Here is a 57,467-nt window from a genome sequence, read left to right as displayed (position 1 = left end):
AAACATCGCACCGGAAATTTTCCACATGATTGGTTCCCCCGTAGGTAAAGCCGTCAACGGTTACGGTTCTGTCGATGCACGGGTTCAACGTAAGTGTGGTTATCATTCTTTGTACCCACCTTATTAATGTTATTGGTTCAAGTAGTTAGATGTTTTCTGAAGCCCAGTCCGACATTGCCTGAAAAATGATCCACACAGAAGTCGCTCCGGCGTCCTGAAGGCCGATCGCCTTGGTCCCATAGGATTTTGCGCGGCCGAACCGGGCCACGCATTCCCGGGTGTATTCCATCCCTTTTTTTGCGCCCGCCGCGCACAGGGCGAGGCCCTCTTTCAGGGAAACGCCCTGTGCCGCGCCTTCCTCCAGCCCGGCGGCCGCCGGTTCAAACGCGTCCACCATGGTTTTGTCGCCGACCCGCGCCTTGCCCCTTTTTTTCAGCGCTTCCAGCGCGCGGCGGAAAATTCCGGCCAGCAGCGCCAGATCGGCCCGCTCATGGGGTTCCTGCCGGGCGACGCCGCTGATGAACATGGTGCCGAAGAGCACGCCCGAAGCGCCGCCCATCGTGTCCAGCAGGGTCATGCCCACTTCCTGGAAAAGGGCTTCCACCGTGGGGAACTCCTTTCCTTCCAGAGCCGTTTTCACGGCCTTGAAGCCGAGCGCCATACCGAAGCCGTGGTCGCCGTCCCCTATTTTCAGATCGATATCCGTCAAAAAGTCTTCACTTTCCACAACCCTGCGCGCGACCGAAAGGAACATGTCCCGCAGCTGGCGCGTATTCATGGTATTCTCCATACTTATCTCCTAAACGTCCGGCGCTTGCAGAACGCGCCCGTATTTATCTGTACTTTTTAAAAAACGGCGAATAGGCGGGCGCGTCGTAATACGGCTTCAGCTCCTCGTCCAGCTTCAGGATCGAAATGGAAAACCCGCCGGTCCCCTGCGGCTGGAAAAGCGTGCCGATAAAAATATCGTGCAGAACAATTCCTTTTTCCCTGAGGCTTTCGGCCACCCTGCGGGTGACAATGCTCAGCTCCAGCAGGCTGGTAAAGCCGAACCCGTTCACCATGACGGCAATCTCGTCTCCGCCGGAAATCCCGCTGTCGTCCAGCAGGTATTTCAGCATGGTGTCCGCGATTTCATCCGCGGGCTTCAGCTCCGTGCGCAAAACGCCGGGTTCTCCGTTAAAGCCCATGCCGTACTCGATGAAGCCGTCCGGCAGCTCGCACATGGCTTTGCCGCTGGGAAGATAGCCCGGAGAGGTCGTCACGCTGAACGTGAACGTATTGCGGTTCGCCTTCTGAATGACCCGCACCGCGTCGTCCAGCTCCAGCCCGGCGTCGCACGCCGCGCCGGCGACCTTCATCACCATCGCGATCCCCGCCACGCCGCGGCGTTCGCTCTGCCGCTCCCGCGGGGCGCTGGTGATATCGTCCGCGACAAACACACAGCGCGTACGGATGCCGTCCATTTCGGCGAGCTCGCCGACCAGCTCGAAATTCAGCACGTCGCCCGCGTGATTCGTACAGATATAGATAACGCCCTTTTCGTGGCTGACCGCTTTCGTCACATTTAAAATTGCCCGCGCGGGGGGCGCAATATACACATTGCCCAGTGCCGCGCCGTCCGCGAGTCCTTCACCCACGTAACCGATGATCCACGGCTCGTTTCCCGAGCCGCCGCCCGTCACGATGGACACTTTGTCCTTTTTCCGCTTTGTCAGAATACCCTTGGACCGGGGCAGCGCTTCCAGCAGGTCCGGGCAGGTGGCGATATAGCCTTCGAGCATCTGCTCTATCATCTGTTCGGGCTGGTTGATGATCTTATTCAAAATCCATTGTCCTTTCGCGTTTCATTGTTTTCCTCCGGATTGACCACGACAAGATCGACTCCCGTACCTTCGATCTGGCTTCTCAGCTGCTGGGGAATCCGGCTGTCCGTAATCAGCCGCGTGATATTTTTAATCGGGCTGATCCGCGCCATGGAAGTATGCCCGAATTTGGTGGAATCGGAGATCAGGATGGTTTCGCGCGCGGCTCTGAGCACGCACTGTTTGACCTGTGCTTCATAAAGATTCGGGGTTGTAATTCCCGTTTCCACGGTAATACTATTGCACCCGATAAACGCTTTATCCATACAGAGGCTGTTAATTGTGTTTTCCGCGAATCCGCCGACACAGGACATGATTTTGTGGCGGACGCTCCCGCCGATGAACACCAGCTCGATGTCGTCGGCGTCTAAAAGCTCAAAAGCGATGTTCAGCGCGTTGGTAATCACCACAATATCGCGCTTGCTGCCGTTTTTAATCAGCTTGACAAGCTCCAGCGTGGTGGAACCGGCGTCGATAAAAACGGTGTCCGTGGGATCGATGTACTCATAGGCTTTTTTTGCGATCGCCCGTTTTTCGCCCGTGTTCTTCTTCTCTTTTTCTTTTTCTTCAAATTCACGAATGGTGGAGATGTTGACCGCACCCCCGCGGGTACGTCTTAAAAGGCCCTGCTCGTCCAGTTCATTCAGGATCTTGCGCACGGTCACCTCAGAGGTTTCCAGCGCCTGGCTCAGCTCCGGCACGGTTACGACCGGTTTTTCTTGCAGCATGGAAAGGATCAGGTTCTTTTTTTCTACAGTAAGCATAACGCTCTCCCTTTCGTTGTGTTTTAATATTATATCATTAACTTTCAAAAGTCAATAGATTTTATAAAAAAATAAATTTGTGAAACTTTTTGTTTTCTCTCTTCAAAGCTTGTCCAATTTCGCCTGATTTCCTTATAAAATCTGCATTTATTATATAATATATAGGAATATTAGTCAAAGGATTTCCTCTTGCGCAGGATTTTTATTTTTTCTTCTGTGTAAATATCAATTCTTCAAAATCAAAAACAGGACCGATAACTTTCGAAACATTACGGTTAAGAGTGCTGATTTCCCAAACTTACAAAAACTGAAAATGGGTTTGAAACGCTTCGCCCACTCAAAATTTTTCTCCCTGTCTTTACAAGAACATATGTTCTGTGTTATGATAGAACAAAGACCATGGGAGGGAGCCGAACCCTTGCTTTCCTCCGTAAGGGAAGCGGCGCGGCAATCAGACTTCGATTCAACGTAGGCTGACTGGAAGCATCGCCGTAGGCGCTAATGAGGGTAAGAGGGGACTCCCCCAGTCAGGCTTCGCCTGCCAGTCCCCCTCGAGGAGGGGGCCAAATTCTGCTTTTCCGTACCTCCGTCAATGAAAAGCGCAGTGTATCGTATTTCATAAAGACACTTTGGGGATACCTCGGGGGTGCAGGGGGATTTTATGGAACCCTCCCGCCGGGAATTAAAAATCCCCCTGCGCGTACTTTGCCTACTTTCGTACAAGAACCGAAAGTAGGGGCCCGCCCGGCCTGAGGGCAGACCATGCGGTCGGCAAGTGCCTACGGCGATGCTCTAATGAAAACCAAAGGGAGAAAATGTAAACTCCCTTCAGTCAGGCTGCGCCTGCCAGCTCCCTCACAGAGGGCGCCTAAAGAGAGCGAACTCCCACTTGCGGCGATGCTCTAATGAAAACCAGAGGGAGAGAATACAGGCTCCCTCAAAGAGGAATCGAAAAAGAACGGGACCCCATCATAAGGAGCTGAAAGACATGGACGTCTTTGATAAACTGAAAATTCTGACTGACGCGGCAAAGTACGACGTGGCCTGCACCTCCAGCGGAGTGGACAAAAAGGCTTCGCGCGGCGGGATCGGGAACGCCACCGCCTGCGGCATCTGCCACAGCTTCGCCGCGGACGGGCGGTGCATCTCGCTTTTGAAGGTGCTGATGACCAACGCCTGCACCTACGACTGCCAGTACTGCGTGAACCGCCGCTCCAACGACACGCCCCGCGCCGCCTTTACCCCGCGCGAGCTGGCGGAGCTGACTATCAACTTTTACCGCCGCAATTATATAGAAGGTCTTTTCCTCAGCTCGGGCATTCAGCGGAACCCGGACTACACCTGCGAGCAGATGATCGAGGCGCTGCGGATTCTGCGGGAGGAATACCGGTTTTCGGGCTATATCCACGCAAAGGCCATCCCCGGCGCGGACAGCGTGCTGATTTCCCGTTTAGGGATGCTGGCCGACCGCATGAGCGTCAACATTGAGCTGCCGTCCCAGAGCAGCCTGAAGCTGCTGGCCCCGGACAAATCGAAGCATTCCATTCTGGCACCCATGGGATATATTCAGAACCGGATTCAGGAAAACACCACCGACCTTGTCCGGTACCGGCACGCCCCCAGATTCGCCCCCGCCGGACAGAGCACGCAGATGATCGTGGGCGCCACGCCGGAGACGGATTTTCAGATTCTGAACCTGACCGAGGGCCTTTATAAAAAATACAAGCTGAAACGCGTTTTCTTTTCCGCCTACATGCCTGTTTCCGACAGCGCCCTGCTGCCCTCCACGGACACAAAGCCCCCGCTTCTGCGGGAGCACCGCCTGTACCAGGCGGACTGGCTTTTGCGGTTCTACGGCTTTTCCGCCAATGAAATCCTGGACGCCGGCCATCAGAGCTTTAACCCTTATATCGACCCGAAATGCAACTGGGCGCTCAATCATATGGAGCGCTTCCCCATGGAAATCAACCGCGCGCCGTACGCGGAGCTGCTGCGCGTGCCGGGAATCGGCGTGACCGGCGCCAAACGCATCGTTGCCGCCCGGCGGACCGGGCCGCTGAATTTTGACGGGCTGAAAAAACTGGGCGTCGTGCTGAAACGGGCACAGTACTTCATTACCTGCGGCGGAAAAATCGCGGACGGGCTGAAAATCACGCAGGACGCCGCGCTGCGCTCGCTGATGTCCGACACCGCGCTGGGCATGTACCAGCGGGGCGCGGGCTTTGAGCCGGAGCAGCTTTCCCTGTTCGAGCAGCCGCGCCTGACACAGGAGGATGTGCGAAAATGCCTGACCGGTCAAATCTGATTTACTGCTACGACGGAAGCTTTGACGGGCTTTTATGCTGCGTCTTTGAAAGTTACGAAAAGCGTGAAATCCCCGCGGATATTTTTTCGCCCGACACGGAGCAGACCGTTCTGCTGCCGCAGAGGGAGATCGTGACCGACCCCAAAAAATCGGCCCGGGTGCTGGCTTCCATCCCGGGGAAAATGGGGAATGACGCGCTGGACTTCGTGCGCCATGCCTATCTGACGTGCCTGCCCCGGAAAGAACTTTTTATCCTGCTGTTTCTTCGCATGGGCTTTTCCTGCGGTCCCCGGGTGATGAATATGCTGGCGGACGATGTGGTAAACACGCTTTTTAAAGCGGTTAAACACCTGACAAACGAAGCGCACCTGCTGAAAGGCTTCCTGCGCTTTTCCGTCTTTGACGGCGCGCTTGCCGCCGAGATTGAACCCAAAAACCTCGTGCTGCCCCTTCTGGCCCCGCATTTCCGGGAGCGGTACCCGGAGGAACGCTTTTTGATTTACGACCGCACGCACTCCATGGCGCTGATCTATCAGCCCTACCGCTCCAAAATCATTTCCGCGGACGATTTCCGGATGCCCGAACCGGACGAGGAAGAGCGTTCCTTCCGGGAGTTCTGGCGTCTTTTCTACAGCACCATCGAGGTTCAGGGCCGCCACAACCCGAAGTGCCGGATGAGCCATATGCCAAAGCGCTACTGGAGCTGCATGACGGAATTCGGCGCGGAGAGAAGCACCGGAAAAAAGCAGGAGCTGCCCGGGGGGCCGAAGCTTCTGAACGGTTCCGGCTTGTAATTGTTCACAGAATACACCATTTCTTTTCACAATTATTTAAACTCTTTTTCGCGGAATTCCTATAGTCTTAATATTGACATTTTTACCCCTCGGCTGTATGATTGTATTAATCAAATAGTACATAGCGGATAGAATTGTCGTGCTTTTTGTCCCACAAACGAAGGAGTGACTACCACTGTGAAGAAAAAGAGGAAAAAGATCATTCTGATCGCCGTCGCTGTGATTGTTGTCGCCGCGGTTGCGGTCAACGCTTTTCTGCCAAAAAGTTCCACGGTACCAACGGTGCAGTGCACCCCCCTGAGCAAAACCGAGCTGCGCAACACCGTCAGCACTACCGGAGTGGTGGAAAGCACCGACTCCGTAAAGGTATATACGGACCTGAACTATTCCGTCAAAACGCTGCCCGTGGAAGTCGGCGACCGCGTCAGCGCCGGAGACGTGCTCTGTAAGCTGGATTCCCAGGACCTGGAAGATACCATCGCGCAAAAGCAGGCCGCTTTGAGCAGCAACGCGAAGCTGGCTTATCAGAAGATACAGGCGAGCCAGAAAAAATACAACGATACCTCCAGCACCCTGAACGCCGGGCTGAACGCGCAGATCAACACCGCGCAGGACAAAGTGGACTCCGCCAGGCGAGATCTGGAAAACGCGCAGCAGAAGCAGAGCGACGCGGAAAAGCACATTCAGGAAAACCTGAACACGTCGCTGATAACCGCAAAAAACAATTTGAGCAGCGCGAAATTAAATCTTGACAGCGCGACTCGGGATTATAATGACTATAAAAAACAAAATGAAGATATAGAAGGTTCAGACGAATACAAAAACGATCTGCATAAATATAGAGACGCTATGGAATCTGCCCAGCTTGCCTATGACAACGCGCAGAAAAACCTGAACGCCGTGGCGGCCTCCGCGGACGAGGAGCTCGACCAGTACGTCAAATCGACCGCGGCGGCGCAGGCCGCGTATGACAGCGCGGTCAAGTCGCTCACGGCGACGCAGACCTCTGTCAATCAGGACCTGAAAACCGCGCAGGACGACATTATTACCTCGAAGCTTTCCGCCGACGACACGGCGTCGGTAAAGGAGCTGCAGGCATTGCAGACCAAGCTCGACAAGTGCACGGTGGCCGCCCCGGCTTCCGGCACGGTGACCGCCGTTTACGCGGTGCAGAACGCCCCCGCCAACGGTCTGATGTTTGTGATAGAGGACACCGGCGCGCTGAAAATAGCCGTGAAAATCAAGGAGTACGACATTGCCAGCGTAAAAGAAGGCATGAAGGTGGCTGTAAAGGCCGACGCGATCGCCGATAAGGAATTTGAGGGCGTGCTTGAAAAGATTTCTCCCGCTTCCGTCAAGGGAGCCGACGGCAAAGCCGCCAGCAGCAACGACGCCGAATTTGAGGCCGACGTTCTGATCACCTCAAAGGATACTCCCCTGAGAATCGGCATGAACGGAAGCGCGGACATCATTTTAGAACAGAAGAAGGACGTTTTCGCGGTGCCCTATGACGCGGTATCCGCCGACGCTTCCGGAAAGAGCGTTGTCTACGCCGCCGTGCCGCAGAAGGACGGAACCTTTCAAGTGCAGGCCGTCACCGTCACAACGGGAATTGAGACGGACGCGGAGGAGGAAATTTCCGGGGACGGCCTGAAGGAAGGCATGCAGATCATTTCCGACGCCAAAGAGATCAAACCGGGCGAAACCGTCAAGCTTGCCGGCGCGGCGGAAGGAACCGAATCCGGCGGCGGCGCGGGATTCAGAGCGGCGGGTATGAGACCATGAATACTGTAATCGATATGCACGATATCGTCAAAACCTTTTACATAGGGACGCCCAACGAGCTGGAAATCCTGCACGGTATCAGCCTGAATATTTACGAGGGGCAGTTTGTCTCCATTGTCGGCGCGTCCGGCTCGGGAAAATCCACCCTGATGAATATCATCGGCGCGCTGGACCGGCCGACCGCCGGCGATTACAGCCTGGACGGCGTGCCGATCAGCAAAATGAGCAGCAACGAGCTTTCGGAAATCCGCAACAAAAAAATCGGGTTCGTTTTCCAGACCTTCAACCTGATTCCGCGTTCCACCGCGCTGGGCAATGTGGAGCTTCCCATGCTTTACGCGGGGATACCGGGCAGGAAAAGAGCCGCCCAGGCGATGGAGCTTTTAAGAATGGTGGAAATGGAAGACCGCGCAAAGCATATGCCCAACGAGCTTTCCGGCGGGCAGAAGCAGCGGATCGCCATTGCCCGCGCCATGGCGAACGACCCCGCGATCATCCTCGCGGACGAGCCGACCGGCGCGCTGGACAGCACCACGGGCCGTCTGGTCATGGACCTGTTCCACAAGCTCCACCGGGAGCAGGGCAAGACGATCGTCCTGATTACCCATAACAACGAGCTGGCGATGGAAACCGAACGGATCATCACGATCCACGACGGCAGAATCCAGAGCGATAAAGACAACCAGCCTGTTTTTCAGGAGGGAAATCATGAATCTGCTTGAAAATATTTCTCTTGCCATCAACGGGCTGATCTCCAATAAAATGCGCGCCCTGCTCACCATGCTGGGCATTATCATCGGCATCGGCTCCGTCATCGCCATCACCTCCGTCGGCAACGCGATGACCACCTCCGTCAACGACGCGCTTGCAAATTTCGGTATTACCAACATTTCGGTTTATCTCTCCAGCAAGGAAGGCGGCGGAGGCGGCTCCGCCATGACGAAAGACGATTATATTGCAACGGATATGATCGCGAAATACCAAAAGAAATACGCCGACAAGATCACCGCGATCGGATTGAGCGCAAGCGCGGGGACCGGCAAAATCAAGAATGGCCACAAAACGTCCAACGTTTCCCTTTCCGGAGTCAACGCAGGCTCGATGCTGGTCGACAACATCACCGTGCTCCGCGGCCGGTTTATCGCCGAAAAAGACGAGCAGCGCGTCAGCAAGGTCGCCGTGATTTCCGAACGGCTGGTTTCCGAGCTGTACGGCCCCGCCGATAATCCGATCGGCAAGCAGATCCGCATGGAAACCAATTACGGATACCAGACCTACACGGTCGTCGGGGTTTATCAGGAAGCTTCCTCTTCCATGTTTATGCGGCAGGACACGCGTACCACCTTTTACATTCCGGTAACGGCCGCAAAGGAGCTGACCGGCGACAACGACGGATACCAGAGCCTGACGGTCATGGCCGCACGCGGAATCGATTATACCAAGTTCGCCGACGATACGCAGAATTACTTCAACACTTTTTATGCCAAAAATAAATTCTTTCAATGCTTTGCTATGAGCCTGGAATCCCAGATTTCGGAAATGAATTCGGTGATGGGCACCCTTACCCTTGCCATTTCCATTATCGCGGCCATTTCGCTGCTGGTCGGCGGCATCGGGGTCATGAACATCATGCTGGTTTCCGTTACGGAGCGCACAAGGGAAATCGGCGTGCGCAAGGCGCTCGGCGCTCCGGACAGCGCCATCCGCACCCAGTTTATCGTGGAGTCCATGATTATCTGCCTGATCGGGGGCGTGTTCGGAATCATTCTGGGAGCCGGCCTCGGCTACGCGGGCGGGCTGCTGCTGAAGCAGGCGGCTTATCCCACCCTTTCTTCCATTGCGGTCGCCGTGGGCTTCTCCATGGTCATCGGCATTTTCTTCGGCTACTACCCCGCGAACAAGGCCGCAAAGCTCGACCCGATCGAAGCCCTGCGGTACGAATAAAATCATCTATCATCATAAAAGAACGCGTCCTGACCGGGTTTTCAAAGCCCATCAGGACGCGTTTTTATTCGGCTCCTCCAATCGGGCATCTGTCACCGCCTACTCCCTCCGCCGCGCCGGGCGCGGCACCTCCCTCACAGAGGGAGGCAAAGAGAGGCCCCCTCCTTGAGAGAGCTGGCAGGCACAGCCTGACTGATGGAATCGCTCCCTGCTTCCTTTAGAGCATCGCCGTAGGCGCCTGCCGACCGCATGGTCCCGCAGGCGCTTCCCGGCCGGCAGGTCTCCCTGCGGGTCCGGAGCCGATGCCGCGAAAGCGCTCGTAGCGTTTCCGGATCAGCTCCTGTGGGTCAAGCTTTTTGTTTCTTGCAAACGTTTCCCACAGGCCCTGTTTGATTTCCAGATAGGTCCTGTGGAAATTCCTGCCGCTCTCCCCGACGACGCGCTCGATCACCTTCAGCTCCAGAAGGTCCTGCGCGGTGAGCTTCAGGCATTCGGACGCCTCTTTCACCCTGGAGGAATCCTTCCACAGGATGCTGGCGCACCCCTCGGGGGAAATGACGGAGTAGACGGCGTTTTCCAGCATCCAGACCTCGTCGGCAACGGCGAGCGCAAGCGCCCCGCCGCTTCCGCCCTCACCGATCAGCACGGAGACGACCGGGACCCTCAGCGTCATCATTTCCATCAGGTTTTCGGCAATCGCCTGCCCCTGCCCGCGTTCCTCCGCGGCAATGCCGCAGAACGCGCCGGAGGTGTCCACAAAGCACACCACGGGGCGGCCGAATTTTTCCGCGAGCTTCATTTGGCGCAAAGCCTTGCGGTATCCCTCCGGATGGGCGGAACCGAAATTGCGGAAAACCTTTTCCTTGGTATCGTGCCCCCGTTCCAGAGCCACCACCGTCACCGGCATGGTGTTCAGCCGGGCGATGCCCGCCACGACGGCCCTGTCGTCGCCGAAACGGCGGTCGCCGTGCAGCTCGACAAAGTCCTCGAAAATATTGGCGATAAAATCCGTCCCCGTCGGCCTGCCCTTGGCCCGGGCGGCGGCCACCTTGTCGTAAGCGCTCATCCGCATTCCCTCCCCGCGTGCAGGGAAAGGAGCCTGGCGATCTGCTTTCTCTGGTTCTTCCGGTCGACAATCGCGTCGACAAAACCTTTTTCCAGCAGAAATTCCGCCCGCTGAAAGCCCGGGGGCAGCTTCTGGCGGATGGTCTGCTCAATCACGCGCGGCCCGGCAAAGCCGATCAGCGCGTTCGGCTCGGCAAGGATGATGTCGGCCTCCATGGCAAAGCTGGCGGTTACGCCGCCGGTGGTCGGGTCGGTCAGAACGGCGATGTACAGGTTCCCGGCGTCGCTGTGCAGCTTGACGGCGCCGCTGGTCTTTGCCATCTGCATCAGCGATAGGATTCCCTCCTGCATTCTGGCCCCGCCGGAAACGGTGCAGCCGACGACCGGCAGGGAATGATCGCGGGCGTACTCGAAAATCCGCGTGATTTTTTCGCCTACCACCGTACCCATGCTGCCCATCATAAAGCGGGGCTCCATGACGAACAGCGCGCAGCCGTTTCCGCCGATTCTGGCGGTGCCGCAGACGACGGCCTCCTTTTCGGCGCTTTCCAGCCTTGCGTGCTTGATCTTTTCCGGGTAGTTGGGAAAATCGATCGGATTTTTGGGAAGGATGCCGCCGTAAAGCTCCTCGAAGGTATTCTCATCCGTCAGCATACTGATGCGCTGGCGGGCGTTCATACGGAAATGATACCCGCATTTCGGGCAGACATTGCTGTTTTCATTCAGCGCGCCCGTAAAAAGCGTCTGTTTGCACGAGGGGCACAAAACGCACATTTCGCCCGGAACATCGGGCGAAACCGTCTTGATATACCTGTTGTAATTTTCAAGCTCGTTTTTCGGCTTGCGAAAAAATTCTTTTTTCAGCACGGAACGTTCCCCCGTTTCTCGATCAAATCGGTATAATAGTCGCCGGCGATAAATTCGCTGTCGCTCAGGATATCCATCTGCTGCTCCGCGTTGTGCTCCACGCCCTCGATCACCAGCTCGCACAGGGCCGCCTGCATTTTGCGGATGGCCTCCTCGCGCGTTTTGGCGTGCACGATCAGCTTGCCGATCATGGAGTCGTAAAACGGCGGAACGGTATAGTCCTGATACAGGGCCGTGTCAAAACGGACCCACGGCCCGCCCGGAATATGCAGAAAGGAAATGGTGCCGCAGCTGGGACGGAACCCGTCGCGCGGATTTTCCGCGTTGATGCGGCACTCGATCGCGGTGCCCTCGATTTTGATATCTTCCTGTTGATAGGAAAGAGGCACGCCGGACGCGATACGGATCTGCCACTTGACAAGGTCGATTCCGGTCACCATCTCCGTTACGGGATGCTCCACCTGAAGCCTCGTATTCATTTCCATAAAATAAAAGTTCCCGGTCTTATCCATCAAAAACTCGATGGTACCGGCGTTGACATATTTGACCGCCCGGGCCGCCTTTACCGCCGCCTCCATCATCTTCCTGCGCGTTTCGGCGCCGACGGAGGGGGAGGGGCTTTCCTCCAGCAGCTTCTGGCGTTTGCGCTGGACGGAGCATTCCCGCTCGCCCAGGCAGACGACGTTCCCGTAGCCGTCGCATAAAATCTGCATTTCAATATGCTTTACCGGGAACAGATATTTTTCCATGTAGACCGCGCCGTCGCCGAACGCGCTCTGCGCTTCCGCGGAAGCCGCTGCAAAGGCGTTTTTCAGCTCCCTGGCGCTGTTGACCGTGCGGATTCCCCGGCCGCCGCCGCCCGCGCGGGCCTTGACCAGAAGGGGATACCCGATTTTGTCTGCTTCCCGCTGAATCAAAGCGGGGTCGTCAAGAAGATCGCAGCCCGGCACAACGGGGACCCCGGCCGCGCGCATCGTTTTGCGCGCCGCGTCCTTGTCGCCCATTTTGCGGATGAGGTCGGCGGTCGGCCCGATGAACGCGATGCCGCATTTTTCACAGAGCGACGCGAAGTCCGCGTTTTCGGACAGCAGCCCGTAACCGGGATGGATGGCCTGCGCGCCCGTTACCACGGCGGCGGAGAGGATGGCGCTCATGTTCAGGTAGCTGTCCTTCGCCTGCGCGGGGCCGATGCAGATGCTTTCGTCCGCAAGGCTGACGTGCAGGGAGTCCCTGTCCGCCTCCGAAAAAACCGCTACGCTCGAAATCCCCATCTCCTTACAGGCGCGGATGATGCGGACGGCGATTTCGCCGCGGTTGGCAATCAATATTTTAGAAAACAAGCTTCAGCCTTCCTTTCCTGTCAGCCGCCGACCAGCGCGAAGGAAAGCTCGCCGGAAACCGCCAGCTGCTCACCCACATAGCCTTTGGCGCTTGCAAAGCAGAAAGGGCCTCTTTCCTTTGTCAGGCTGCACTCGACCGTGAGCGTATCCCCCGGCAGGACCGTGTGCTTGAAGCGCACCTTATCCAGCCCCGTATAGTACGGCGTACGGCCGTTGATTTTATCCCCGATCAGGATGCAGCATGCCTGCGCCATGATTTCGCACAGAATCACGCCGGGAACGACGGGGTTTCCGGGAAAATGCCCCTTTAAAAACCATTCGTCCCCCCTGACGGTATAACTTCCCTGCGCCGTTGTTTCCCCGGTTTTCTCCACCCGGTCAACCAGCAGCATGGGTTCCCGGTGGGGGATCATTTTCATGATTTCTTCTCTGTTCATAAAACCTCCTACCTGATCCGGAACAGTACCTGCGCGTACTCCACGACCTGGCCGCTCGCCGCGCAGATTTCGGTGATTTCCCCGTCGCACTCCGCGCTGATTTCGTTGAGCAGCTTCATGGCTTCAATGATACAGAGCGTGTCGCCCTTTTTCACGCGGCTGCCGACCTGTACGTACGGCTCCGAATCGGGGGAAGCGGAAGCGTAAAACACGCCGACGATCGGCGATTTCACTTCCACGCCGCCGCATTCCTTTGCGGGGGCGGGCGCCGCCTCGGCCGCGATCTGCGGCGGAGCGGCGGTTGGAACGGGGAGAGCCCCGGCGCTGGCGGGTTTCCGCTCCAGCCGGAGGGAGGCCCCGTCCTGCGTGATATCGACCAAAGTCAGCCCGTTTTCGCGCATGGTCTCCGCGATTTCCTTGATTTGCTGAATATCCAAACCAAAACCAGTCCTTTCCACATTCAAGTCCTATTCGCCGCGGTATTTTCGCAGGGCGATACAGGCGTTGTGACCGCCGAAGCCCAGCGAAACGGAAAGCGCGGCGCTGACGTCCTTCTCCCTTGCGGTGTTCGGCACATAGTCAAGGTCGCAGTCCTCGTCCTTTTCGCGGTAGCCGACGGTCGGGGGGATCACCCCGTTTTTCAGGGCAAGCACGGAGGCGATCGCCTCGATCGCGCCCGCCGCGCCGAGCATGTGGCCGGTCATGGACTTGGTGGAGCTGATACAGACATGGTACGCCCTGTCGCCCAGCGCCTTTTTGATCGCAATGGTTTCGGATTTGTCGTTCAGGGGAGTCCCCGTACCGTGCGCGTTGATATAGATTTCCGTCTCCTCCTGCAGCCCGGCTTCCTCCATGGCGAGGGAAATCGCCCTCGCGCCGCCGACGGCCTCCGGATGGGGAGCCGTAATATGGTGCGCGTCGCAGGTGTTGCCGTAGCCGCTGACTTCCGCGTAAATCTTCGCGCCGCGGGCCTTTGCGTGCTCATATTCCTCCAGCACCAGAATTCCCGCGCCCTCGCCCATGACAAAGCCGTCGCGGCGCTTGTCGAACGGGATGGAGGATTCTTCGGGGATATTTTTGGTGGAGAGCGCCATGCAGTTGGTAAAGCCCGCGATGGCGAGCGGATTGACGGTCGCCTCCGCTCCGCCCGCAAGGATGACGTCCGCGTACCCGAAACGGATGGAGCGGAACGCTTCGCCCACCGCGTTGGTGGAGGTCGCGCAGGCGGTCACGACCGGAAGGCTGGGGCCCTGCGCGTTGTATTTGATGGCGATATTGCCCGACGCCATGTTGGAAATCATCATCGGGACAAAGAGGGGGGAAACCTTCCTCGGCCCGCCCTTGAGCAGCTTATCGCACTCATTGATGAAGGTGCTCATGCCGCCGATTCCGGAACCGACGTAAACGCCGAACCGCTCGGGTTCGACCTTGCCGAGGATTTCGCTGTCCTCCACCGCCTGCGCGGCGGCGGCAATGGCATACTGCGAGAACAGGTCCGTTTTGCGGATTTCGCCCTTTTCCATATAGTCATGCGGGTCAAAGCCTTTGACCTCCGCCGCGATTTTTACCTTATAATCGGCAGTATCGAATTTTGTGATAAAATCGATTCCGCTCCGGCCTTCCACCAGACTGTCCCAGAACGCCTTCACGGTATTTCCAACGGGCGAAATCACGCCCATCCCGGTAACAACCACTCTTCTCATATTGAATCCTCTCTTACTGCGGCAAGCGCGCCGTCTTTACTCTGCCGGTACTCCTCTGAAAGGGTCTCGAACAGCTTTTTGACCGATACGATCTCTTTCACCTTATAACCGTTCGCCCCGATAAACGCAAAACCGTTTTCCATCCTGCCCCTGCCGGCGTTGATCAGCGCCATGGAGATACAGTAGGGGCTTTCCTTCTGCTTGCAGGTAATAATGCAGTGGAACGGGCAGCTGGTAGGGTGCTTCTCCCCCCGTGCGGCCTGCTGAAGGAACCCGTTCACAATGGCGCGGCCCGGCATGCCCACGGGGCTTTGGATAATGCCGATATCCTCCTTTTTACAGGCGACATAGGCGTTTTTAAAGGCGATGTCCGCGTCGCATTCCTCGGTGGCCACAAAGCGGGTCGCCATCTGCACCGCGGAAGCGCCCAGCTTGAAAAACCGCCGGATATCCGCGCCGCTGAAAATCCCGCCCGCGGCGATCACGGGGATTTTGCGCCCCGCCTGCTCCTCAAGCGGGCGGACCGCCTCAATAACCTGCGGCACCAGCTTTTCCAGCCGGTACTCCGGATCGTCGATCTGTTCCTTATGAAAGCCCAGATGCCCGCCGGCCATGGGCCCTTCGACGACAAACGCGTCGGGGGTGTAATTGTATTTTTCCTTCCACCATTTCGCGATCGTCCTGACCGCGCGGGCGGAAGAAATAATCGGCACCAGCTTGGTTTTACAGCCCTTTCCCACAAAGGAGGGCAGATTCAGCGGCAGGCCCGCGCCCGCGAAAATGACGTCGATGCCCTCTTCGACGGAGGTTTTCACCATTTCGCCGAAGTCGCTCAGCGCAACCATCACGTTGACGCCCAGCACGCCCTTGGTCTTTGCGCGCGCCCGGCGGATTTCCTCCCGGAGCGCGGCAATGTTGTCCCGGGCGCTGGGGCCGGTCTGATGCATCATGCCGACGACCGCGGCGGAAAGCACGCCGATTCCGCCCTCGTTCGCCACGGCGGAGGCAAGCCCGGAAAGGGAGATCCCGACGCCCATTCCCCCCTGCACAACAGGGGTCTGAGCCACAAGGTCACCGATGACGAGTGGTTTCTGATCAAAATAAGCCATTGTATCCTCGATTCTCCGCATACAGCGCGGTTGACGTTATCACATACAGAGGCCGCCGTCCATTTTAATGACCTCGCCGGTAAGATAGCCCGCCTCGTCCCCCGCCAGAAACGCCGCCAGCGCGGCAATGTCGCCGGGGGTGCCCATGCGCTTTAACGGAATGGCCTCTATAGCGGCTTCCCTGACCTTATCCGCCAGCGCGGCGGTCATATCGGTGTCGATAAAGCCGGGGGCAATCGCGTTGCAGGTCACGTTCCGTCCGGCAAGCTCCTTCGCCGTGGATTTGGTCAGACCGATCAGCCCGGCCTTCGCGGAAGAATAGTTGGCCTGGCCGGCGTTTCCCGTCACGCCGGAAACGGAGGTGATATTGATGATCCTTCCGCTTCTTTTTTTCATGAAGTGGCGGTAGGTATGCTTGATCATATGGAACGCGCCCTTGAGGTTCGTATCGATCACGGTGTCAAAGTCCTCTTCCTTCATCGAGAGAATCAGCCCGTCCCGCACGATGCCCGCGTTGTTGACCAGAATATCGATTCCGCCGAAGTCGGCAAGAATCGCGTCGACTGTTTCTTTGGTCTGCCGGTCGTCCGCAACGTCGCACCGGTAGGCTTTCGCCTTTGCGCCGGACTGCCCGATCAGAGAACAGGTCTCCTGTGCCGCCGCCTCGTTTCCGGCGTAAAGGATGGCGATGTCCGCGCCTTCCTGCGCCAGCTTCAGCGCGATGGCTTTGCCGATTCCTCTGGAGCCGCCGGTTACGACGGCCGTTTTCCCTTTCAGCATGGGTTCCTCCTTAATTCTTCCGCAGCGGCCCGCGCGTCCGCAAAGTTTTCCACATTGAGGATACGCACCTGTGAAGAAATTTTTTTAATCAGGCCGCACAGGGTTTTCCCGGGGCCGGTTTCCACAAAGGTATCGATTCCGTCCGCGATCATGTTTTCCACGGACTTCTGCCAGTAAACGGGGTGGTTGATCTGCTCCGACAGCGTGACTTTCCCGTTTTCCCCGTAAGGCTTCGCGTCCACGTTGGAGTAAACCGGCAGGGAAGGAGCTTTCATCCCCACCGTTTCCAGCTCCAGGAGCAGCTTTTTTGCCGCTTCGTCCATAAACGGGGAGTGGAACCCGCCGCTGACCGCCAGAGGGACGGCCCTGCCGCCCGCTTTCTGCACGTCCCGGCAGAAAGCGTCCATCGCGCTTTTGGAAACCGCGGCGACGGTCTGCCCCTTGCAGTTGTAATTGACCGGATAAGCGTTTTCATATCTGCCGCAAAGCTCCCTTACGGTTTCCACCGGGAGCTTCAGCACCGCGGCCATGCCGCTCGGGTGCTTTTCCGCGGCGGCCTGCATCAGCGCCGCCCGCCGGCACACCAGCCGGATTCCCTCGTCCGGGCCGAAAGCCCCGGCAAAGGTCAGCGCCGCGACCTCGCCCAGCGAAAAGCCCGCGACCGCGTCGGGGATGACCCCTTCGGCCTTCAGGCACTGTGCCGCCGCCAAGTCCACGCAGAACACGCAGGGCTGCGTGTTGATGGTCCGGTTCAGCTCCTCCTGCGTACCGCCGAAGCACTGCACACAGGTCCCGGGCCGCAGCGCGTCGGCGCGGTCAAACACCTCTTTCGCAGCGGGGCTGTTTTCACAAAGGTCTTTGCCCATGCCGCTATACTGGGCGCCCTGCCCGGAAAAAACAAACGCTATTTTACCCATTTTCCGGCACCACCTAACACAGTTTCCGCTTCCCCGAACATTTCCCGGATGATCTCCGCCGCGGGCTGCTCTTTATCGACAATGGCCGCGATCTGGCCCGCCATAAAGCATCCGTTTTTCTCGTCGCCCTCCACGGCGGCGCGGCGCAGCGCGCCGGAACCGAACGCCTCCAGATCCTTTACGGAAACATCGGCGTCGTATTCTTTTTTGGCGAATTCACGGGTAAAGGCGGTTTTCAGCGCCCGCACCGGATGCCCGGTACGCTTGCCGGTCGTCAGGGTATCGATATCCTTCGCGTGAAGGATTTTATTCTTATAATTCTGATGGACCCCGCATTCGTTTGCCACCAAAAACCGGGTTCCTACCTGCACGCCGGCCGCGCCGAGCAAAAACGCCGCCGCGATTCCCCGGCCGTCCGCAATGCCGCCCGCCGCAACGACGGGGATATCCACCGCGTCGCACACCTGCGGCACCAGCGTCATGGTGGTCAGCTCGCCGATGTGGCCGCCCGATTCGCAGCCCTCCGCGATGACGGCGACCGCGCCGCACCGGGCGACGCGCTTCGCGATGCCGGTGGAGGCCACCACGGGCAGCACCTTGACGCCCGCTTCCAGCCATGCGGCCATATACTGCGAAGGGTTTCCCGCGCCGGTCGTTACCACCGGCACCCCCTCGTCAATGACGAGCCGGGCGACCTCCTGCGCGTAAGGGCTCATCAGCATGATATTGACGCCGAACGGTTTGTCCGTCAGCGTTTTCGCCCTGCGGATTTCGCCCTTCACCCATTCCGCGTTCGCGTTCATGGCGGAAATCAGGCCCAGCCCGCCGCCGTTGGAAACCGCGGCGGCAAGGGAAGCGTCCGCGATCCAGGCCATTCCTCCCTGTAGAATGGGATATTCGATCCCGAGCAGCTCACACAATGGTGTCTTGATCATCTGCAGTCCTCACCTTCTTTTTGACCGGAACCGTCCTTTCGCCCCCAGCGGAGGATGCAGGCCCCGGTGGTCATGCCGCCGCCAAAGGCGGTCAGCGCCAGGATATTTCCGGCGTGCAGCTCCCCCGCCCGGTGGAGCTCATCCAGCAGGATGGGGATGCTCGCCGAGGAGGTGTTGCCGAACCGTTCAATATTGTGCCGGTATTTTTCCGGCGCAATGGAAAGCTTTCCGATCGCCGCGTCGATAATCCGCAGGTTTGCCTGATGGGGCAGGACAAAATCCACGTCCGCTTCCGTCAGCCCCGCTTCGCGGATGACCTGTACAAGGTCACCGCACATGGCGGCCACGGCGAATTTATAGACATCCTTGCCGTTCATTTTCAGGTACGGGTCCACCTGTTTCACCTGAGAATACGGGCAGTTGCCCCGCGTATTTTCCGCGTAGAGCGGGGCGGTGTCGCCCTTCGCCCCGATTTTGATGGAAAGCAGGCTGTTCCCCGGCGCCAGCACCGCCGCGCCGGCCCCGTCGCCGAAAAGCACGCAGGTGGAGCGGTCCTTCCAGTCCAGCAGCCTGGACATGGCCTCCGCCGACACAATCAGGATTCTTTTTGCCCTGTTTGCCGAAAAATAAGAAAAAGCGACATCCAGCGCATAGACAAAGCCGGTACAGGCCGCGTTCAGGTCGAACGCCGGACAGACCGCACCCAGCCTTTGCTGGATTTCGCATGCAAGAGACGGCGTAATATGATCGCCCCGCGCGGTGGAGCAGATGATCAGGTCCAGCTCCTCCGGCGCCGTGGAAGCGTCCTTCAGTGCGCGCGCCGCCGCTTCGGCGGCATAGTCGCACAGGGTTTCCGAAGTGGAAATGTGCCTGCTTTTGATCCCTGTGCGCGTGGAGATCCATTCATCCGAAGTATCCATCAGGAGCGACAGTTCCCCGTTGGTCTTTGTGCACGCCGGAAACGCGCTTCCCGTACCGATGATCGTAAAGCTCATTCTTTCCTCCGTGTTCCGCGTCAGGAATCCCCCTGCGCAATATAGGATACGCCCACGCAGCCCGGCCCGCCGTGAGTACCGACGACCGACCCGAGGGCGATCATCTCGCTGTCCGAAATGTCCGCGACGGACCCCGCCGCGTCCTTCAGAAGGTTCAGAAACTGCGGGGAATCGGTGTCGCCGAAAAAGACGCGGTGAGCGGGGTCCGGTTTTTCCTTCTCCATCATCTCCGCAATGCGCAGGGCGGCCGCCTTGTGCCCCTTCTTTTTGTCAAACGCCTTGATTTCGCCGTTTTCGATCGAGACGATCGGCTTGATGTGGAGCATGGAACCGATAAAAGCGGAGGAGGCCGACAGCCTGCCGCCCATTTTCAGATATTTCAGCGTATCGATAATGGCGTAAAACCTCTGCCTCTTTTTCAGCTCTTCCACCGCGGAGCAGATTTCCGCCGCGGTTTTTCCGGCGTCCCTCAGCCTGAGCATCTCATAAACCAGAAGCGCCAGCCCGAAGCTGACGGTCAGCGAATCGATCAGATGGATATTTTCCGCTCCCAGCGCCTGTTTGGCGATCACCGCGGACTGATAGGTCCCGCTGAGCTTGCCTGAAATGAAAATACCGATGACCTCGTCGCCGCTATTCCTGTATTTTTCAAATAATTTTTCAAACCGTTCGGGGTTGACCTGCGCCGTGGTGGGAAGCTCCGCGCTGTCGTGAAGCATCTGAAAAAACTGCGGTTTGGTAAGGTCAACACCGTCCACATATTCCCTGTCGCCGAAATGCACGCTCAGGGAAACGATTTCGATCCCGAGCTCGGCCTGACGGTCAAGGGCAATATCCGACGTGCTGTCCGTTATAATCTTAATAGCCATAGAAGTCCTCCACTATTTTTTGTTGCTTTCAAAAAAGTTTTTCACCGCGGCCAGCCCCTTTACAAACATGGCCAGTTCGTCCTCCGTCATGGCGGACATGATCGCGGAAACCATTTTGTGGTGAAAGGAGGAATGAACCTCATTTACGCTTTTTCCCTTTTCGGTCGGGAGGATACGGACGACCCTTTTGTCGCGCTGGTCCTGCTGCCGCTGGACAAAGCCCTTTTTCACCAGCGTGTTGATGGTCGTCGTCAGCGTGCCCGCGGTAATCCCTTGGGAGCACGCGATATCCGAAGCCGTGTTTTTGCCCTCCTGCGTGCCGTCGCACACCGCCTCGATCACATGCATTTCCCGCATGGAAAGGTTGTGGGATTCCTTGGTTTTCAGGCTTGCTTCTTCCGTTCTCAGGACCTCGTTAAATACTTTTACAAGGAAATTATTGATCTGGGAGTATTCGTTATTCAATGCAGTTCCCTCCTTTCGCCATTTATTTTGAAGTTCAAAATATTTGTTAATTATATCAAAAAAGAATCGTTTTGTCAAGAAAGTTTTGAAGTTCAAAATAAATATTGGAATTTTTTTACAAATATTATCTTGTGTTCCGGGCATGATAATATACAATTCACCGAAAAAAGAAAAGGAAGCCCGCAGGGGCTTCGCCGGAAAAAGACCGTTTCAAACACCTGTGCATTATGCTATAATAGCAGCGTAAATTGAAATCCATTCCCTTTAGAATGTGGCAGCGGAGGCTTCTTATGAATGTTTTTGATATTATCGGGCCGGTGATGATCGGCCCGTCAAGCTCCCACACGGCGGGCGCCGTAAGAATCGGACGGATCGCCGGCGCGCTGCTGGACGGCAAACCCGTGAGCGCGCACATTCTGCTGCACGGCTCCTTTGCGAAAACATACCGCGGGCACGGAACGGACAAGGCCCTTGTCGCCGGAATCATGGGCATGTCCCCAAGCGACCCCCGCATCCGCGACAGCCTTGCGCTCGCGAAGGAACGGAACCTTTCCGTCGTCTTTGAAAAGGGCGAAATCGAGGGGGCTCACCCCAACACGGCGGTGATTACCCTGACGGACGGGCAGGGGCATACCGCGACCCTGCAGGGCGCTTCCGTGGGCGGCGGAAACATCGTCATCAGCGAAATCAACGGGATGAAGGTGGACGTCACCGGGCAGCAGACCACGCTTCTGATCCTGCACCGGGACGTCCCCGGGGTAATCGCGCACGTGACGAACTACATCGCCTCGCAGGGGGTCAACATCGGCAACTTCAAGCTGACCCGCGGGCACAAGGGCGAAACGGCGCTGATGACCATCGAGGTCGACGGCGAATTCAGCCGGGAAAGCAACGCCGGGATCGAAAAGCTGCCGGACGTCCTCCGCTCGACCATGCTGCGGCCGGACTGACGCGGCTAAAGAACCAAGAATCGGAAAGGCCTGGTGGAAGATGGGAATTTATTATTCGGTGGAAGACCTTGTGGGCGCGGCCGCAAGGGAAAATAAAAAAATATCGGAGATCGTTCTGGAGGACCAGGCGCGCGAGCTGGAAAAACCGGAGCCGGAACTGTACCGGACGATGCTGGAAAGCTTCCGGGTGATGCAGCAGTCCGTCGAGGACGGCATTGACCCGGACATGCGCTCGGTGAGCGGACTTTCGGGCGGCGGCGCGTACAAAATGAAGCAGGCGGTGGACAAGGGCCGCACCCTTTGCGGCAAAGTGTTCGGCACCGCGCTGGTGCGCGCGCTCGCGGTCTCGGAAAGCAACGCCTGCATGGGCAAGATCGTCGCCGCGCCGACCGCCGGCTCCTGCGGGATCATCCCAGCGGCGCTGCTGACGGTGATGGAGGACCGGGAGCTTCCGGAGCGCGACGTGGTGATGGCGCTGTTCACCGCCTCCGCGTTCGGCATGGTGATCGCCAACAACGCGAGCATTTCCGGCGCGCAGGGCGGCTGCCAGGCGGAATGCGGCGCGGCCTCCGCCATGGCAGCGGCGGCGCTGACGGAGCTGGCGGGCGGGACCCCGCAGATGGCGGGGCACGCCTGCGCCATCGCGATGAAAAATATTCTGGGCCTTGTGTGCGACCCGGTGGCGGGGCTGGTGGAAATCCCGTGCATCAAGCGCAACGCCATGGGCGTGGCCAACGCGTTTGTGGGCGCGGAGCTGGCGCTGGCCGGAATCCAGAGCGCGATTCCCGCCGACGAGGTGATCGTCGCGATGAAGCGGATCGGCGACGCGATGCCCCGCAGCCTGAAGGAGACCTCCGAAGGCGGGCTTGCCGCCACACCGACCGGAAAACGCCTGAAAAAAGAGATTTTCGGGGATAGCTAAAAAAGCTGCCGGGGAAAAATCCTCCGGCAGCTTTTTTGTATCGGAACCGCGGGTCACTCCCCGCCGAACAGCTTCTGCGCGTAATGCACCGAACCCATCGCGTCCCGGGAATAGGCGTCCGCGTGAATCTGCTGCGCGTATTCGGGCGTGAGCACCGCGCCGCCGACCATCACCCGGCAGTCCGGCACCCTTTCGTGCAGCTGGCGGATGGTCTCCGCCATATTGGAAACGGTGGTCGTCATCAGCGCGCTGAGCCCGACCAGCTTCACGCCGCCCTCCTCCGCCGCGTCCACCACCGTTTCGGGGGGAACGTCCTTTCCGAGGTCGATCACGTCGTAGCTGTAATTTTCCAGCAGGACCTTGACGATATTTTTGCCGATATCGTGGATATCGCCCTTGACGGTCGCGAGGATGATTTTTTCCTTCTTCGTCTGCTCCCCGTTGACAGTCATTTTCACCCGGATCACCTCAAACGCCGACTTGGCGGCCTCCGCGCTCATCAGGAGCTGGGGCAGGAACAGCACGCCCTGCTCGAAATCCTTCCCCACCCGGTCAAGCGCGGGAATCATCTGGGTATTGATGATAGCGAGCGGTTCCTCCGTTTCCACCAGCCGGAGCGCCGCCGCGTGCGCGCTTTCCTTCAAACCGCGCACCACCGCGTCCAGCAAAGAGATTTCCCCCGCGGCGGGCGGAGGCGCGGCTTCCGCTTTCTGCGCGGAATAGCGGGCGATATAGTCCATGCACTGCTCGTCGCTGCCGCTGAGCGCGCAGTACGCATGGTACGCGTCCATCATCGCGGCGGAATTGGGGTTGACGATCGCGGCTCCCAGCCCGTTCTGCAGCGCCATGGTGAAAAACGCGGCGTTGATGTGTTCCCGCTGGGGCAGACCGAACGAAATATTGGAAACGCCGAGCGAGGTGTGGATGTCCAGCCGGTCGCGGATCAGCCGCAGGGCTTCCAGCGTAATGGCGGCGTTTTCCTGCCCGGCGCTGATGGTCATGGCCAGCGTGTCGAAAACAATGTCTTTTTTGTCAATCCCGTATTCCCGGGCCGTCCTCACAATCTTTTCCGCGATTTCAAATCGGCCCTGCGCCGTGGCCGGAATCCCGTTTTCGTCCAGCGTCAGCGCGATCACGGCGCCGCCGTACTTTTTCACGAGCGGGAAGATCGCCTCCATCGATTCGGCTTTCCCGTTGACCGAATTGATCAGAGGCTTGCCGTTGTAAATGCGCATGGCCCCTTCCATCGCCTTCGGGTCGGAGGTGTCGAGCTGAAGGGGAAGGTCGGAAATCCCCTGAATCTCCATGACCGCGCGGCGAAGGAGCGCGGGTTCGTCGATTTCCGGCAGGCCGACGTTCACATCGAGAATATGGGCGCCGTTTTCCTGCTGGGTAATCGCCTCCCGCAGCAGGTAATCCATATCGTTGTCGCGCAGCGCCTGTTTCAGCCGGGATTTGCCCGTGGGGTTGATGCGCTCGCCGATCAGCACCGGCTTTTCGCCGAACACGACCGCCCGGGCGAACGAGGAAACCACCGTGCGGTTTTTCGGGACGATGGGACGCGGGGAAAGGTCTTTGCACCGCCGCACCACCGCCGCGATATGCTCCGGGGTCGTGCCGCAGCAGCCGCCCAGAATCCAGGCGCCCTCCTTCGCGATTTCCTCCATCACGGCGGCGAATTCCTCCGGCTTTACGTCAAACACGGTTTTGTCCCCTTCGGTGCGGGGCAGCCCGGCGTTGGGGGTCACGATCACGGGCAGGGAACACGCCTGTGTCATCTGCGGGAGGAATTTTTTCATCTGCCCGGGGCCGAACCCGCAGTTGAGCCCCACGGCGTCCACCCCGAGGCCCTCCAGCAGCGCGGCCGCCGCCGGGATGTCGCCGCCGGTCAGCAGCTTGCCCTGCTCATCCACGACCATGGTGACGAAAACGGGCAGCCGGGTGCTCTCCTTTGCGGCGAGCACGGCGGCCTTGCACTCGTAGGTATCGCTCATGGTCTCAATCAGGATCAGGTCGGCCCCGGCTTTTTCCCCCGCGGCGGCGGCCCGGGAAAAGGCGGAAACGGCGTCCTCGAAATCGAGGTCGCCGAGCGGCCTGAGCAGCTTCCCGGTCGGGCCGATGTCCATGGCGACCAGCGCGCCATGGGCGGCTTCTCTGGCAAGGGCCACCGCGGCGGCTACGATTTCCTCCGTGGAACGGCCGCAGCCGTGCAGCTTGATCGGGTTTGCGCCGAAGGTATTGGTGGTCAGGATATCCGCGCCCGCCGCGCGGTACCTGCTATGAATTTCTTTGATCAGCTCGGGGCGGGTCAGGTTCCACAGCTCCGGCAGCTCGCCGGGGCCGAGGCCGTTTTCCTGTAAAAGAGTTCCCATGCCGCCGTCAAAAAAGACCATGCGTTTTCCCAGGTCTTCCAGTATTCCCATGATATCAGTCCTTTCTGAACGGACAATTCAAAGACTTGCAGCCCATGCATTTCGCAATATGGCAGGTCGTCTGCTCCGCGGTCAGGCCAATGACCGCGGTAACGGATTTTGTCGGCACCAGCATGCTGTCCTGCGTCATGGCAAGGCCGATTTTTTTCTGCGCCTGTAAAATCCCCAGAAGATCGCGCTGATGCAGGATGGAAAAGTCCCCGTAGCCGGGGCTGTACCGGGGCCGCAGAAACAGCCCGCGCTTTGCCGCCTCGGCGGAAAGCTCCCGTTCCGCTTCGTCGCAGACGCTCTCTGTCAGCGCGGCGGCGCAGGCCTGCAGCACCACGGCGCGGCTTATGTCGATTTTGGAGGCGCGCTCCAAAAGGAAATCCGCTTTCGTGCCGAGCGTGGCCGCGAACAGGTACGCTTCCCCGCAGCCGGAAAGATGATTCCTCAAGTCCCTGCTTTCCACCCTCAGGTTTCCGAGCAGAACGGCGTCCCCGTCAAATTTCACCGGCAGAAGCAGGCTGAGGCTGCGGGGAGTGACCGCGGCCCGCAGCTCGCTGATGCAGGATTCGATTGTAAGCAGGGTGCGCTCATCCGCAGGCTTGCCGCGGTAGCCCAGATAGCGCAGCACTTCTTCCGTCTCTTTCATTCCCTGATGATCTCCGATAAATTATCCATGATTTTTGCCGCGATATCCGGCTTGTTCATCGTGTAGATATGGATCGCGCTGACGCCGTTGGAGATCAGGTCGATGATCTGCTCCGTCGCGTAGGCGATGCCGGCCTGTTTCATGGCGGCGGGCTTGTCGGCGAATTTATCCACGATCGCCCGAAAGCGCGGCGGCAGCTCCGTGCCGGAAAGCGCGCAGATCCGCCTGATCTGGCCGCTGTTGGTCACCGGCATGATGCCCGCCACCACCGGGATATGAATCCCCTTCGCCAGAATCCGGTACAGGAACTGGTAGAGAATATTGTTGTCAAAAAACATCTGCGTAGTCAGAAAGTCGCAGCCGCTGTCCACCTTTTCTTTCAGGTAGCCGATGTCGTCCTCCCGGTGGGCGCACTCGACGTGTCCCTCGGGGTAGCAGGCCGCGCCGATGCAGAATCCGCCGTATTCCCTGATCTGCCTGACCAGCTCGCCGGCGTAGCGGTACTGGCCGGGGGACGGGAAATCGGAATTCTGCGGAATATCGCCGCGCAGGGCCAGGACATTTTCAATATGTTGTTCTTTTAACCCGGATAATATCTGCCCGACCTCTTCCCTGGTGGAGGAAACGCAGGTCAGGTGTGCCAGCGCGGTCACGCCGCAGTTCTGGATTTCCGATGCGATGCGGGCCGTGTTCCGGGACGTGCCGCCGCCCGCGCCGTAGGTAACGCTCATGAAATCGGGCCTGAGCGCGGAGATGTCGCGCACAACCTCCTTCACCCGGGCGATATCGTCGTCTTTTTTCGGTGGGAACAGCTCGCAGGAAACCGTGACCCTGCCGCTGTTCAGAATTTCGCTGATTTTCATGGCTATTTCCTTTCAGTGCCCCGGAAAATAAAAAAACCCGCCTTCACAGGCGCCGTGCCCGATGAAGACGAGATTCCAGATCCCGTGTTACCACTTCAAATTCACCCGTCCCTTGCGAAACGGGCCTCTCAGGGTATTACAGTGTCGGACACCGCCTATACCCGCTTTCTGTAACGGGAAATCCCGTCGCAGCCTAAACCGGAAATCCGGTCTCGGTGCGCCGCTCAGGAGCCATTTTCGCCCGGCCTCCCGCCCGCTTTCTTTCAGCGCGGCAAAACCGCAAAAGCTTCTCTGTATGCCTTCGGAAGGGTTACTTTCTCCGTCCCTGCGTGTAAAAATATATTTTTACTATTGTAGCATAGAAAAGCACGGTTGTCAAACGGAACAAAAAGGAAAAGGGCGGGGTGTTTCTTCACCCCGCCGCTGTTATTCATCGTCCCGCATCAGATTTTCAGCGTAATCGCGAAGGCTTGCGAAGGAATTGATGTTCTCCTCCCGCGCGCTGATGGATTCCTGCACATATTCGGGCAGGTTGTCAAAGTATTCACCGGCTTCGCTGTCCTCTTCGATCAGCTCGTATAAACCGCTGTACTTGCCTTTCATCGGACTCACCTCCGGGAATAGTTTTCGCAGGATTTACAGGATTATCCATTTGTTTCCCGAATATGCTCCGCGGCCTGCATCAGCTCGCCCAGTGTGGAAATCTCCACGCCCGATTTTAGAATCCTGTTTTTCACGTCGATGGGCAGATTCTCAAAATATCCCCGTAAATCCGGGTTGTTCTCATAAAAGGTCCCCAAAGCAAAACGCCTCCCCAAACGTCAGTAAATAAAGAATTTACCCTTAGTTTTTACGGAAGGCGCTGTTTTTACGTGAGGAAATACTTTCCTTATTTCAGGCTTTCGTCGTAATTCGCGCGTTCGCCGCCGATATATTTCGGCCGGGTGCGCGCGCTGGTCACGTTGGCTTCGCCGATTCTGCGCACGGAAAGGCGCACCGGCACCGCCACTCTGGCAAGGTGCATGCCGATCAGCGTGCCGCCGATATCGATTCCCGCCTGCGCGGTGACTTCCTCCACCGCCACCGGATGCTCAAAGTTCGAGTAAGCCGCCGTGGCAAAGGAACCGCCGGCCTTCGGGCGCGGAACGGCGTTGACGATTTCCAGCCGGTCCCTGACCGCCGCCTCTTTTTCAATAATGATCGCGCGGTTCAGATGCTCGCAGCACTGGGCGGCCAGATAAATCCCCTTTTCCTTCAAAACGGGGTAAACGGCGTGAAACACCGCGTTGGCGATTTCCACGCTGGAGGACGAGCCGATATCGTGCCCGCCGATTTCGCTGGAGGAACAGCCCACGACCAGGATATTTCCCGCGGTCAGTCCCGCGGCTTTTATCAATTCGCAGACGGCTGTTTTCGCCTGCGCCGCAATTTCATCGTACATAGAACTCAACTCCGGTTATCATATTTGTAGGTTCGACAGATATTATAAGCTTATCGGAGAGATTTTGCAACTCTGCGCGGTTTTGCCCGCGGCGGCCGCGTTTTTCCGCAGGCGGGAGAAATTATTTAATCTTCTAAACAAGAATTAATGCTTGCTATGTACTATGATATTATAGACTAAAATATATAGTTTTGAAAACTATATGATAATTTGAAATTATAGGAGTGCTTTTATGACCTGGAGTATCCTTTCAGACAGCTCCTGCGACTTGCCCCAAAACGCGTTCCAGGATTACGGCCTGCACTTTGCGACCGTACCCCTGAAGCTCATCGTGGGCGGCACCGAGTACACTGACGATGATTCGCTGAATGTAAACATCATGCTGGCCCAGATGAAAAATTACAAGGGGCCGTCCTCGTCGGCGTGCCCGTCGCCGGAAGAGTGGGCGACCGAATTCCGGAAAAGCGACTGCACCCTGGCGGTGACGATGACCAGCGCGCTGAGCGGCACCTACAACAGCGCCCTTGTCGCAAGGGACATGGTTCTGGAGGAATTTCCCTGGAAGAAAATCCACGTGATCGATTCCCGTTCCACCGCCGGGGGGCTGGTGCTGATTCTGAGAAAAGCGGCGGAGCTGATTTCCTCCGGGCTGGGCTTCGACGAAGTCGTCAAACAGGCGGAAGCGTACTCCCGCAGCCTGTTTCTGCTGTTCGCGCTCGGTTCCTACGACAACCTGATCAAGTCGGGGCGCATGTCCCGTGTGGCGGGGATTCTGGCCAACTCGCTCGGCATCCGCGCGGTGGCCTCCAACACGCCGGAGGGCGAGATCAAGGTGCTGCACAAGCCGCGCGGCGAGGAACGCGCGATCCTGCAGATCGTGGAAACCATGAACAAGCTGAAAGACATGGCGGGCAGGCCCGTCGTTATCAGCCACTGCAACAATCCCAAGGGCGCACAGCGCCTGAAGGAGCTGATTGCACACGTCTGCCTGACCACCAAGATCACGATTCAGCAGACGCGGGGGCTGACCAGCTATTACACGGAGAACGGCGGCCTGCTGGTCGGGTTCTGAGGCCCGGACCATGCGGTCGGGACGCGCCTGCGGCGGCACTTCCAGTCAGCTTACCGTTAAATCGGTTTTAGAGGACCCCGAAACAAATCCCTCTAAGAGGGAGGCAAGGGTTCGACCCCTTTATTTTCCATAAAATGATATAATTTAGCAAATTCTATTGCACTGGAAAAGAAAACGCGCTATAATTCAGTTGCAAGGCACAAATAAAAGTGCAGCGCAGGAACGGGGTGCTGGAACACCCCGCCCCCTGCATACGGAGAGCAAGCTCCATAAACAACCGAAAATCGGCACGCTGCGGATATTATTATACCGCCTCTTTACCTTTTTGTACAGAGGGGATTTTGTACCCGCGGGCGCTTGACGACGTTGTATATGGATTCAATATCCGTGTACGGCGTTTTTTTGTGCCCTGCGGCGGCGAAAGGGCGGCGGGAAAGAGTCCCCCGGCCGCCCTCTTCTAAGCCTCCGTGCCGATTCCAAGGAAAAGGCTTTGGATTTTCCCGTCGGCATCCAGCACAATGTGGTCCGTCCCTTCCATGGTGAAAACGCCGCCGGTTTTGCTGACGCAGGCCGCAGCCCACGGCACCCGGAACCCGCCCTGTTCGGGGACGATTTCCCAGACATGCTTCATTTCCCTGTTTTTGCCCAGGAGAGCCTGAAAAAACTCCCTGATTTTTCCGCACCCGCGTATTTCGTCGTACCCTTTCAGCCGCAGGGAAGCGTTTTCCGAAAACAGCCCTTCCAGTCCGGAAAAGGCCCCTTCGTCCTCCATCGCCAAATCCAGCTGGGTAAAATACCTGCCGATCACCGTCACTGCAACCACTCCCGTCGTCCGGCTTTTCCGCCGGTTCATTATACCTGCATTATAGCACCCGGCACGGCCCCGTTCAAGAAAAAACAAGTATCCGGCCCATTTTTGAAGGAGCCGCCGCTTATGGCGGGGGAGTTTAACATAGCCCGGGCCGTGGGGGAGTCCTTCTCTCCCTCCGGGTAAGCCGGGCGCCGCTTTGAAATGCGCCCGGTCCCGCTTGAAAAGCCGCCGGTTCCATGCTACACTAAGCTTAAACAACATTCCGGATACTCAGGAAAGGAACTGCTTTATGAAATTAGGAATCATCGGCACTTCGGAAATTTCCCGCCTGTTCGTACAGGCCGCGGTGGAAACGGGAAGCTACGAGCCTTACGCGGTCTATTCCCGCAAAGCGGAGACCGGCGCTCAGTACGCGGCCCTGTACCAAATCCCCCATGTATTTACTGAACTGGAAATCCTGGCAAGCTGCCCCGGGCTGGACGCCGTCTATATCGCGTCCCCGAACAGCCTGCATTTCCCGCAGGCAAAGCTCTGCCTTTCCGCCGGAAAGCATGTGATTGTGGAAAAGCCGGCGGTGGCGACCTCGGCGCAGCTCGAAGAGCTGCTGGACATCGCGAAAAAAAACAATGTGTACCTGCTGGAAGCGATCCGCCCGATCTACAACCCCGATCTGGACGTCCTGAAGGAAGCGGTCAAAAAAATCGCCCCCGTTCACTACGTCTATTTCAACTATATGAAATATTCCTCCAAGTACGACGCGTATAAAGAAGGAAAGGACCCGCCTGTTTTCAGCGCGGAATACGACGGCGGCGCGCTGGCCGACCTCGGCATCTACAATCTTTACCTCTGCGCCGCCCTTTTCGGCGCGCCGAAAAGCAGCACCTGCACCGCCAGTCTGCTCGAAAGCGGGGTGGACGGAGTCTGCACCCAGATTCTAAAGTACGACGGCTTTTGCGCCGTGCTCAGCGCCTCCAAAATCTCCGCCAGCCGGTCGGCAAGCGAGATTCAGGGCGAAAACGGCACCGTGACGCTGGAGGGGCCCACCTCTCTGGACAGGATCCGGCTTTACACCCGCGGCGGCGGAGAGGAGCTGCTTTCCACGGAGCGCAAATCCTCCATGTTCTGTCAGCAGAAGGCGCTCGCCCGCATTCTTACGGAGCGGGACGAGGCCGCGTACGCATGCGCCTGCGAACGCATGCGCTGCTGTACCGGGCTGCTGGAGCAGGGCCGCCGTCAGGCCGGAATCCGGTTCAGTTCCCTTTGATTTTTCCAGTTGTCGGCGCCGCGCGATTGTGATATGATAGAAATAAAGAAAAAAGCACCTCCGTTGTTAATGCGGAAGTGCTTTTGAACGTAAAAACAGAAAGGTATTTTCACAGGATAGGTGAGGTTTATGGAGGACACCATTAAAGTGGCGGCACCGGTTTACCAGAAGATTGCCGCCGACATTGCGGCAAAGATTGTGGACAACCGTTACCGCATAGGAGAAAAAATATACGCGAGATCGTACCTTGCAAGCCAGTACAACGTTTCTTCCGAAACCGCACGGCGCGCCATCTGCGTACTGTCCGACCTGGAAATCGTAGACGTGACCAAGGGCAGCGGCGTGATTATCAAATCGTATGACAACGCCGTAAAATTTGTTCACCAGTACAATGACATCCAGTCGCTGAACGACCTGAAAAAGGATATTCTAAGCAGCGTCGAGCGGCAGAGAAAAGAGACGAAATTTCTGCTGAAATCCATTTCCAGCATCATAGACCGGACGGAGCGCTTCCAGTCCATCAATCCGTTTATTCCGTTTGAAATCGAAATTACGGACAAAACGCCCCTGCTCGACAAGTCCCTGTCCGAACTGAATTTCTGGCACCACACGGCGGCGACCATCATCGCCATCAAGCGCAACAGCACGCTGATGATGTCCCCCGGCCCCTACGCGATTCTGCAGAAGCACGACGTGCTGTATTACTGCGGCGAAGACAACTGCCAGGACCGGGTGAAAAGCTTTCTTTACCCGGACGAGGAATGACAAAACAAAATACAAAGACCCGGAAAAGCGTTTCACAGCGCCGGTCCGGGTCTCTTTTTATCCTCTTGTGATTGGGGATACCGTCTGAATTACTTGAGCAGCCCCTTTTCCTGAAGGAACTGTTTTGCGACCTCCGGTACGGTCCTGCCTTCCACGTCGACCGCGTAGGTCAGGTTGACCATGGTCTCGTTGTCAAAGATTCCGCCGAGCTTGTTCAGGGTCTCTTTGAGGTTGGGCGCCGTTTTCTCGAAGCGCTCGAACAGGTCCGAGCGGACGAGCAGCGCGCCGTTGTATTCCGGGAAGAAGCTTCTGTCGTCCTTCAGCACTTTCAGCTGAGCCTTTTTGTTCAGGCCGTCGGTGGCGTAAACCTCGGTCACGTCGATGTTCCCGTTTTCCACCGCGGAATACTTCAGCCCCAGGTCGACCGGCTTGCTTTCCTTAAAATTCAGCCCGTAGAATTTGACGAACGGGTTGAATTTCATGCTGCCCTCTTCGCTGAAAAACTCATGCTCCGCACCGAACACCAGCTTGCCGGCCACCGGCACAAGGTCGCTGATGGTTTCCAGCTTGTACTGGTCCGCGATCTTCTGCGGAACGGCGATCGCGTAGGTGTTGTTGATTCCGAGCTTATCCAAAAGATAGACCTTCTTCTCCTTCAGCGCGGTTTCGTTGACAAAATCGTACAGGGTCTTCCCCTCGGGGATATCCTTTGTGTCCAGCTTCAGATAGGTGGTCAGCAAGGTGCCGTCGTAGCTGTTCATCAGGTCGCAGTTGCCCTTGACCAGCTCGTTGAAGCCGTTGACGGGGGAGACCTCGTCCTTAATGACGACCTTGGCGCCGGTGTCCTGCTCCACCAGCATTTTCACCATCTGGTGAATCAGCTTCATTTCGGAAAACTGACCGTCCATAATGACGATTTCGTCCCCGCTGCTCTTGCCCGAGCCGCATCCCGCGGCGGAAAGCGCCAAAACCAGGCACATTATAACGGCAATCACTTTTTTCATAACTTTCTCCCTCTTTTCTATTATTGATATTACTGTCGACGAAAACACACGATTACTGTGTGTCGCTTTTTACGGTCCTGTGGCGGTACAGCCGTTTTTCAATGTAGGCCATCACGCCGTCGAACAGCACGGCCATCCCCATCAGCGACAGCGTCCCAAACAGGATCAGCTGCATGTTCTGAATATGGATGCCGCGGTAGATGACGGAGCCGAGCCCGCCGCCTCCCACGAACGTAGCGAACACGGCCACGCCGATGGAGGTGACGGTGGCGATCCGGATCCCCGTGAAGATGACCGGGAAGGCGATGGGGATTTCCACATGGAGCAGCCGGTAAGTCCGGCTCATGCCCATGCCGTCGGCGGCCTCTTTGATGGCGGGCTCAATATTGCTGAGGCCGAGGTAGGTGTTGTGCACGACCGGCAGCAGGGAATACAGCACCAGGCCGATGATGACCGTCGGCTTGCCCGCGCCCAGAAAAACCATAATGATTCCGAGCAGCGCCAGCGCCGGGATGGTCTGCAGGATATCCACGGCCCACAGCACCACGGAGCGCACCGGCTTTTTCATATAGGCCAGCACGCCGAGCGGCAGGCCGAGAAGAACGGTGAAAAGCACCGAAAGCAGCACAATGTAAAGATGTTCAAAAATCATCGTCGCGCTCACTTGACATCCCCCCTTAATCCTTTCGGCACGGCTTTCTTCTGGAAATAGTCGATCAAAAGGCCCAGCCCCACCGCGAGGATGGCGGCCGGAATCGCGCCCGCGATAATCAGCGTGTTGTTGTTCGTGCTGACGCCGATATAGATGAAGTCTCCCAGGCCGCCCAGGCCGATCATGGAGGCCAGCACCGCCCAGCTTACAATATAGACGGTGGACATCCGCAGCCCGCCGATGATGGCGGGAAGCGCCAGCGGCAGCTCCACCCACAGCAGCGACTGCAGCGGGGACATCCCGCAGCCCCTTGCCGCTTCCTTATACTGCTCCGAAACGCCGATCAGTCCGGTATAGGTGTTTTTCAGCACCGGGAAGATCGCGTAAATGGAGAGCGCGGCCAGCACGGTGGCGGGCACCATCCCGAGATACAGGAACAGGATGCCGATAAACACGATGCCGGGGATCGTCTGCACCACGGAAAGGACCGGCAGAACAAATTTGGATATTTTCGGGGCTCTGGAAAGCAGGATTCCCAGAAACAGGGCGATGACAAATCCGATGAAAACGGAAATCAGGACATAGACCAGATGGGTCGTGATAGCGCCAAGCAGTTTATCCCCGTAAAGACGGAAGAAATCACTCATTGCCCATCCCCCCAAACAACGCTTGCCAAAGCTTTTGACATGCTGGTTTTTGTAATGATGCCGGCCACTTTTTTGTCCTCCGTCAGCACGACGACATATTCCGCCCGCTGGCTGCTGATGATATCGAAAGCGGTTTTCGCGGGGGTGTCCGGCGCAACGGTCGGGAAGTCCGCCGTAATCAGGTCCCTGATGGTGTCGCCCGCTTTGCCGCGCTCGTTGACGGTTTCAATCAGCAGAACGCCGATATAGCGTTCCTCCCGGTCCACCACAACAAGGGAGTCGATCTCCCTGCGGCTCATGATATTGACGCATTCCAGCGTCTTTTTGTCCTGCGTGACCTTTGCCACGTTGGTTTTCATCAGGTCGGAGCACGCCAGCTGGTTCTGCGAGAAATTATGTACATGCTTGCCCATAAATTCCCGCACGGTGTCGTTGGCGGGCGCGCGGAGAATTCCCTCGGGGGAATCCGTCTGTAAAATCCGGCCCTCGCTCATAAACACGACCGTGTCCGCCATTTTCAGCGCCTCGTCCATGTCGTGCGTAACAAAGATGACGGTCTTTCCCAGACGCTGCTGCAGGGACTTGACCTCATCCTGAAGGGAATCCCTCGTAATCGGGTCCAACGCGCCGAAAGGCTCATCCATCAGGATAATGGGCGGCTCCGCCGCCAGCGCGCGAAGCACGCCGATTCTCTGCTGCTGGCCGCCGCTCATTTCATTCGGATATTTATGAGCATAGGTTTCATACGGCATATTGACCATCTCCAGAAGCTCTTTCGCCCTTTGGCGGCTTTTTTCCTTGTCCCATTTCAGCAGGCGCGGCACCACGCAGATGTTCTCCTCCACCGTCATGTTCGGGAAAAGCCCGATCTGCTGGATGACGTACCCGATGCGGCTGCGCAGCTTTTCGGGATTCATCTCCATAATATTCTTTCCGTCGATGCTGATGCTGCCCGAGTCCATCTCGATCAGGCGGTTCAGCATTTTCAGCGTTGTCGTTTTTCCGCAGCCGGAAGGGCCGATCAGCACGACAAACTCACCGTCGGGTATTTTTAAATTCAACTCTTTCACAACTTTTTGTTTTCCATAAGACTTACTGACATTTTTATATTCAATCATAAATGCCCTCCTTTTCTGCCCATAATCCGACAAGAAACAACTTCATATTTTTTATAGATTGTTTCTTAGATTTCTATAATATCATAAAATCATTAATTTTGTCAAATGCATACGGCGGTTTTTTGGTAAAAATATTCATTCACGTGCTTCCCAGGCCCCGGAAAATCAGCAATTTTCACCCGTTCGGGGCAGGAAAAAGCGCATATCCCGTTTGAGGATATGCGCTTTTATAATGGTGTCCTGTTGTCCGTTCAGACCGGCTTTTTCCCGGCCTCCACAAGCTTTTTGCTGAAAATCAGGAACAGTCCTTCCACAAAAATCAGCACCCCGGTCGCAACCAGCATCCATTCGATTTTAATCCAGTCGGACATGGGGCCGAACAAAAGCATTCCCAAAGGCATGCTCATGCTGGTAATCATGGTCAGCACGCCGAACACGCGGCCAAGGTAATCCGGCTCCACCTTTTCCTGAAGCAGGACGGTGGAGGGCGTGTTGAAAACGGGCATGACGAATCCGACAAGCCCCATCAGCGCCAGATAGACCCAAAAATCGGCGACAACGCCCAGCAGAAACACCCCGACGCCGATCAGAAAGCTGGAAAGCGCCATGGTGTGCACGCGGTTTTGAAAACCGCCCCAGCAGGCCATCAGGAGTCCGCCCAGCATCATCCCGAGGGAAAAGGCGATTTCGATCGCGGTCAGGTACCAGACCTCTTCGCCGAAGCTGCGCGTGACCTGCAGCGGGGTCAGAAAAGCCGCCGGGGCCGCCAGAAAGGTGAAGAGGGCAAAGAACAGAAAGAACCGTTTCAGGTACGGGTGTGTGCCGATATAGGAAAATCCCAGCCTCAGCCCCTCGAAATAGCCGGAGCTTTCCGGCGCCGCGCCGCCCGCCCGGGCAGGGACGCGAAGGAAGAAAAGCAGCGTAAAAACACCGATTGCGGCGGTCCCCACATCGATAAAAAAGATGGTCTCGATCGGCGCCGCCGACATCAGCGCGCCGCTGGCGATGGGGGAAAGCAGCAGGATGGCGGACTGAATGCTCGAGTTGATCCCGTTGACCGCGGTAAGCTTTTCCACCGGCACCAGCTGCGGCAGAAACGCGCCCACACACGGCGTCTGCACCGCGGAGCCCAGCGCGCGCACGGCCGATATGACAAAAAGCAGCCACATGGCCTTGTACCCCAGAAGGAACAGAACCGCCATGGCCAGCGTCGACAGCGCGATCACGGAATCCGACAGGGCAATCAGGATTTTCCGGTCGTAGCGGTCCGCCCAGACGCCCGCAAAGGGCGAAAGCAGAAAGGTAGGGATAAAGCCGCAGAGGATGGAGATCATCATCATCACGCCCGACTTGGTCTGCAGGGTAATATACCACATGATGGCATACTGAACCAGGGACGAACCGAACAGAGAAACCGTCTGACTTGTCAGAAACAGAACCGTATTCTTTTTCCAGTTTTGCTGCATAGGATATTCCCGTTTCCTCCCGTTAAGCGTTCCGGCCCGGTCCGCCGGTCATTCTTATGATATGATACCGTAACCTGCCGTGACCGTCAAGGAAAGCTTAATCCGGGCGGGGCGTTTTCCGCTGCCTGATGAGCGCGAAAACACATCCCGCCGCCGCGAGCAGCAGGATTCCCCCCAGCGCGGCGATTCCAGCCGTGTAGCTGAACAGGTCGCTCACCGCGCCGATCGCCGGCGGGCCGAAGGTCTGGCCGACGTCCATCATGGTGCTCATCACGCCCAGCGACCCGCCGAGCTGCCCCTTCTGCGCAACGTCCGCCGCCAGCGCGTTTGTTCCGGAGGTAATCAGGGCGAACCCCAGGCCGTAGACCACAATGAGGGGGATCACAAGCATGACCGCTTTGAGAAAAGTCAGCAGAAAAAAAGTGCCCGAGCAGACGAACAGCCCGACGACCATCAGCGGCAGGCGGCCCACGCGGTCGGACACCCGGCCGAACACCGGTTTCAGCAAAATCATTCCGATCAGCTGGGCGCCGAGCACATACCCGATCTGCCCGGTGGACATTCCGAGCTGTTTCGCGTAAAGAGGAAAGATCATTTCAAACGCGCCGTAGGAAAAATACGCGCAGGCGTTCAGCACCCCGACCAGAAGCAGGGGCCGGTAGCGCAGCATGCCCCGCAGCTTTTTCAGGGAGGAAGTCCTTTCGGCCTCTTCCTTCCGGCTTTTGGCCGTCTCTTCCGCCCGCTGCATATTTCTGCTTTTCCGGAAGAACCAGATTGCAAAGGCCAAAGCCAGAATGCCCGCGCCGCCTGCAATCCCGTACACCGTGGGGATTCCTCCGTACTCGTAGGCCGCGCCGCCCACGGTCGGCGCAAGAGCCCGGCCGATCAGCGTGGCGGAGGTGTAAAGGGACAGGTTCTGTCCGGTGTTGTTCCGGCTGAAAGCCGCGATAGCCGCCATCGCCACCGGGTCGAACGCCGCGGTCGCAAAGCCGTGGTAAAAACGCACCGCCGCCAGCCCCATCGGATTGATTACCAGAAAGTAAACGAACGGCGCGCTCGCAAAAACGAGCAGGGAACCGATCAGAATTTTTTTATATCCGAACCGGTCGGCCAGATCCCCTGCCAGATAGCTTATCAGGATTCCGGGCAGGGTGGACGCCGAAGCGATCCAGCCGATCTGGGTGCCGGTCGCGCCAAGGTTCTTCGCAAAGATCGGCAAAACCGGCGATTTCGATATGGTGGAGCTGAAAACCGCGAAAGCCCCGCACAGGCCGAGCATCATCACGATGCGCAGTCCTCCGGTGTTTTTTTTCATATGTCCTCCCTCCGCCGGCGCCGGGGGAACGGTCGTGTCTGCGTTTTGCTGTCTGGCGCCGTATCTTAAACTGTTCCGCTCTCTATGTGAAATCCATTCGGGTTTAGTATGCTCGCTCTTTCCTTCACAATTCTTTTTCCCGGCCGGTTTTTACCGGGCGCGCAAAAAGCTCTCGCCAGCCAAATCGGCAGGAACAGACAAAGATCCTAAAGAACTTCTATTCCGTGGGATTGAAAAAAATCCTTCGTTTCGGGGTCCAGCTCATCGTCGGAAACCACAATGTCGATATCCTTGAGCACTGCAAAAGTAAAGGTGTTGACAATGCCTACCTTCCCGGAATCCATTAAAGCGACTACCCTTTCGGACTTGCGGACAACCGCCTTTTTCAGTTCGTTCTCGTCCTCTACGCCGCAGTTGAACCCCGTTTCCTGGCTGTAACCGGTCACGCCCAGAAACGCGATGCTGAAATTGACATTCTCAATCGCTTTCACGCTGCTGATCCCGTTCACGCTCAGGCTGAAACGGTTCATCTGCCCGCCGAGAACATGGACCTGCGACTGTGTCAGATGCGCCAGCTCCAGCGCGCAGCTGATTCCCCCGGTAAAAATCAGGTAGGATTCATCGGGGAAAACACGGGCCAGTTCCGTAGCCGTCGTTCCGGAATCGAGGAAGACGGACGTTCCGGGGCGCAGGAGTTTCACCGCTTTTTCGGTAATTTGACGCTTCTTTTCCATATTTCGCGTACTACGCTTATAAAACAGATCGTCCGTTCCGATCACGACCTCCACCGATTTCGCTCCGCCGTGCACGCGGACAATCTGGCGGGCCTGATCCAGAAACTTCAGATCGTTGCGCAGGGTCATTTCCGAAACCTCCGGAAACGCAACCTTCAATTTCGCAAAGCTGACAGCGCCCTCGCTGTTGACAAGTTCCACAATCTGTTCTCTCCGCTGCTTCATTTTTCCCATCCTATTCTTTTGTAACAACAAAAAAAATTATTGAAACAATTATAAAGCATTGAAAAATGCTTGTCAAACCAGAATCATGCTTTTATGGAAATATTTTTAGGTTTCGATTAACAGGATTTTAGAGCGGCGGGGAAAACCGGGCAAATCGGGCGGACAATGAATATACTGTATCAGATATGCAGAAAAAGGAGCTTTCCGCGTCTGCCGCGGGGCCCTTTTACGATTGACACAGGAGCTGACAAAATCGCTATGTTGAATATCTGGCCATTGGCAATCCCGAACGCCGCGCAGGAAGGCTTTTCGGCCCTTCTCTCTTCGCTTTCCCTGTCCGCGGACGCTCAGCTGAAGCCCTGGACCGCAGCGTCCCCTTATTTCAACAGCGGAAATCTCGATGCGGCTGCGGGAAATTATACCGTTCCGGCAACCGGAAGATACTCCATAGCCGCAACCGTCAGCTACACCCTGAACGCGGCCATAACAATTTCCCTGGGGGCGGGGATCACCCCTTCGTTCATAGTCAGACGCTTCGCGCCAAGCTCCGCAGACCTGATCAGCGGCTTGTTTCCCCTGCTGAATATCGCTGTAACGGTTTTATCCTTAAGGGCCGTCCTGGGGGCGGGTACGGTAACGTTAGCCGGCGAGGCCCAGCTGAACGCGGGGGATACCGTCGGTCTTTATTATGCGGCGGACGGCATGACGCTTCCTTTGAATATTGAAAGCGCCGTATGGTCCGTTAACCGCATTCCCTGACAGACAGGGGGACTTCCATGTTTTAGGAGCTTTTGTTTGATACCGCTGTCTGATTTTTCCCAATGCAAAGTCCGGCGTGTGGTTTTTCGCGCTTTTATGCTATAATAGGTGTAAATTCAGGATAAAGCGCAGGTGTTAACGATGTTTATTGCCGATTTTCATATCCATTCAAAATATTCCCGGGCCACCAGCAAGGACTGCGTTCCCGAAATGCTGGAGCTGTGGGCGCGGCGCAAGGGTCTGGACCTGATCGGAACGGGGGACTTCACCCATCCGGCCTGGCGGGAGGAGCTCCGGGAAAAGCTCATCCCGGCCGAGGAGGGGCTCTATACCCTCAAAGACAGCTTTCGCCGGGAAGACGATATCGGGGAAAGCAGCCGGAAGCCCCGTTTCATGATCTCCGGCGAAATCAGCTCCATTTATAAAAAGAACGGAAAGGTCCGGAAGGTACATAATGTCATTCTTCTTCCCAATCTGGAAAGCGCCGAAGCCCTTTCCCACAGGCTTGAGGCCATTGGCAACCTGCACTCCGACGGCAGGCCGATTCTCGGCCTCGACAGCAGGGACCTTCTGGAAATCACGCTGGACGTGTGCCCCGACGCCATCTTTATTCCCGCCCACATCTGGACTCCGCATTTTTCCCTGTTCGGCGCCTATTCCGGTTTCGACAAGATCGAGGAATGCTTCGGGGACCTGACGGGGCACATCCACGCGCTCGAAACCGGGCTTTCCTCCGACCCGCCCATGAACTGGCGCGTCTCCGCGCTGGACCGCTTCACGCTGGTTTCCAATTCGGACGCCCATTCGCCGGGGAACCTCGCGCGGGAGGCAAACCTTTTCGACACCGGCCTTTCCTACCCGGATATCTCGCGGGCGCTTCAGAACCGTGACACGAAGGAGTTTTCCGGCACGATCGAGTTTTTCCCCGAGGAAGGAAAGTACCACTATGACGGGCACCGGAACTGCGGGGTGTGTCTGAAACCCGCGGATACCTTGGCCGCGTCGGGCGTCTGCCCCGTGTGCGGCGGCAGGATCACGGTGGGGGTGCTGCATCGGGTGGAATCGCTCGCGGACCGGGAGGAAGGCTATGTTCCCTCTTCGGCCAAGCGTTTTGAAAGCCTGATCCCTCTGCGGGAGGTGATTGCGGCGTCGACCGGCTTCACCGCGGCAAGCAAGAAGGTCGGGGAAAGGTACGGCGGCCTGATCCGCAGCCTTGGCCCGGAGCTTTTTATCCTGCGCGAGGCGCCGCTGGGCGACATTGAGCTTGCGGCAGGCCCGCTGGTCGCCGAGGGCATCCGCCGGCTCCGCGGCGGGAAGGTAACCGTTCTGCCCGGATTCGACGGGGAATACGGGAAGATCAAAATTCTGGATCGGCAGGAGATCGGCCTGCTTTCCGGCCAGACCAGTCTTTTCAGGGAAAAGCGGAGCGATCCGTCCGCTGCGGAGAATACGGGAAAGCAAAAAGGCCGGACGGACAACCCCCCGGCGGGATCGGAAGCAGAGAACACGCCGCCGCGGAAAAAAGAGGCGGGCGCGGTTCCGGCCGCCGCTCCGGACGCTTTCAGCGGATTGAACCGGGAGCAGCGGGAGGCCGTCTCCGCCTCCGACTCCGCCGTCGCGGTGATCGCCGGACCCGGCACCGGCAAAACACGGACGCTTGTGAGCCGGATCGTCCGCCTCGTCCGGGAATGCGGCGTATCCCCCGCACAGATTACCGCCGTCACGTTCACAAACCGGGCGGCGGAGGAAATGCGGTCCCGCCTTGCCGCGTATTTCGGGGACAGGCGGACCGTGAAAAGCATGCACATCGGGACGTTCCACTCCATCTGCCTGCAGATTCTCTCCGGAAGAAAGGGGGCGGCAGCGCCCACCGTCGTCGGCGAGCAGGACGCGCTCTCCATTCTCGCGGACCTTTTAAAGGACCTCGGGCTCAAAGCGTCCCCGCGGGATGTTTTCAGGGAGATCTCCCTGATCAAAAGCGGCGCGCGGCTGCCGGAAGAAGCTGAGGAAGTCCCGGAGGGGGTCTATGACCGGTACTGTGAACAGCTTGCGCGGTACGGCGTGCTGGACTATGACGACATCCTCCTGAACACGCTGAACCTGTTCCAAAACGGAGAGCTGGGAAACAGGGAGGAGAAAAAACTCAGGAACGCTTTTTCCTATCTTCTGGTGGATGAATTTCAGGATATCAATCCCGTCCAGTACCGCCTGATACAGGAGTGGGGAAAAAACAGTGCGGGAATTTTCGTAATCGGGGACCCGGATCAGTCCATTTACGGATTCCGGGGCTCGGATTCCCGCTGCTTTGACCGGTTCTTCGGGAATTTTTCCGGGGCGCTCCGGGTACGGCTCACGCAGAATTACCGCTCCACCCCCGAAATTATTGGATGCTCCCGGTCCGTTCTGCCGGAAAGAAACACCGCGGAACCGCCTCTTGAGGCGCAAAGGGACAGCGGCGCCCGCGTACGTCTTCTGGAGGCGGACGTCGAGCTGCCGGAAGCGATTTTCATTGCCAAAGAGATCAACCGCATGGTCGGCGGCATCGATATGCTCGACGCGCATGCTTCTTCCCGCCCCAAAGGGAAAAAACCTGTTTCGGAGCAGACGAGGAGCTTTTCCGACATCGCCGTGCTGTACCGGACCAACCGTCAGGCGGAGCTTTTAGAACAATGCCTCCGGAAAGAGGGCATCCCGTACCTGGTCGCCGGACGGGATGAATTCCTTTCCGACCGCGAGGTGCGCAAAGCGGTCGCCTTTTTCCGCTTTCTGCTCGACCCCGCGGACCTGATCTCCCTTCGGCTGTGCCTGAAGGAATGGGGCGTCTGCCCCGGCGGCCGGACGCAGCGGGTGCTGGAGGACTACGCCGGAACGGACAAAAGCGCCGCGTCCCTTTCGGCGCTTTTGGAAAAGCTCCCCGCTTCCCCGGGAAATCCGCAAGCATTCTCCGGGCTGCTCCGCAAATACGGGCCTCTCGTCCGCAGCGGGAAACCGCAGAAGCTGATAGAAGCCTGGATCGGCGATAACGGGCTTCAGGAGGTACGGAGCATGGAGCTGTTTCTCAACATGGCCGTTTTGCACGAAAAAATGCCCTCCCTCCTGCAGAATCTTCTGCTCGGGCGGGAAGGCGACATCGTGCGCAGCGGCGGGAGAAGCTATTCGCCGGACGCGGTTTCGCTCATGACCCTGCACGCGTCCAAGGGGCTCGAATTCCCCGTTGTGTTTGTCAGCGGCGTAAAGGACGGAACGATCCCACTGAAAAACCGGCGGGGCGACGGTAACCCGGACGAGGAACGCCGGCTCTTTTATGTCGGCATGACAAGGGCGCAGGACGAGCTGGTCCTTCTGACTTCCTCCCCGCGCTCGCCCTTCCTTTCCGGCCTGCCCGCGGACCTTCTTTCGGAGGGGACCGCTTTTGAGCGGAAAAAAGCGCCCGAATTCGAGCAGGTCAGCTTTTTCTGACGGACGGCGGGGCGTTACGCCTCCGGTCCGAATATTTTCCGGTACAGGTCTTCTCCGTAAGCCGTCTGAAGAGGTTCCCCCGGCATGATTTTAAAAGTACGTTCTCCGTTTTCAAGCCTTTGTGCGCTGAGAAACCGGACCTTCGGGTACCGCGGGCTGAAAAAGGCGGCCGCAAAAGTGTAAAGATGCGTCACGAAAAAGATTTCTATCCCGTTGTCCGTGAGCGCCTTTGTAATCTGGCGGCAGATTTCGGAGCCCTCCCGCTCATTGGTGGCGGCGAACGATTCATTGAACAGAACCAGAGCCCCGGGAGTCAGGCGGTCGGCAATCTCGCTCATGCGGGCAAGCTCCTCATCCAGCTTCCCGCTTGTCATCGTGGTATCTTCCTCTTTTTTGAAGTGCGTAAATACGCCGTTCCGTATCGGCGCCCGGTAATTTTGCGCGCCGACGAACATCCCGCACTGCATCATAAGCTGCGCCTGCCCGACGCTTCTGAGAAAGGTGGATTTTCCTCCCTGATTGGCTCCCGTAATGATATAAAGCCGCTGATTTTCCGCATTCAGTTCGTTTCCCGTTACTCCCGAATCCTTTAGCAGGACAAGGCTGACGTCGTACAGCTCATCGTATTTCCGGCTCTCCGCTTCCAGCGGGAGCAGCTCGGGAATACAGACCGGCATGCCGGCGGCCCGGAGCCTGTCGTATAAATTCAGGCAGCCGACGTAAAAGGCAAGCTCCTTTTGAAGGATAACGAAAAAGCTTTCCACGTGCTCCGCCGACTGCGCCAGCACATTGATGCTTTCATTCATCGCACGGGCGCGGCGGTTGCCGAAATCGGAGGCCCCCGAGTCGTCACGGGGCGCCAGCGTAAAGGACGGGGCAAAATGCCAGTGGCGCCAGAAATGCGTTTTCTCTTTGCGCCGCATCACATAATCGATTCCCTGATTGTAATTGCCGAGTCCGGCGCTGATCAGCATCCCCTTTTCATCCTTCATCTCATTCAGAAGCGAATGAATCTGTAAAAAATAATCGTCGCCGAGCTCCCGCCACAGCATGGAGATAAAATTTTTAAAGCCTTCGGAATGGAAATTCCGCATATCCGCGTCGGTGGCGTTGCGCATTTTCAGCAGCATTTCCGTGTATATTTTCAATAAATCGACCGCGCTGGAAAAATTGCCGGATAAATTCTGCCGTGTGGACAGCCACGACCAGGATTTGTGTTTCCGCTCCATTGTCTCAACCGTAATATCATAAAGCTTTCTCACTGTTTCGGGGTTGTTGATGCAGTCCTTCAGGACCTCCTGACGATAGCGGATTTCCCGGTCGGTCCGCAAAGGACAAAACAGGGCCGAGCCGCACGCCTCCCGAATCATCGTGTCGTCCCGCGCCATCGCCGAAAGGATGCGGGAAAACTCAAGATCGGCGATCAGCGTGTCCTTCCCAAAACAGGGTTTCTCCTGCGGATTGAAATCCGTATCCTGATCCATCAAGTGTACTTTCAAAATTTCAGCCTCCCTTATGACTGCCGCAGAGTCCGCCGCTCAGCCTTTCGCAAAGCTGCTCACAGGTCAGCCCGTATTTTCCCGCGATGTGCATCGCATAGGCAAGGCCGTCGGGCGGCCTGCGGGTAATCCGAAAAGTCCTTACCGCCGGGTCGTCCTCCCGGACCGAGCTCATCATGCTGACCGTTTCCTCCCCGTGTGCGGCCAGCTCGTCGATAAAGGTGACGCACACGGCGGGAGCGCCCAGCTTCGCAAGGGCGTCCATCATGCGGCCCCCCAGCAGCAGCGCGTCCGTCAAAGTGGTGGAGGAAAAAATCTCGTTGATGACGATGATGCTCCGGGAGGCAGCGCGCCCGAGAAGCTCGTGAAGACGCTCGAGATCGTCCTGCAGCTTTCCGTTCCGGGTGGACAAATCCTCCTCCCGCCCAAAATGGGTGAGGATATTGTCAAAAAGGAGGATCGCCGCCTCCCTTCCCGGCACGCACAGCCCCAGGCAGGAGAGATAATGGATCTGCCCGAAGGCACGGGCAAAGGTCGTCTTTCCGCCCTGATTGGGCCCGGTCACGACGATGATCCGCTCCGGTGTATTCAACACAAAATCATTCGTCACCGGCTGCCCGGCATCTCCCATGGAAGAAGCCAAAGCCAGATCAAAGCCGTCCCTGTCGTAAAGGTGTTCCGCGTTTTCGCACAATTTCGGGTAACAGAACGGGAGCCCTTTCCCGCGATGCGGCCGGATATATTCCAGCCAGGAGAGGTAGAACTGAATTTCACGGGAAAACCGCGCGACGGTCGGGTCGATAAAATCAAGATATTTTAAACAGAAATGGTCCAGATTCTCAAAAATGTCCCTGTACCAGGAGGCGACCATATTCAGCACGGCCGCCTCCACATGCTGCGCGTACGGTTCTTCGGAAAGCTTGCGGCGGTAATCCGTCCCGTCCCCCTGGCGGAATTTGTCGAACAGCCTGAGAATTTCCTTACTGTGATCTTCCTGCCCCTCATATTTCCGGACACGGAGGACCCCGTTTTTGATCAGCATGCAGTATTCCACGGAAGAAAGCTGTTCGCGCAGCCGGCCGATCTGTCCCCGAAGCTCCGTGAACGCCTCCGTCCCGGTATAGGCGGCCAGGTACTTCATAAAGCCGCGCAGGCCGTCCGAGCAAAGCGTCCGGTCCCGCAGCCCGTCTGTCAGCCCGGCAAGCTCCGTACAGTAGCTGTCCGCACAGTCGAGCAGACGTCCCTTGGTCAGATAATGATTTTCATAGCTGTTTTCGGACGTGAGCGATTTTTTGATGGTTTCCATGGATTGGCTGAGGCGATAGATGGATTGTGAAAAATCGGAAAAGAATCCGCGCAGCCCGTCGTCTTCCAGCTCCCGCATGACTTTCTGCCGGTAGATAAGGGTATCGCTGTCGCGAAGCGAAGTGTAGAAGAAGCCTTCGAGCCCGTATTCTTTTCTGCTGTTCAGGATCGGCCGGAAGATCTGGTCAAGATAAAGGTCCCTGAAGCAGTCCGGCGCAGCTTCCTTCCTCGGTTTTTTCCACTGCTCCTCAGCCGGAAATAAGATACTGTAAAACACATTGCACACCTCTTCCTGTTTTTTATGATGCGGAAGCCACCGCGCTGCCGCCGCGGCCTTTTCCGGGCACCACAGCCTGACAACGACAAAAAAGCCGATGGCTTCCAAACAGAAGTCATCAGCTTTCACGCATTTCGGTATTACCGCGGGAGTACTTCATTCCCAAGGCTATTATAGAACATGCTTTTATAAAAATCAATGGGCAATAAAATTCCGTTCAGTGGATGGCGCCTGCCTGCATTTTTCCTTATAAGCCGTACGCAAACGGAGAAAAGGTTGAAAAATCCGTCATAATTTGCTATAATGCAGAAACGGGAATGAAGTTCTCCCTTAGCGCTGCTAAAATTGCTTTTCAGCTGATGACTTCTATGGGAATCATAGGAAGTGGTCAGCTTTTTATTTTCCCCTTCCGCAAAACAGAAAAATTTACAGTTCAGGCCCTGTTTGTAAAAACAGGAATGCAAATAAGGCCTGGTCGCAGCAATGGAAATGCCAAATTGGGGGTATCTATGAAAAAAAATATCGCTGTCGCGGTCGGAGGGGCGGCCGGAACCATCCTGAGGTGCGTGGTCCATCAGCTTCCTCTGCCCTTTGACGAACTTTACCGTCCCATTCTCACGATCCTGATTAACGTGAGCGGGAGCTTTTTATTAGGCTTTCTGACCATCCTGTTTGCAAAAAAATTCCCGGTGAGCGCCGAAGTGCGCCTGGGTATCACCACGGGCCTGCTGGGAGGATATACCACGTTTTCAACCCTTTGCAAAGAAGCTGTTTTGCTGGGCCTTTCCGGAAATGTCCTTCTTTCGGCGGTTTACGTTTTTGCTTCCGTCCTGCCGGGCCTTGCCGCCGCGTGGCTCGGGATCAGAACCGCAAAGCGGATGGAACGGAGGCGCGCCTGATGGATTTCGTCCTACTGAGCGTCGGCGGCGTCTGCGGCGCAATCGCCCGCTATCAGATCGGAGCCGCCTTTTCAAAAAGAAAAAATCACACCTTTCCCTTCGGTACCTTTTTTATCAACCTGTCGGGCGCATTCCTCCTGGGAATTTTTTGCGGGCTGGGCATCAGCGGAAATTCCTATCTGCTTCTGGGCGACGGCTTTTGCGGCGCCTTTACCACCTTTTCCACCTTTACCGTTGAAAGCGTGCAGCTCATGCAGCACGACGCCGTCAGGGAGTCCCTCCTGTTTATCGTATTGTCGCTGGCAGCCGGACTTCTTTGTTTTTCGATGGGTTACACAACGGGGAAGCTTTTTTAAAACGAGCCGGGGGACGCCGTTTTCCCGGAAATCATTGAGTTTACGGAGGTGTTGTTATGAGAAGGGTTTTACTTCCGATCGACGGAACAGCGCGGAGCCTGCAGGCGGTCGATCTGATCAAATCGCTCTATACGCCGGAGGATGTGAGCATCGTACTGCTTATGGTCCGGGAAGACACGGAAACGATGTATTCGGAAGAGGAACTGCAAAAATCCAAAGCGCAGCTGAAATCCACCTTGGACGCGGTAGCCGGACAGCTGCCGGGCTATCCCGTGCGAAAGCAGGTCGTTTTCGGGCGGGCCGGCGATCAGATCCTTGAATGTGCAGAGCAGGATGAAATCGATATTATCGTGATGACAAAATCCACAAAGACCGGCCTGTCCCAGAAAATCGGCTCGGTTGCAGCCTATGTCGTAAAATACGCGAAATGCATCGTCATGATCGTGCCGGAAAATGTGTCCAGTGAAAAATCGCCGGGGAATGTGCTGAAATGCCGGCATATGGACGATATCGTTACGCTGAGCGGCCAGATGAGCTTCCGGCCCAGTTCCTGCCTGCTTCCGGTGCAGGCAGGAAAATGCGTGTACAGCATCACGGTGCTGGAGGGAAAGCTGCGCCTGAACCACAGCGCCTACGACCCGGACGGCGGCACATGGTCCGCCCCGCTGCAAAACGGCCAGCCGGAGCATTATGACCTGAAAAAAGGAGAGGAAAGAGAAATCCGTCTGGAAGCGGGCATTGCATTCCGTCAGCTCGACCAAATCGAGGTCGTCAACCCGAGTATGACGTCTCTGCTGAAATTTCACTATATCGCGCGGTTTGAAAGCCTGGATGAATAACCGGCGGCTTTGGATATATCACGCCCCTGCGGCCGTCGGACCGCAGGGGCGTGATTTCAATCATATCTTAAACCACGTGATGCTCTTTCAGAAGCTTTTCAATGTCGGTGCCTTCGGTTTTTTTCAGAAGCAGCTTCATGGCAAGCCTCTCTTTGAACCCAAGCTCCATATCGGTCATTTTCTTGCCGTCGCGCAAGGATACGGTGGAATTCAGCAGGTCCCGGACGTCATACACGCTGCCCCAGACCTCCGGCACGCCGCGGTCGACGTTCAGCAGGGTATACACCGCTTCCATGCCGGTGCGGATGGAATATTCGGTGGTGAAAATGGTGTCGCGCGCGGTCTCGGCGAACTGACCGAGGAAAGCGAAATTGACGGCGCCCTTCGGAACGACCAGAGGACGGTCCCCTTTTGCCCTGGGCATGAAGAACGCGGTGATGTACGGCATCATGCAGGGAATCGTGTTGGCACTCTTTTCGGCAAGCGCGGGGATTTCGGATTCCGGTACTCCCATATGATACAGCCACTCCATGCAGATTTCCTTACCGGTGCATTCCCGCATGCTTTTTTTGACGTAATTGCCGGGCTTGTCGCTGAACAGGCCGTAAATCCAGCCCACAAGCTGCCCCTTCGGCTGGGAGCGGAACTGCGGCTGGCGGTTGAACGTCCAGCTTAAAAGCCAGTTGGAATCCTTTGCCGTGACGATCCCGCCGGTGACCACCTTCCCGGAAAACGGGTCGCGCCTGCAGATTTTCTGAATATACGGCGGCAGCTCGCCGTCCAGGGTGGTGACGGTGGCGCTCATCCAGTTGCTCTGTTCCGGATTATGGCAGAATTTGTCCGGATGGCCGAAGGCCGGATCCTGTGCGGCGATCTTCCGCCACATATCCCAGCCGCCGCCCGCTTTGATCTCCGTGTTGAACGGAGCGGGCTCGTTCTGGCCGCCGAGGGAGGAATTCTCCACGCAGCCGCCGTTGGTGATAAAGATCAGATCGTCCTCGGTCAGATCGATATTCTCCGTCTTGCCGTCGTGAAGGACGATCACGCGCTTCGCCGTTTTTCTGTCCTTCTGAATATCGAACTCCACATTGACGACCCTGGTGCCGTAGTGGAACTGCACCCCGTTGGATTCCAGGTATTTGATCATGGGCTGGATCATCGACTCGTACTGATTGTATTTGGTAAAACGCAGCGCCGTGAAATCGGGAAGGCCGCCCACATGGTGGATAAAGCGTTTGATATACAGCTTCATTTCCAGAGCGGAATGCCAGTTTTCAAAGGCGAACATCGTGCGCCAGTACATCCAGAAACTGGAGTTCAGGACCTCGCTGCTGAAATATTCGTCGATGCGCTTATTGTAAAGCTCTTCGTCGGGAGTGAAGAACAGCTTCATGATCTCCTCCGCGCCCTGATCCGAAAGCCCGAATTTTTTGTCGGTGTGCGCGTCCTCCCCGCGGTTGACCGTCGCGCGCATCAGCGAATAGTTCGGGTCCTTCTTGTTCAGCCAGTAGTACTCGTCGAGCACGCTGATTCCTTCCGTCTCGATAGACGGAATGGAGCGGAACAGGTCCCACATGCACTCGAAATGGTTGTCCATTTCCCGTCCGCCGCGCATGACATAGCCCAGATTCTCATAGAGATATCCGTCGCAGGCGCCGCCCGGGATCGGGTCCTTTTCCAGAATGTGGACACGGCTGCCCTTCATCTGCCCGTCGCGGACAAGGAAACAGGCGGCTGCCAGCGCGGCGAGGCCGGAGCCTACAAGGTACGCGGACTTGTGATCGACGCCTTCCGGCTTAACCGGGCGCGCGAACGCTTCATAATTCCCGCTGGAATAATACATAAAAGTTACCTCCGTTTGTTTTGGTTTCTGAAACTATTGTATCCATTCCGGCGGAGGGTTTCCATAAACAGAAAACGCGCTGTGATGAAAATTTCATCACGGCGCGAAAATTGTAAAAAGTTTGATCATTCCGGGCGTTTTGATAAAGGAATATCCGTGCGGTAGTTGTCCAAAGCAGAGGTGAGATTGCCGTGAACCAGCGAGCTGAGCCGGTCGATGATCGTCTGGGGCTCCTCTTTCATGCCGTTTTTGATCCAGTCCAGCATCAGCCCAACGAATCCGTATTTGTAGAAATCCGCAATGAACTTTTTATCCTCGTCACGGACGGACATGCCCTCCGCCTTTTCTTCGACGACGCCGATCAGGAGGTCGTAGGTCAGCCTGTACAGATAGATTTCCACCTGTTCCCGGCTGACGGAATGATAGACATTCATGATGAACGGCTTGTTGGCAAGCACCGCTTCAAAGATCTGCAAAAATCCCTGCTGCCAGGTATCGTATGTCTTTTTCCCCTCCAGAGCCTTGGTCGCGTCCTCTACGCACGACCATTCCACCAGATCGAAAATATCCCTGAAATGGTAATAGAAGGTCATGCGGCTGATGCCGCAGTCCTCCGCAATATCATTGATCGTTATCTTATCCAGCGGCTTTTGGAGCAGCAGGTTTTTCAGGGAAGCTTCCAAAGCCCGTTTGGTTGTCTGGGACATGCGGCGCACCACCTTGTATCTGACAGATCATAAAAATGCGGCGATCTGAATATTCTTTGCTGTTTTAAGGATAGCATACAATAAAAAAAGGCGAAGCGCAAGTTTGGATCACGGGGGCATAGCGTTATATTAAATTGTCATGCTCGTCAAAGCGCATTTCATGAGGTCCCCGGATCAAATGAATATCCTTTCTATCTTTTATTTTATTATATAATGATTGTGAAATTTCAATTTCGTTCATGGAAAGCGTGTTCTTGATCCGCGCAAGCGTTACATCCTCAAAATCGATTCCGTTGCAGGTGCGGATGGCAAGCAATATCGCCTGCCTGTCGTTGTTCATATACAGGGGGATCCTTCCTCCGTTCAGCGTTGTCGCGGTGATCATATTCGTCCAGGTCGTACCCCAGTCAACGCTCCGAAGGCATTGCCTTGTCGTTACGTCCGCCGAAGCGATCCCGGCTCCGTTATGATGGGATTCTTCGGAAAGGCCCCGGATAAACAGCTTCTGCAAACGGAGAATTTTTGAAAAATCACGGGTCCCGGAATTGTTTCTTCCCACAATGTTGGGATCAAATCCCATTCCGCTTATGTTTTTGCCGATTTCATCAATAATCAGCACATCCAATTCGTCAAACTTGAACTTTGCGATTTTTTCTTTGGCAAGGACAAGCAATTCCCTGTCTTTCTCCATAATCTTTTCTTTTTCCATGACTTCGATCGCGCAAAGCTCATCATAGGCGTTCTGAACGATCCCAATGCCGAAGGCAACCGGCATCAGCTTTAGAAATTTCCCGGCGGCCTTTGGGATCAGCCCGGCAAATCGGTCCAGGCCCACCCGGTGGAAGGAAGAAGCGCCGATATGCTTGGCAAGGCCGATCGCGATCATTTTTGCCAGCCCGCTCTCGTGCGCGCCGCGAAAATCCGTATGGGGCTTTACCTTGTTCAGCAGGATAATGCCGTCTGATTCGCTGGCGTATTTGTCACAGTACAGCTTTGTACCGTCATCCAATCGCGCATATTCCACAACATCCATGGAGGACAGGACGGGGACCCCCATACTGTCCTCCGTAATGTTGTAGCCGGCCAGCACTTCCTTTTGCCCGTCGGCCGTAGCGCCGCCGTGGCTGCCCATCGCGGGGATAATAAACGGTTTTGCTCCCCATTCTTTCAGGATGTCGCATACGGTACGGACGATCCGGTCAAGATGGGGAATTCCCCGGCTTCCAACCGTCAGGCAGAGTCTTTTATTCCAATACTGTCCTTTGTTTTTCAGATTGTCTTCCATTTGGCGGCGGATATGAGAAGAAATATCCCGGATATTCGCCGGATCATATTTTTGTTCAACGGTAACCATAGAGGGAATCCTGATTTGATCCATGCCGCGCACGAGGACGTCTGCCGGAGGAAAATCGATATACACAGAAGCTCACCCTTTAATTGAAAAATTCCCTATAACAATTGGATCACTATCCCCCAAGATACGCTTTTTTGATGACGGAGCTTTCGGAGAGTTCTTTGGCGTCGCCCTGATATTTAATATCGCCGATCTCCAAAATGTAGGCTCTCGTGGAGATGCTCAACGCCATATAGGCGTTTTGTTCCACAAGTATGATGGGAATATGCTTTTGCTTGTTGATTTCAATAATGACGTTAAAAATATCGTCAATGATAATCGGGGCGAGTCCCAGGGACGGTTCGTCCAACAGCAGCAGCTTTGGAGAAGCCATCAGCGCCCTGCCGATAGCAAGCATCTGCTGTTCCCCTCCGCTCAGCGAGCCCCCCATCTGCGCGGATCTTTGCTTGAGCTTCGGAAAAATTTCATACACTTCTTCGACTTTATTTCTATATTCGGCCGGACTGTATTTTTTGGAATAAGCTCCCATTTGCAAATTTTCAAATACTGTCAGCTCCGGAAAAATCCTTCTTCCTTCCGGTACGTAAACAATCCCTTCGTTGACAATATTATGGGTTTTGAAATTACTGACCGTTTTGCCCATAAATGTAATCTGGCCTTTTGCCAGCTTCACAAGTCCCATAATGGATTTCATCAGCGTCGTCTTACCGGCTCCGTTGGATCCAATGATTGAAACGATTTCTCCCTCGTTGATTGAAACCGTTATACTGTTCAGTGCTTTTACTTTCCCATAGTAAACATCCATGTCTTCGACGCTCAGAACGGCATTCATTGTACCTCATCCACTCCTTGCTTTTTATATTTCTTGCCCAGATACGCCTTGATTACCTCATCGTTATTCTGCACCTCATTTGGCGTTCCCTCCGCGATTTTAACTCCAAAGGACAAGACGGTGATTTTCTGGCAGAAATTCATGACCACATCCATATTGTGCTCTACAAGAAACAATTCCACTCCCTCGTCATATATTTTCTGAAGGAGTTCCATGAGCTGGACCCTTTCCGTCGGATTCAGCCCGGCCGCGGGCTCGTCCAAAAGCAGCAGCTTTGGCTGGCCCATCATGGCCCTTGCCAGCTCGACCATTTTTTGCTGCCCGTAGGGAAGATTGTTTACATTTTCATCTTTTACATTGTAAAGCGAAATGAAGTTCAATACTTCTTCCGCCCTTTCCTTTAAAGCGCTTTCTTCTTTCAGGGAACCCCTGACGTCTACCAGGGAATGAAGCAGGCCCATATGGGTATCCTTGTGCCCGCCGACCATGACATTCTCCACGACCGAAAGGGATTTGAACAGCTTGATATTTTGAAAAGTTCTGATAACGCCGAGATTGGCAATCTTATTCGTCGTGTTTTTGGTAATATCCTGCCCGTCAAACAATATGGTGCCGGAGTTTGCCTGCAGCACGCCGCTGATCATATTGATCGTGGTCGTTTTTCCGGAGCCGTTTGGTCCGATCAACGCATGGATCTTTCTTTTTTCCATCTGCATGGTGAAATCATTTACGGCGGTCAACCCGCCGAATTTTTTTGTCAGGTTGCTGATTTCTAAGATTTCGGGCATCCTTTATTCCTCCTTCCTGGTCAGCACGGAACCGATCCTGCCGGCGAATTTCTTAAAGATAGAGACGAGGCCGTTCGGAAGCAAAACGGAGAATATCAAAATGATAACGCTGAAGGTGATCCAGTAGTAATCCTTGAGGAATCTCAGAAGCTCCGGAAGCATGGTTACAATAAACGCCCCGATGATATTGCCCGGAACGGAACCGATCCCTCCGATCATCAGCATCATGAGATAGGTAACGGACGAATTCAGAGTAAAGTCCGAAGGGCTGATATAACCCATAAGCTGCGCGTACAGGGCGCCGCCGATGCAGCCGTAAACGCTGCAGAGAGTAAAGGCTAAAATTTTTATTTTGGAAATTTCGATACCGCAGGCTTCCACGGCAACGTCGTTGTCCTTGATCGCCTTGATCGCCCGTCCCCATTTTGAATGAATGATTTTATAGGTGACCGCCAAAATAATGATTACGCAGACAAGGATAAAATAATAGAAATCCATGGCGGAGGTCAGCACATGTCCGAAAATGTTTAAAGAGGGGATATTGGTGACACCCGTCGAACCGCCTGTCACATTGGCGAGATTGTTCAGGACCAGCCTTACGATTTCCCCAAAGCCAAGCGTGGTCAGCGAAAGGTAAATTCCCTTCATCCGCAGACTCGGCCAGCCGAGCCCGAAGCCGATCAGGATCCCCATCACGACTGCGCAGAGCAGCCCAATCCACGGGGAGAAAGACAGCCGCGTACAAAACAGGGAAAAGGTGTACGCGCCCAGCGCCATGATTCCGGCCGTTCCTAAATTGGTTTCTCCCATCAGGCCGGTTATGAAGTTTAAACCCACTAAAATAATAATATTGATAAACGTATTGTCAAACAATATGATCAGATATGTCTGTTTCACAAACACAGGAACCAACAGGAATAAGATCAACAGCAAAAAAACCGCCGCCAGTTGGACAATCCCCTTTTTTTTCATAAAAATTCATTCCCTCGCTTTCCTTTTCAGATGATGTTACAGATTTTTCTTGGCCATAATTCCCTTAGGCTTTATCATCAGGAATATGATCATCAGCAAAAACGCAACAACATCTTTGTAAATCGCAGGGCCGATTCCGGTATAAAGGTTTTCGATCAAGCCGATTAAAAGTCCGCCAACCATCGCGCCCGGCATCGATCCGAAGCCGCCGATGATTCCCGAGGCGAATCCTTTCAGCCCGATCATGGACGCCATATTAAGATCGACGCTGAAAAGCGGGATAATCAAAACGCCAATGATCCCGCATATCGCCGAACTCAGCGCTACGGTCGCCATAATGTTGCGCTGTACGTTTATCCCCATCAGCGAAGCCGCGTCCTTATCCTGCGCCACACAGCGCATCGCACGGCCGATTTTCGTTTTTGAGAACAGCAGATGGATGCAAATCAAGGTAACAATGGTAATGAAAATGATATAGAAGCTTACCCTTCCCATAACAACATTTCCAAATTTTACGGTTCCTCCCAGAAATCCGGGAAGAGAAAAAGGCGACGCGCCGTAAAACAGCCTGACGCCTTCACTGATAATTTTTGCAAGCATAATGGTTCCCATAACGGCAAATATATCAGAACCCAACCGGCTCAGCGGAATAAAAATAGTTACAGCCACCAGTACCCCGAAAGCCGCCATGAAAATAAGGGAACTGATAATTGCCGCCGGAACGCTTAAATTTCCTCTTAGAATCATGGAACCAGCAAAAATATATGCTCCGAACATAATGAAACTATCGTGCCCGAAGTTTATAAGTCCGCTTGCGTTCCAAATGAGCGAGAACTCTATAGCTACAAGACAATAAATGCAGCCCATCGAGATTCCGCTTACAACAAGCTGTAAAAACGATTCCATAAACTTCTCCCTTTCAATCAAACTTAATAGAGCAATACACCCGATTCAATCCTAATTTCATAAAAAGAATATTCTATAACAGTACATCCGATACGCAGTACCATCATTTTAATCAACGGTCACGGATTCCCAATTTTATATCCCGTCCAAATCAATACAATTCCCATACTCTCTACTGCACACGGTCATTACGGCAGTTCTAAGGCAGCAAAATACACGAAAAAGAAATGCAGCTCCAAAAATACATCCGGAAAAACAGGGGTATCCTGTTCTTTCAGTAACCATCCTAAAACGATTCAAGATATTTAGAGACCCATGAAATTGCTGTCTTGCAGGATCATTTCACAGGTCTCTGAAACAGCAACAGAAATTTACCGGGGACAGTGCTCAATCTTATTCCGTAACTTTTTCCACATAAACGGCTTTTTTATCATGAATTTGGGCGACTACCGCATCGTGGATCAATTCTCCGTGTTCGTTGGCGCTCATATTTCCGTAGATGCTTGGGAAATCTTTCGTCTTAAGCAGCTCCTGCTGCAGTTTTTCTCTGTCAGCCGTACCGGCGCGTTTCAGCGCGTCAGCCAGCAGGTAGGTCGCATTGTAATAGGACGACGCGAACAGATCCGGTTCCACATTGTATTTCTCTTTAAACTTCTTTACAAATGTGGCAACCTTTTCATCCGTGTTGCTGGGAATAAAGTCCGTTACGCTGTACCAGTTTTCCGCCGTTTTCTCATCGACAAGAGACAGCCACGTCTCGTTGACATACGTCGTCGGGCCAATTTTCGGAACATCCAGACCGAGTTCAACGACCTGGCGCGCTAAAATAGCGGCTTCCGGATCATGCGTGTAGACAATCAGGCAATCCGCGCCCGCGTTCTTTGCTTTCTCAATGACGCTGGTCATATCCTTATCGCCGGTATTGTGGCCTTCGCATACCACGGGGGTTATGTTTCTGCTCTTCAGGTCCGCGAGGATGACATCCTTGCCGCCTACGCCGTAATCGTCGTTATTGTACAGAAGAGCGATCTTTGTACCATGCAGCTTTTCCACCGCATATTTTGAAATGATCTTCGCGACAAAGGAATCCGACGCCCTGATCCTGAAAAGGTAAGGATTGCCGGAGTTAATCAGGGAAGGCGACGAGCCGCCTGTTAAAAACGGGATCTTGTTTTTTGCGACGCTGCCGAGCACCGCGATCGCGTTGGTGCTTCTGTGCGGCCCGAACAGGCAGACGACGTCCGGGTTCGAGCCCAGCTTGTTCACAACATTGACAGCGGTTCCCGCCGTATTTGCATCGTCTTCATATTCCGCTTTCAGATTCTTGCCCAATACTCCCCCCGCCGCGTTGATTTCCTCAACGGCCATATCGATCCCCTGCTTTGTCCGCTCGCCTTCCAGAGGCGCGGCGCCTGTGA

General features: G+C 56.0%; 56 protein-coding genes and 2 riboswitches (2 of these 58 cut by a window edge). Of the genes, 15 read left to right on the top strand and 41 right to left on the bottom strand.

The window, feature by feature from the left end; translation table 11 throughout:
• The 4 genes in view from pfkB to VXK30_RS00535 are tightly spaced (at most 43 nt apart) and all read right to left on the bottom strand, a layout consistent with a single transcriptional unit that may run on beyond the window.
• Positions 1-106: the 5' portion of a 1-phosphofructokinase gene (gene pfkB / locus VXK30_RS00550; RefSeq protein ID WP_275714925.1), read on the bottom strand. Its footprint begins 827 nt before the window's first position; the window shows 106 of its 933 coding nt (coding positions 1-106); its start codon is at positions 104-106; the stop codon falls past the left edge of the window.
• A gap of 39 nt (positions 107-145) precedes the next feature.
• Complete coding sequence (gene dhaL / locus VXK30_RS00545; protein WP_275714927.1) at positions 146-790, bottom strand: dihydroxyacetone kinase subunit DhaL; 645 nt, start codon at positions 788-790, stop codon at positions 146-148.
• Between the two features lie 43 nt (positions 791-833).
• A complete protein-coding gene (locus VXK30_RS00540; protein ID WP_275714929.1) occupies positions 834-1,826 on the bottom strand; it encodes a dihydroxyacetone kinase subunit DhaK in 993 nt (330 codons plus the stop codon).
• The gene (locus VXK30_RS00535) at positions 1,823-2,629 is read right to left on the bottom strand and encodes a DeoR/GlpR family DNA-binding transcription regulator (protein WP_275714931.1); all 807 of its coding nucleotides are present in this window, start codon (positions 2,627-2,629) and stop codon (positions 1,823-1,825) included. The genes VXK30_RS00540 and VXK30_RS00535 overlap by 4 nt, the downstream gene beginning before the upstream one ends.
• Before the next feature lie 988 nt (positions 2,630-3,617).
• Here VXK30_RS00535 and VXK30_RS00530 point away from each other — a divergent pair.
• From VXK30_RS00530 to VXK30_RS00510, 5 genes are all read left to right on the top strand, one after another.
• Entirely contained in the window at positions 3,618-4,934 is a 1,317-nt protein-coding gene (locus VXK30_RS00530; protein ID WP_275714933.1) for a putative DNA modification/repair radical SAM protein, read from the top strand.
• Entirely contained in the window at positions 4,913-5,728 is an 816-nt protein-coding gene (locus VXK30_RS00525; protein ID WP_275714935.1) for a TIGR03915 family putative DNA repair protein, read from the top strand. The genes VXK30_RS00530 and VXK30_RS00525 overlap by 22 nt, the downstream gene beginning before the upstream one ends.
• A 177-nt stretch (positions 5,729-5,905) precedes the next feature.
• A complete protein-coding gene (locus VXK30_RS00520; RefSeq protein ID WP_275714937.1) occupies positions 5,906-7,513 on the top strand; it encodes an efflux RND transporter periplasmic adaptor subunit in 1,608 nt (535 codons plus the stop codon).
• Positions 7,510-8,235 (top strand): ABC transporter ATP-binding protein, encoded by a 726-nt coding sequence (locus tag VXK30_RS00515; protein WP_275714939.1) that lies wholly within the window; start codon positions 7,510-7,512, stop codon positions 8,233-8,235. Before VXK30_RS00520 ends, VXK30_RS00515 begins: the two co-directional genes overlap by 4 nt.
• Positions 8,222-9,457, top strand: a complete 1,236-nt coding sequence (locus VXK30_RS00510) for an ABC transporter permease (RefSeq protein WP_275714941.1) — start codon at positions 8,222-8,224, stop codon at positions 9,455-9,457. Before VXK30_RS00515 ends, VXK30_RS00510 begins: the two co-directional genes overlap by 14 nt.
• A gap of 217 nt (positions 9,458-9,674) precedes the next feature.
• On the opposite strand, the gene VXK30_RS00505 is transcribed toward VXK30_RS00510, so the two are convergent.
• From VXK30_RS00505 to VXK30_RS00445, 13 genes are read right to left on the bottom strand one after another with little or no spacing between them, the layout of a single operon-like run.
• The gene (locus VXK30_RS00505) at positions 9,675-10,523 is read right to left on the bottom strand and encodes an acetyl-CoA carboxylase carboxyltransferase subunit alpha (RefSeq protein ID WP_275714943.1); all 849 of its coding nucleotides are present in this window, start codon (positions 10,521-10,523) and stop codon (positions 9,675-9,677) included.
• Entirely contained in the window at positions 10,520-11,386 is an 867-nt protein-coding gene (accD, locus tag VXK30_RS00500; protein ID WP_442867989.1) for an acetyl-CoA carboxylase, carboxyltransferase subunit beta, read from the bottom strand. The genes VXK30_RS00505 and accD overlap by 4 nt, the downstream gene beginning before the upstream one ends.
• Entirely contained in the window at positions 11,383-12,729 is a 1,347-nt protein-coding gene (gene accC, locus VXK30_RS00495) for an acetyl-CoA carboxylase biotin carboxylase subunit (RefSeq protein ID WP_275714947.1), read from the bottom strand. Before accC ends, accD begins: the two co-directional genes overlap by 4 nt.
• Before the next feature lie 20 nt (positions 12,730-12,749).
• The gene (gene fabZ, locus VXK30_RS00490) at positions 12,750-13,166 is read right to left on the bottom strand and encodes a 3-hydroxyacyl-ACP dehydratase FabZ (protein WP_275714949.1); all 417 of its coding nucleotides are present in this window, start codon (positions 13,164-13,166) and stop codon (positions 12,750-12,752) included.
• A gap of 8 nt (positions 13,167-13,174) precedes the next feature.
• Positions 13,175-13,603, bottom strand: coding sequence for an acetyl-CoA carboxylase biotin carboxyl carrier protein (gene accB, locus VXK30_RS00485; RefSeq protein WP_275714951.1), 429 nt, complete (start codon positions 13,601-13,603; stop codon positions 13,175-13,177).
• A gap of 30 nt (positions 13,604-13,633) precedes the next feature.
• Positions 13,634-14,869, bottom strand: coding sequence for a beta-ketoacyl-ACP synthase II (gene fabF, locus VXK30_RS00480; protein WP_275714953.1), 1,236 nt, complete (start codon positions 14,867-14,869; stop codon positions 13,634-13,636).
• Complete coding sequence (locus VXK30_RS00475; protein WP_275714955.1) at positions 14,866-15,978, bottom strand: NAD(P)H-dependent flavin oxidoreductase; 1,113 nt, start codon at positions 15,976-15,978, stop codon at positions 14,866-14,868. The genes fabF and VXK30_RS00475 overlap by 4 nt, the downstream gene beginning before the upstream one ends.
• A gap of 39 nt (positions 15,979-16,017) precedes the next feature.
• Positions 16,018-16,758 (bottom strand): 3-oxoacyl-[acyl-carrier-protein] reductase, encoded by a 741-nt coding sequence (gene fabG, locus VXK30_RS00470; RefSeq protein WP_275714957.1) that lies wholly within the window; start codon positions 16,756-16,758, stop codon positions 16,018-16,020.
• On the bottom strand, positions 16,752-17,675 hold the full coding sequence (locus VXK30_RS00465; protein ID WP_275714959.1) for an ACP S-malonyltransferase: 924 nt from the start codon (positions 17,673-17,675) through the stop codon (positions 16,752-16,754). The genes fabG and VXK30_RS00465 overlap by 7 nt, the downstream gene beginning before the upstream one ends.
• Complete coding sequence (gene fabK, locus VXK30_RS00460; RefSeq protein WP_275714961.1) at positions 17,663-18,610, bottom strand: enoyl-[acyl-carrier-protein] reductase FabK; 948 nt, start codon at positions 18,608-18,610, stop codon at positions 17,663-17,665. Before fabK ends, VXK30_RS00465 begins: the two co-directional genes overlap by 13 nt.
• Complete coding sequence (locus VXK30_RS00455) at positions 18,607-19,605, bottom strand: beta-ketoacyl-ACP synthase III (protein WP_275714963.1); 999 nt, start codon at positions 19,603-19,605, stop codon at positions 18,607-18,609. The genes fabK and VXK30_RS00455 overlap by 4 nt, the downstream gene beginning before the upstream one ends.
• Before the next feature lie 20 nt (positions 19,606-19,625).
• Positions 19,626-20,474 (bottom strand): DegV family protein, encoded by an 849-nt coding sequence (locus VXK30_RS00450; protein WP_275714965.1) that lies wholly within the window; start codon positions 20,472-20,474, stop codon positions 19,626-19,628.
• 12 nt (positions 20,475-20,486) lie between these two features.
• Complete coding sequence (locus tag VXK30_RS00445) at positions 20,487-20,939, bottom strand: MarR family winged helix-turn-helix transcriptional regulator (protein ID WP_275714967.1); 453 nt, start codon at positions 20,937-20,939, stop codon at positions 20,487-20,489.
• Between the two features lie 290 nt (positions 20,940-21,229).
• On the opposite strand from VXK30_RS00445, the gene sdaAB reads away from it, so the two are divergent.
• Positions 21,230-21,889: an L-serine ammonia-lyase, iron-sulfur-dependent subunit beta gene (sdaAB, locus tag VXK30_RS00440; RefSeq protein WP_275714969.1), complete on the top strand. Its 660-nt coding sequence runs from the start codon at positions 21,230-21,232 to the stop codon at positions 21,887-21,889.
• A gap of 40 nt (positions 21,890-21,929) precedes the next feature.
• Complete coding sequence (gene sdaAA / locus VXK30_RS00435; RefSeq protein ID WP_275714971.1) at positions 21,930-22,811, top strand: L-serine ammonia-lyase, iron-sulfur-dependent, subunit alpha; 882 nt, start codon at positions 21,930-21,932, stop codon at positions 22,809-22,811.
• Between the two features lie 53 nt (positions 22,812-22,864).
• Here sdaAA and VXK30_RS00430 read toward each other — a convergent pair whose 3' ends face one another.
• The 6 genes from VXK30_RS00430 to VXK30_RS00405 form a co-directional block, all read right to left on the bottom strand.
• Positions 22,865-25,234 carry a homocysteine S-methyltransferase family protein gene (locus VXK30_RS00430; protein ID WP_275714973.1) on the bottom strand — a complete coding sequence of 790 codons (2,370 nt, stop codon included), beginning with the start codon at positions 25,232-25,234 and terminating at the stop codon, positions 22,865-22,867.
• A gap of 4 nt (positions 25,235-25,238) precedes the next feature.
• Positions 25,239-25,877, bottom strand: a complete 639-nt coding sequence (locus tag VXK30_RS00425; RefSeq protein ID WP_275714975.1) for a vitamin B12 dependent-methionine synthase activation domain-containing protein — start codon at positions 25,875-25,877, stop codon at positions 25,239-25,241.
• A complete protein-coding gene (metF, locus tag VXK30_RS00420; RefSeq protein WP_275714977.1) occupies positions 25,874-26,740 on the bottom strand; it encodes a methylenetetrahydrofolate reductase [NAD(P)H] in 867 nt (288 codons plus the stop codon). Before metF ends, VXK30_RS00425 begins: the two co-directional genes overlap by 4 nt.
• A 426-nt stretch (positions 26,741-27,166) precedes the next feature.
• Entirely contained in the window at positions 27,167-27,343 is a 177-nt protein-coding gene (locus VXK30_RS00415) for a hypothetical protein (RefSeq protein ID WP_275714979.1), read from the bottom strand.
• Between the two features lie 41 nt (positions 27,344-27,384).
• Entirely contained in the window at positions 27,385-27,540 is a 156-nt protein-coding gene (locus VXK30_RS00410) for a hypothetical protein (RefSeq protein WP_275714981.1), read from the bottom strand.
• An 89-nt stretch (positions 27,541-27,629) separates the two neighbouring features.
• Positions 27,630-28,181 (bottom strand): TIGR01440 family protein, encoded by a 552-nt coding sequence (locus VXK30_RS00405; protein ID WP_275714983.1) that lies wholly within the window; start codon positions 28,179-28,181, stop codon positions 27,630-27,632.
• Between the two features lie 232 nt (positions 28,182-28,413).
• On the opposite strand from VXK30_RS00405, the gene VXK30_RS00400 reads away from it, so the two are divergent.
• Positions 28,414-29,253, top strand: a complete 840-nt coding sequence (locus VXK30_RS00400; RefSeq protein ID WP_275714985.1) for a DegV family protein — start codon at positions 28,414-28,416, stop codon at positions 29,251-29,253.
• Between the two features lie 457 nt (positions 29,254-29,710).
• On the opposite strand, the gene VXK30_RS00395 is transcribed toward VXK30_RS00400, so the two are convergent.
• Positions 29,711-30,106, bottom strand: coding sequence for a nuclear transport factor 2 family protein (locus tag VXK30_RS00395; RefSeq protein WP_275714987.1), 396 nt, complete (start codon positions 30,104-30,106; stop codon positions 29,711-29,713).
• A gap of 247 nt (positions 30,107-30,353) precedes the next feature.
• Here VXK30_RS00395 and VXK30_RS00390 point away from each other — a divergent pair, with 247 nt between their 5' ends.
• Entirely contained in the window at positions 30,354-31,328 is a 975-nt protein-coding gene (locus tag VXK30_RS00390; protein WP_275714989.1) for a Gfo/Idh/MocA family protein, read from the top strand.
• A gap of 129 nt (positions 31,329-31,457) precedes the next feature.
• On the top strand, positions 31,458-32,093 hold the full coding sequence (locus VXK30_RS00385) for a TrkA C-terminal domain-containing protein (RefSeq protein ID WP_275714991.1): 636 nt from the start codon (positions 31,458-31,460) through the stop codon (positions 32,091-32,093).
• An 89-nt stretch (positions 32,094-32,182) separates the two neighbouring features.
• Here the strand turns inward: VXK30_RS00385 and VXK30_RS00380 are convergent, their stop codons facing one another.
• From VXK30_RS00380 to VXK30_RS00350, 7 genes are all read right to left on the bottom strand, one after another.
• Positions 32,183-33,097: a glycine betaine ABC transporter substrate-binding protein gene (locus tag VXK30_RS00380; protein ID WP_275714993.1), complete on the bottom strand. Its 915-nt coding sequence runs from the start codon at positions 33,095-33,097 to the stop codon at positions 32,183-32,185.
• Between the two features lie 52 nt (positions 33,098-33,149).
• Positions 33,150-33,761, bottom strand: a complete 612-nt coding sequence (locus tag VXK30_RS00375; protein WP_275714995.1) for an ABC transporter permease — start codon at positions 33,759-33,761, stop codon at positions 33,150-33,152.
• Positions 33,758-34,396, bottom strand: a complete 639-nt coding sequence (locus VXK30_RS00370; protein ID WP_275714997.1) for an ABC transporter permease — start codon at positions 34,394-34,396, stop codon at positions 33,758-33,760. The genes VXK30_RS00375 and VXK30_RS00370 overlap by 4 nt, the downstream gene beginning before the upstream one ends.
• On the bottom strand, positions 34,393-35,514 hold the full coding sequence (locus tag VXK30_RS00365; protein WP_275714999.1) for an ABC transporter ATP-binding protein: 1,122 nt from the start codon (positions 35,512-35,514) through the stop codon (positions 34,393-34,395). The genes VXK30_RS00370 and VXK30_RS00365 overlap by 4 nt, the downstream gene beginning before the upstream one ends.
• A gap of 251 nt (positions 35,515-35,765) precedes the next feature.
• The gene (locus VXK30_RS00360; RefSeq protein WP_275715001.1) at positions 35,766-36,980 is read right to left on the bottom strand and encodes an MFS transporter; all 1,215 of its coding nucleotides are present in this window, start codon (positions 36,978-36,980) and stop codon (positions 35,766-35,768) included.
• 97 nt (positions 36,981-37,077) lie between these two features.
• Positions 37,078-38,295, bottom strand: coding sequence for an MFS transporter (locus VXK30_RS00355; RefSeq protein WP_275715003.1), 1,218 nt, complete (start codon positions 38,293-38,295; stop codon positions 37,078-37,080).
• A gap of 206 nt (positions 38,296-38,501) precedes the next feature.
• Positions 38,502-39,254, bottom strand: a complete 753-nt coding sequence (locus VXK30_RS00350) for a DeoR/GlpR family DNA-binding transcription regulator (RefSeq protein WP_275715005.1) — start codon at positions 39,252-39,254, stop codon at positions 38,502-38,504.
• Positions 39,255-39,512: 258 nt separating this feature from the next.
• Between VXK30_RS00350 and VXK30_RS00345 the strand changes: the two genes are divergently transcribed.
• Together VXK30_RS00345 and VXK30_RS00340 are read left to right on the top strand one after the other, a co-directional pair.
• The gene (locus VXK30_RS00345; protein WP_275715007.1) at positions 39,513-40,013 is read left to right on the top strand and encodes a hypothetical protein; all 501 of its coding nucleotides are present in this window, start codon (positions 39,513-39,515) and stop codon (positions 40,011-40,013) included.
• A 141-nt stretch (positions 40,014-40,154) separates the two neighbouring features.
• On the top strand, positions 40,155-43,472 hold the full coding sequence (locus VXK30_RS00340) for a UvrD-helicase domain-containing protein (RefSeq protein WP_275715173.1): 3,318 nt from the start codon (positions 40,155-40,157) through the stop codon (positions 43,470-43,472).
• A gap of 14 nt (positions 43,473-43,486) precedes the next feature.
• Here VXK30_RS00340 and VXK30_RS00335 read toward each other — a convergent pair whose 3' ends face one another.
• Positions 43,487-44,971 (bottom strand): MutS-related protein, encoded by a 1,485-nt coding sequence (locus tag VXK30_RS00335; protein WP_275715009.1) that lies wholly within the window; start codon positions 44,969-44,971, stop codon positions 43,487-43,489.
• Positions 44,972-44,975: 4 nt separating this feature from the next.
• A complete protein-coding gene (locus tag VXK30_RS00330; RefSeq protein WP_275715011.1) occupies positions 44,976-46,682 on the bottom strand; it encodes a MutS-related protein in 1,707 nt (568 codons plus the stop codon).
• A riboswitch (Fluoride riboswitch) is annotated at positions 46,656-46,726 on the bottom strand. It overlaps the preceding gene by 27 nt.
• Positions 46,727-46,857: 131 nt before the next feature.
• A riboswitch (Fluoride riboswitch) is annotated at positions 46,858-46,929 on the top strand.
• 133 nt (positions 46,930-47,062) lie between these two features.
• Between VXK30_RS00330 and VXK30_RS00325 the strand changes: the two genes are divergently transcribed.
• From VXK30_RS00325 to VXK30_RS00315, 3 genes are read left to right on the top strand one after another with little or no spacing between them, the layout of a single operon-like run.
• Positions 47,063-47,452 (top strand): fluoride efflux transporter FluC, encoded by a 390-nt coding sequence (locus VXK30_RS00325; protein WP_275715013.1) that lies wholly within the window; start codon positions 47,063-47,065, stop codon positions 47,450-47,452.
• The gene (crcB, locus tag VXK30_RS00320; RefSeq protein ID WP_275715015.1) at positions 47,452-47,808 is read left to right on the top strand and encodes a fluoride efflux transporter CrcB; all 357 of its coding nucleotides are present in this window, start codon (positions 47,452-47,454) and stop codon (positions 47,806-47,808) included. The genes VXK30_RS00325 and crcB overlap by 1 nt, the downstream gene beginning before the upstream one ends.
• 56 nt (positions 47,809-47,864) lie before the next feature.
• Positions 47,865-48,647, top strand: coding sequence for a universal stress protein (locus VXK30_RS00315; RefSeq protein WP_275715017.1), 783 nt, complete (start codon positions 47,865-47,867; stop codon positions 48,645-48,647).
• 67 nt (positions 48,648-48,714) lie between these two features.
• Here the strand turns inward: VXK30_RS00315 and VXK30_RS00310 are convergent, their stop codons facing one another.
• The 8 genes from VXK30_RS00310 to VXK30_RS00275 form a co-directional block, all read right to left on the bottom strand.
• A complete protein-coding gene (locus tag VXK30_RS00310; protein WP_275715019.1) occupies positions 48,715-50,490 on the bottom strand; it encodes an oleate hydratase in 1,776 nt (591 codons plus the stop codon).
• 125 nt (positions 50,491-50,615) lie between these two features.
• A complete protein-coding gene (locus VXK30_RS00305) occupies positions 50,616-51,197 on the bottom strand; it encodes a TetR/AcrR family transcriptional regulator (RefSeq protein WP_275715021.1) in 582 nt (193 codons plus the stop codon).
• A 124-nt stretch (positions 51,198-51,321) separates the two neighbouring features.
• Entirely contained in the window at positions 51,322-52,617 is a 1,296-nt protein-coding gene (locus VXK30_RS00300) for a lactate racemase domain-containing protein (RefSeq protein WP_275715023.1), read from the bottom strand.
• Between the two features lie 46 nt (positions 52,618-52,663).
• The gene (locus VXK30_RS00295; protein WP_275715025.1) at positions 52,664-53,383 is read right to left on the bottom strand and encodes an ABC transporter ATP-binding protein; all 720 of its coding nucleotides are present in this window, start codon (positions 53,381-53,383) and stop codon (positions 52,664-52,666) included.
• A complete protein-coding gene (locus tag VXK30_RS00290; RefSeq protein ID WP_275715027.1) occupies positions 53,380-54,171 on the bottom strand; it encodes an ABC transporter ATP-binding protein in 792 nt (263 codons plus the stop codon). The genes VXK30_RS00295 and VXK30_RS00290 overlap by 4 nt, the downstream gene beginning before the upstream one ends.
• A gap of 3 nt (positions 54,172-54,174) precedes the next feature.
• Entirely contained in the window at positions 54,175-55,143 is a 969-nt protein-coding gene (locus VXK30_RS00285; RefSeq protein ID WP_275715029.1) for a branched-chain amino acid ABC transporter permease, read from the bottom strand.
• 36 nt (positions 55,144-55,179) lie between these two features.
• A complete protein-coding gene (locus VXK30_RS00280) occupies positions 55,180-56,049 on the bottom strand; it encodes a branched-chain amino acid ABC transporter permease (protein WP_275715031.1) in 870 nt (289 codons plus the stop codon).
• 393 nt (positions 56,050-56,442) lie between these two features.
• Positions 56,443-57,467, bottom strand: partial view of an ABC transporter substrate-binding protein gene (locus tag VXK30_RS00275; protein ID WP_275715033.1) — the 3' portion only. It continues 187 nt past the right edge of the window; only the last 1,025 of its 1,212 coding nucleotides appear in the window; its start codon lies off the right edge, out of view — the gene reads right to left on this strand; the stop codon is at positions 56,443-56,445.

It is taken from the genome of Caproiciproducens sp. CPB-2, from assembly GCF_036287215.1.
Classification (GTDB): Bacteria; Bacillota; Clostridia; order Oscillospirales; family Acutalibacteraceae; genus Caproiciproducens.
This window is presented reverse-complemented; position numbering and strand designations above follow the sequence as displayed.

Coding starts and splice junctions, on each gene's coding strand:
- VXK30_RS00315 (WP_275715017.1), top strand. CDS start 47,865: ATGAGAAGGGTTTTACTTCCGATCGACGGAACAGCGCGGAGCCTGCAG.
- metF (WP_275714977.1), bottom strand. CDS start 26,740: ATGAAAATCAGCGAAATTCTGAACAGCGGCAGGGTCACGGTTTCCTGC.
- VXK30_RS00425 (WP_275714975.1), bottom strand. CDS start 25,877: ATGAAAGAGACGGAAGAAGTGCTGCGCTATCTGGGCTACCGCGGCAAG.
- VXK30_RS00390 (WP_275714989.1), top strand. CDS start 30,354: ATGAAATTAGGAATCATCGGCACTTCGGAAATTTCCCGCCTGTTCGTA.
- crcB (WP_275715015.1), top strand. CDS start 47,452: ATGGATTTCGTCCTACTGAGCGTCGGCGGCGTCTGCGGCGCAATCGCC.
- fabK (WP_275714961.1), bottom strand. CDS start 18,610: ATGATCAAGACACCATTGTGTGAGCTGCTCGGGATCGAATATCCCATT.
- VXK30_RS00395 (WP_275714987.1), bottom strand. CDS start 30,106: ATGAACCGGCGGAAAAGCCGGACGACGGGAGTGGTTGCAGTGACGGTG.
- VXK30_RS00360 (WP_275715001.1), bottom strand. CDS start 36,980: ATGCAGCAAAACTGGAAAAAGAATACGGTTCTGTTTCTGACAAGTCAG.
- VXK30_RS00350 (WP_275715005.1), bottom strand. CDS start 39,254: ATGAAGCAGCGGAGAGAACAGATTGTGGAACTTGTCAACAGCGAGGGC.
- VXK30_RS00365 (WP_275714999.1), bottom strand. CDS start 35,514: ATGATTGAATATAAAAATGTCAGTAAGTCTTATGGAAAACAAAAAGTT.
- VXK30_RS00385 (WP_275714991.1), top strand. CDS start 31,458: ATGGAGGACACCATTAAAGTGGCGGCACCGGTTTACCAGAAGATTGCC.
- VXK30_RS00530 (WP_275714933.1), top strand. CDS start 3,618: ATGGACGTCTTTGATAAACTGAAAATTCTGACTGACGCGGCAAAGTAC.
- VXK30_RS00290 (WP_275715027.1), bottom strand. CDS start 54,171: ATGCCCGAAATCTTAGAAATCAGCAACCTGACAAAAAAATTCGGCGGG.
- VXK30_RS00535 (WP_275714931.1), bottom strand. CDS start 2,629: ATGCTTACTGTAGAAAAAAAGAACCTGATCCTTTCCATGCTGCAAGAA.
- VXK30_RS00515 (WP_275714939.1), top strand. CDS start 7,510: ATGAATACTGTAATCGATATGCACGATATCGTCAAAACCTTTTACATA.
- sdaAB (WP_275714969.1), top strand. CDS start 21,230: ATGAATGTTTTTGATATTATCGGGCCGGTGATGATCGGCCCGTCAAGC.
- fabG (WP_275714957.1), bottom strand. CDS start 16,758: ATGCTGAAAGGGAAAACGGCCGTCGTAACCGGCGGCTCCAGAGGAATC.
- VXK30_RS00370 (WP_275714997.1), bottom strand. CDS start 34,396: ATGAGTGATTTCTTCCGTCTTTACGGGGATAAACTGCTTGGCGCTATC.
- dhaL (WP_275714927.1), bottom strand. CDS start 790: ATGGAGAATACCATGAATACGCGCCAGCTGCGGGACATGTTCCTTTCG.
- VXK30_RS00455 (WP_275714963.1), bottom strand. CDS start 19,605: ATGAGCTTTACGATCATCGGTACGGGAAGCGCGTTTCCGGCGTGCACA.
- VXK30_RS00305 (WP_275715021.1), bottom strand. CDS start 51,197: ATGTCCCAGACAACCAAACGGGCTTTGGAAGCTTCCCTGAAAAACCTG.
- VXK30_RS00525 (WP_275714935.1), top strand. CDS start 4,913: ATGCCTGACCGGTCAAATCTGATTTACTGCTACGACGGAAGCTTTGAC.
- VXK30_RS00430 (WP_275714973.1), bottom strand. CDS start 25,234: ATGGGAATACTGGAAGACCTGGGAAAACGCATGGTCTTTTTTGACGGC.
- VXK30_RS00415 (WP_275714979.1), bottom strand. CDS start 27,343: ATGAAAGGCAAGTACAGCGGTTTATACGAGCTGATCGAAGAGGACAGC.
- VXK30_RS00340 (WP_275715173.1), top strand. CDS start 40,155: ATGTTTATTGCCGATTTTCATATCCATTCAAAATATTCCCGGGCCACC.
- VXK30_RS00295 (WP_275715025.1), bottom strand. CDS start 53,383: ATGAATGCCGTTCTGAGCGTCGAAGACATGGATGTTTACTATGGGAAA.
- VXK30_RS00400 (WP_275714985.1), top strand. CDS start 28,414: ATGACCTGGAGTATCCTTTCAGACAGCTCCTGCGACTTGCCCCAAAAC.
- VXK30_RS00355 (WP_275715003.1), bottom strand. CDS start 38,295: ATGAAAAAAAACACCGGAGGACTGCGCATCGTGATGATGCTCGGCCTG.
- VXK30_RS00345 (WP_275715007.1), top strand. CDS start 39,513: ATGTTGAATATCTGGCCATTGGCAATCCCGAACGCCGCGCAGGAAGGC.
- VXK30_RS00285 (WP_275715029.1), bottom strand. CDS start 55,143: ATGAAAAAAAAGGGGATTGTCCAACTGGCGGCGGTTTTTTTGCTGTTG.
- VXK30_RS00310 (WP_275715019.1), bottom strand. CDS start 50,490: ATGTATTATTCCAGCGGGAATTATGAAGCGTTCGCGCGCCCGGTTAAG.
- VXK30_RS00450 (WP_275714965.1), bottom strand. CDS start 20,474: ATGGCTATTAAGATTATAACGGACAGCACGTCGGATATTGCCCTTGAC.
- VXK30_RS00475 (WP_275714955.1), bottom strand. CDS start 15,978: ATGGCTTATTTTGATCAGAAACCACTCGTCATCGGTGACCTTGTGGCT.
- fabF (WP_275714953.1), bottom strand. CDS start 14,869: ATGAGAAGAGTGGTTGTTACCGGGATGGGCGTGATTTCGCCCGTTGGA.
- VXK30_RS00465 (WP_275714959.1), bottom strand. CDS start 17,675: ATGGGTAAAATAGCGTTTGTTTTTTCCGGGCAGGGCGCCCAGTATAGC.
- VXK30_RS00325 (WP_275715013.1), top strand. CDS start 47,063: ATGAAAAAAAATATCGCTGTCGCGGTCGGAGGGGCGGCCGGAACCATC.
- VXK30_RS00380 (WP_275714993.1), bottom strand. CDS start 33,097: ATGAAAAAAGTGATTGCCGTTATAATGTGCCTGGTTTTGGCGCTTTCC.
- VXK30_RS00505 (WP_275714943.1), bottom strand. CDS start 10,523: ATGAGCGCTTACGACAAGGTGGCCGCCGCCCGGGCCAAGGGCAGGCCG.
- VXK30_RS00280 (WP_275715031.1), bottom strand. CDS start 56,049: ATGGAATCGTTTTTACAGCTTGTTGTAAGCGGAATCTCGATGGGCTGC.
- VXK30_RS00405 (WP_275714983.1), bottom strand. CDS start 28,181: ATGTACGATGAAATTGCGGCGCAGGCGAAAACAGCCGTCTGCGAATTG.
- VXK30_RS00510 (WP_275714941.1), top strand. CDS start 8,222: ATGAATCTGCTTGAAAATATTTCTCTTGCCATCAACGGGCTGATCTCC.
- sdaAA (WP_275714971.1), top strand. CDS start 21,930: ATGGGAATTTATTATTCGGTGGAAGACCTTGTGGGCGCGGCCGCAAGG.
- fabZ (WP_275714949.1), bottom strand. CDS start 13,166: ATGAACAGAGAAGAAATCATGAAAATGATCCCCCACCGGGAACCCATG.